Source organism: Cyanobium sp. WKJ7-Wakatipu, assembly GCF_024345355.1.
Classification (GTDB): Bacteria; Cyanobacteriota; Cyanobacteriia; order PCC-6307; family Cyanobiaceae; genus Cyanobium_A; species Cyanobium_A usitatum.
In genome coordinates this window covers 1-54,879 of the sequence record NZ_JAGQAY010000007.1, presented here as the reverse complement: position 1 = coordinate 54,879, position 54,879 = coordinate 1, and the positions used below count along the sequence as shown (strand labels likewise).

Below are 54,879 nucleotides of genomic sequence, written 5' to 3'. Positions count from 1 at the left end.
GGCGAGGCCCGGGTGGTGCTGCGCCATGCCCTGCCCAATGCCCTGCTGCCGGTGCTCACGATCACGGGCATCACCGTGGCGTCGCTGATTGGCGGAGCGCTGCTAATTGAGGTCACCTACTCCTGGCCCGGCATCGCCTTCCGGCTGCAGGAAGCGATCGGCCAGCGCGACTACCCGCTGGTGCAGGGCATCGTGGTGGTGGTGGCCGGCCTGGTGGTGGTGGTTACGGTGCTGGTGGATCTGCTGGTGGCCGTGCTCGATCCACGCATCAAGTTCTGAGGTTTAACTCACTCTGGCGGCAGCAACCCCTGCCAGCGGCGAGCCTGGTTGCGATCGAGCACATATGCCCGGACGCCGTCCTGTTCGCGCCGCTGGGGGGAAAGCAGCAATGGATTCTCAAAGCCCTGCAGAAATTCGCTGGTGACGTTGAGCAGCAGCGCCTGCACCTTCAGGGGCTCGATGCCCACCAGCTCCTCACCGAGTCGAAACAACGCTTCGCCCCGGTTGTCGATACGCACCGGTGAGAAATGGCTGGCCCCTTCCACCAGCACCAGCCGGCTCTGGGGATGGGTGGCTCCAGCAAACACGGCCAGCTGCTCCTGCACCGGAGGCGTCACCAGATCGAGACTGCCGCCCACCAGCAGCACCGGCACGTTGAGGTCTTGCAGACCGCGGTGGGGCCAAAGCAGGCTGCCGAAACCATTAAAGGCAACCACTCCCAGCAAGGGCGTGGCCTGGGACCGCAAGGGGCCTGCGCTGGCGTCGCCATCACCGGTGATCCGAGGCAGCTGGCACTGGAGCAGCCGCGACAGGTTGGTGAGCGGCAAGGACGCCAGGGCCAGCTCACAACGGCGACCCAGTCCCCGCTCCGGCACCAGGCCAGCCCCCATCAGCGCAGCTAGGCCACCAAGCGAGTGCCCCCCCAGCACCACTCCCTGCTCCCCCGCAGGCGCCGGGCCCAAAGCAGGCAGCTGACCCTCCCGCTGGGCCTCAAGCACGGCCTGCAGATCTGCCAGGCGCTGGGGCAGGGTTTCGGCCCCGGGCGGTGGGGCATCACCAAGCAGCGACGCCTGCAGTGCCTGCTGGTCGCTGCCGGGATGGACCACCACCAACACGGGCCAACCCCGGTCGGCCAGAGCCGCCGCCAACCAGCTGAGCTGGTCGGCGCTGCCGCCCAGGCCCGGCATCAGCAGTAGCCAAGGGCCACGGCGGGCCTGCTGGGCAGGCCATAGCTCCAGAGGCAGGGGCGCCACCCGATGGGGCACTGGCAACTGAAGGAGCTGGGGCTGGCGCCGCACGGCGCTCGTAAACCCCAAAGGACTGGAGCTACGCCGAGGCAGGGGGAGCTGGCGCAACCGCTGGAGGGCAGTGTTTTGCCGCTTCAGCTGGCTGCGCCACTGTCCAGCCAGCTGAAGCGCCCCATCGAGGCGCAGGGTGACGCTGGCCACAGGCAGGGCCCGCAGCAGCTCCAGGGCGGAGACGCTGCTCTGCCGCTCCAGCAACTGACGCAGGCTGCTGAGCAGCAGCGGTGCCGTGCTGCGGTCAGCAGGGCCAGTGGTCAGCAGGCTGCCGGCTTCTTTAAGCATCTGCTCACCGGTCCAGCTGTTGAGCAGCTGCAGCCCAAAGCTGCGATCCCGCAGCAGCGGCGCCTGCAGCAAGCGGACCAGGTCGCGGCGACTCTGGGAATTCAGCAGCCTGAGCCACGCTTGCAGGCCATTCCCTGCCTGCTCGGGCTGGCGAGTCCAGGACTCCAGGGCCGTCAGGTCGATGGGCAGCGCCAGGCCATCGAGTTGCAGCACCAACTCCTCGGCAGCCCGAGCCGGCATGCAGCCCAGGGCCAGAGCTCCGGTAAAGCAACACCAAAGGCGCAACGAGCGGCGAGCCAAGGCCAAAGGCGGGGACGATTATTCTCTCGCGCCAGGGCCGCTAAGCGGCGCCAGACTCCCCTCACCTAGCTAAAGGCCCGTTTGCGCCCCTTCCGTTCTGCCAGTCCGCCACGGTCCGCCAGTCCGCCGCAGTCCGGTTGGCTGGGCCAGTTTCCGGCGGCACTGCGCCAGGTGGCCCTAGTGCGACTGGTGGCTTCGTTTGGAGCCGGCGGGGTGCTGTACCTAACGCCGATCGTGTTCCACCAGGCGGCCTTCAGCGCCCAGTCGGTGACCCAGGGCTTGGCGCTGGCGGCGCTGGCGGGCACGGCGGGTCGTTTCATGAGCGGCATGCTGCTGGATCGGGGGCTGGCCTGCTCGATACCGGTGCTACTGGCCGCCCTGGCAGCCCTGCTGGGGGATCTGCGGCTGTTTGGCACGGCCAGCTTCCCGGGCTACGTGCAGGGGCAATTGCTGATCGGCATCGCTGCCGGGCTCTACTGGCCGGCGGTTGAGCTGGCGGTGCCCCTGGGCTGCCGCATGGGGCCTGCCCCGATTCCCACCGCCCGGGGCTATGCATTGGTGCGCAGCGCCGATGCGGCTGGGATTGCGGCTGGAGCCCTGCTCGGGGCGCTGCTGGCGGCGGCCGGCCATCTGCGGGGCATCTACCTGATCGACATCATCTGCCTACTGCTGGTGGTATTGCTGCTGCTAAAGCAGCCCCTGCAGCGGGCTAGCCCTGCCAGCTTCGATCCAGCCGTCCACACCCCCTGGCGCCAATGGTTGCCGCCACTGATGCCGCTACTAGCGATCAGCCTGCTGGCCACCTCGCTGCCGGCTCTGATGCAGAGCGCCCTGCCCCTGGATCTGGTGCGCGGAGGCCTGGAGCGGGCAGCCATGCCCGAAAGCCTGGGGGCTCTACTGGTTGGTCTGCAGCTAGGCGTGCTGGTGCTGATCCAGTGGCCGGTGGGTCAGGCCCTGGCCAAGCGTCCGTTAGCGCAGGGGCTGGGGCTGAGCCTGGCCTGCTTTGCCACGGGCACGGTGCTGCTGGCCTTTTCAGCCCTGAGCAGCCAGGGGCTTTGGCTGGTGCTGCTAGCCCAGCTGCCCCTAGCCCTAGGGGCAGCTGCTTTCCTACCGATTGCCACCGCAGCAGTGATCGAGCTCAGCCCCAAGGAGCACCAAGGCTTGGCCATGGCTCTTTTTTCCCAATGTTTTGCCCTGAGCGCTCTAGGGGCGCCACTGCTGGCCGGCTTAGCCCTCGATGCCCAAAGACACGCCGGTGGCTTCTGGATCGGCATGACCCTGCTATGCCTGGCTGGCCTCAACCTGGTGAAGCGGCTCAGACCGAGGCCAGCTGCGGATTTTGGAACGGAAGGGGTGAGCTGAAACCCCTGTCCGAAACCTGAAGCCCAGTCCGAAATCTGAAACCCGGTCCGAAATCTGTACAGGCTGTGCAAGTTGTACGAGCTGTACGGATCTAGAGGGGAGGCCGTGCTTCAAGCCGAGGCAGGCGGTTCTTCGCGAGCGGTTGCTTGCTTAGCCACCCAGGCCTCGTGGGGCAGGGGCTCGGTGCCGTATTCCCAGTCGTCGTAGTCGGGATCGTTGCGGATCTTCTGGTGCAGCTCCTTCTGCACGTCAAAATCGTTGGGATGGCCAACGTCCACGGCTTCTTCCGGCTGAGGGTTAGGTGGTTGGGGGGTAGTCATGGCTTATCTCTCAGCAAATCCATTCTGAAGCAGGTTCAGTCTCGGTGAAATGCCCCCGAGCTCACACGTTGAACAAAAACTCCATCACGTCGCCCTCAGCCACCACATATTCCTTGCCCTCAGCCCGCAGCCAGCCCTTGGTGCGAGCTTCCACCAGCGAGCCCGCCTCGAGCAGCTGCTTGTAGCCGATGGTCTGGGCGCGGATGAAGCCGCGCTCGAAGTCGGTGTGAATCACTCCAGCGGCCTGGGGGGCGGTCATGCCGGCCTGGATGGTCCAGGCGCGGGTTTCCTTCTCACCGGTTGTGAAATAAGTGCGCAGCCCCAGCAGGTCGTAGGTGGCGCGGATCAGGCTCTGCAGGCCGCCCTCCCCTACCCCGAGACCCGCCAGGAATTCGGTGCGATCCTCCTCGGGCAGCTCAATCAATTCAGCCTCCACCTGGGCCGAGATACGCACCGTACCCGCCCCTTCCTTCAGGGCCAGCGCTGCCACCTCCTCGCAGTAGGCGTTGCCGCTGGCCAGATCGTCTTCGCTGACGTTGGTGGCATAGATGATCGGCTTGGCCGTGAGCAGCCCCAGGGGCTTGAGAAGCGGGGCCTCCTCATCGCTGAGGGCCACATTGCGGGCGGCACCACCGGCCTCCAGCTCCACCTGGATGCGCTCAAGGGCGGCATCTTCAAGCTGGGCCTCCTTGCTGGTGCGCACCTGCTTCTTGAGCCGCTCGCGACGCTTCTCCACCTGGGAGAGATCGGCCAGGCCCAGCTCGAGGTTGATCACCTCGGCATCGCGGGCCGGCCCCACTGAGCCACTCACATGGATCACGTCGTCGTTTTCGAAGCAGCGCACAACGTGGACGATTGCGTCCACCTCGCGGATGTTGGCCAGAAACTTGTTGCCAAGACCCTCTCCCTGGCTGGCCCCCTTCACCAGCCCGGCGATATCGACAAACTCCACCCGGGTGGCAATGATCTCCTTGCTGGAGCTGAGGGCAGCCAGCTGATCGAGCCTGGGGTCTGGCACGGAGACCACACCAGAATTCGGCTCAATCGTGCAGAACGGGTAGTTGGCGGCTTCGGCCTGGGCGTTGGCGACCAGGGCATTGAACAGGGTCGATTTGCCGACGTTGGGCAGACCGACGATTCCGGCTTTAAGCATGGCTGAAATCTACGGGCCGCAGGTCGAGGCGCCAGCAGCGAAAATAGAAGTATCTGCCCACAGCCCAATTTCCACCCCCACTGCAGTGCCGGTGATTTCCAGCTCGCCGCGCCGGCCCTGGCAGCGGCGGCGCCTTTGGGCCGCAGCCGCCGCAGGGCTTGTGCTCGTAGCTGGCATCGGCCTCATGCAGCGGCAGCGCGGCACCAGCCGGGCCAATCTCGAGCTGTACACAGTTGTTGCAGCTGCGGGCGACCTGCCAGGGGTGGTGAGTGCCAGCGGCGAACTCGAGGCCGAAAAGCGCGTGAACGTCAGCCCCAAACGGCAAGGGGTGATCGAGGAGCTCTACGTGGAGGAGGGCGACCAGGTGAGCTCTGGCCAGGCCCTAGCTCGCATGGATCAAGGCGACCTCGACGAGCGGCTCGCCGAGCTGCGGGCCCAGTTGCGCTCAGCCCAGGCCCAGCTGGCCCGCAGCCGCAGCGAGCTGGAGCGCAACGAGAGCCTCTATCGCCAAAACGCCATCAGCCTCAGTGACTTCAACAGCGTGCGCAGCGCCTTCCTGGTGGACCAGGCGGCCATGCAGGCCAGCCGCCAACGGCTGCAGGCGCGCCAGGTGGAGCAGGCCGACTTGGTGGTGCGGGCGCCGTTCGATGGGGTGGTGACCCAGCGCTTCGCCGATCCTGGCGCCTTTGTGACACCCACCACCACCGCCTCGGCCACCGCCGGTGCCACCAGCTCCTCGATTGTGGAGCTAGCCCAAGGCCTGGAGGTGGTGGCCAAGGTGCCGGAAAGCGACATTGGCCGTGTGCAGCTGGGTCAGAGCGCCACGGTGCGGGTGGATGCCTTTCCCGATAAAAGCTTTGAAGCACGGGTCAAGCGCGTCACCCCCCGGGCCGTGAAGATCAACAACGTCACCTCCTTCGATGTGGTGCTGCGCTTAATTGGCGACCCCCCCCAGCTGCGCATCGGCATGACCGCCGACGTCGGCTTCCAGACAGGTCAGGTGCAGGCCGACACCCTGGTGCCCACCGTGGCGATCGTCACCGAGGCGGGGCGGCCGGGCGTTCTGCTGGTGGGCAAGAAAAACCAGCCCACCTTCCAGCCGGTGGAGCTCGGCATCAGCAGCGGCAAGGACACCCAAATCCTCTCCGGGCTCAAAAGCGGCACCCGGGTGTTCATCGACCTGCCGCCCTGGGCCAAGAAACGCCCCTAGCCGGCCAGGAAAGTGCGGGCAGCATCCACGATCCGCCCCGAAGCCTGGCCGTCGCCAAAGGGATTGTGGGCCCGGGCCATGGCCTCATAAGCCGCCGGATCATCCAGCAGGCGGCTGGCCTCGGCCACGATGTCGGCGCTGTCGGTGCCGATCAGCTTGGCCGTGCCCGCCTCCACAGCCTCAGGGCGCTCCGTGGTGCGGCGCAGCACCAGCACAGGCTTACCAAGGGATGGCGCCTCCTCCTGCAGACCGCCAGAATCGCTCAGAACCAGGGTGGCGCCGCGCATCGCCGCCACCAGCTGGTCGTAATCGAGGGGCTCCACCAGGAAGGCGCGGGGGTGGTCTCCGAGCAGGGCCTGCAGGGGCTCTCGCACGGTGGGATTGCGATGCAAGGGCAGCAGCAGGGCGGTATCGGGATAGCGCTCGAGCAGCTCACGGAAGCCGCGGCCTATGTCCTGTAGGCGCTCTCCCCAGTTTTCACGACGGTGCACCGTGGCCAGAATCACCCTCTGCTTCTCAAAATCGAGGCCGGGCAGGGTGTATGGAGGCGCCTGCTCGGCCATCAACAGCAGGGCGTCGATCACCGTGTTTCCGGTGGTCAGCACCGTGCCCACCACCCCTGAGGCCCGGCAGTTTGCAGCCGAGAGGGCCGTGGGGGCGAAGTGCAGCTGGGCCAGCTGGGAGATCAGGCGCCGGTTGGCCTCCTCCGGGAAGGGATCGAGCAGGTTGTCGGTGCGCAGCCCGGCCTCCACATGGCCCACCGGGATCTGCTCGTAGAAAGCCGCCAGGGCCGAGGCAAAGGCGGTGGTGGTGTCCCCCTGCACCAGCACTAGATCGGGACGATGCTCGCCAAATTCCTGCTTCAGCCCCTGCAGCGCGCCGCAGGTGATGTGGGTGAGGGTCTGCTTGGGGGCCATCAGGGCCAGGTCGTGGTCGGCCGTCAGGCCAAACAGACCCATCACCTGGCTCACCATCTCGCGGTGCTGGCCGGTGAGCACAACCCGAGTGCGGAAATCTTCGGCCTGCTTAAAGGCCCGGATCACAGGAGCCAGCTTGATGGCCTCCGGACGGGTGCCCAGCACGATCGTGACAAGGGGCTTGGACACCGAAGCGCTGCAGACCAGATGATCCTACGAAGGTCGTCAGCAAAGGGTCCGGTGCTGACAGAAGCCGCAGCAGCAGCGAAGCTGGGCAACTACCGGTGACCGCAGATGACGAATTCACCCTTTCCTCCCTCTCCCCTTCCCCCGTCCCCTTTCCCCCCAGCCGCAGCAGCCCCCGCCCCAGCACCCCCAGCTCCAGCAGCGGCGCCCCCCGCCCCCACCCCAGACATTGGAACTGCCCCCAGCCGGGTAGATAACGGCAGCCAGCCCGACAGCCTCGAGGGCATCGTGCGCATAGCCAACGAGAGGGGCTACTCAGACGTGCACCTGGGAGTTGGAGAGGAACCCCGCTTCCGGGCCCGGGGGGAGATGGCTGGCACCGGTTGGCCCGTGACTGATGCGGCCACCTTCAGCGGCTGGATGAGAGAAATGCTCAGCCCAGTTGAAATCGACGCCTTCCAACGCGAGAAGGAATACGACGGCTCCCACGCCTTTTCCTTTGTGCGAGTGCGCATCAACCTGTTGGATTCGTTGCGGGGTCCGGCGATGGTGCTGCGGCTGATCCCCCAGAAGATCGCCACCATGGAAGATCTAAACCTGCCGCCAGTGCTCAAGGAGCTGGCAGCCCGGCCCAAGGGAATGATCCTGGTTACGGGCCCCACCGGCTCCGGCAAGAGCACCACCCTTGCCGCGATGATCGACTGGATCAATCGCAACATGTGCCGTCATATTCTCACCATCGAAGATCCGGTCGAATTCGTACACGAAAGCCGCCAATCTTTGATTCGACACCGGGAGGTTGGTCAGCACACCAAGCTATTCCACAACGCCCTGCGGGCAGCCCTTCGAGAGGACCCCGATGTAATTTTGATTGGGGAAATACGCGATCAAGAGACCCTGGCCACTGCCATCGAGGCCTCCCAGACAGGCCACTTGGTGTTTGGCACATTGCACACAAACTCCGCCGTCAAAACCATAGAACGGGTGCTGGGCATGTATCCCCCTAGTGAGCAGGACAGTGTTCGTCGTGCAGTTTCAGAATCACTGCTCGGCGTGATAGCCCAGGGACTCCTTAAAACAACCGACGGCAAACGGGCCGCTTATCACGACATTTTGATCAATACCGACGCCTGCAAGGACTACATCCAGCGAGGTGAACTCGATGAGATCGAGGAGATCATGAAACGCAGCGCCTTCGATGGCATGCAAACCGCCAATCAATCGTTGCAGCAGTTGGTAGAAGCCCACCGGGTTACCCCCGAGGATGCCTTAGCCCAAAGCCTCAAGCCCAACGAGCTTGCTCAAGCGCTTCGCGGTCGCACTTGAGTAAGTGCTGCAAATGTTTTTTAGTGGCTCGCCAGGCGGGCCGCTAGCAGCACCGATAAGCCCACCGACAGACCCACCATTGCCAGCCGGCCGTTCCAGATCTCGGCTTGGGGGGTGAAACCGCGGCGCCAGGAGTTGAGCTCAGTGGCACTCACCGGCTCAAACCCGTCGGACACCGGCTCAAAATCGACGGTGGCTTGCAGCTCGCGCTCGCGGTTGAGGGTGGTCATCGGGCCGTACCAATATCGTATAGGTTTCAGTTTACGACAATTAAAAGCACGGTTGTGATTCGTAAAGCATGCCGGCTTGCTCCAGGGGCAGCCGGGCAGCCACGCCCAGGTCAAAGCAGCTGCTCTGGCCGCCGGCCAGGCGCTGGGCCCCAGCCACGCCGATCATGGCGGCGTTATCGGTGCAGTAGGCCAGCGGAGCAACCCTCCAGGCCAGTCCATCAAGCCCGCAGCGCTGCTCCAACAGCTGCCGCAGCCGCTGATTGGCGGCCACGCCACCCACCAGCACCAGCGTGCCCAGGCCCTGCTCCCGGGCGCAGCGGCAACTGCGCTCCACCAACACTTGGGCCACCACCTGCTCAAAGCTGGCCGCTAGATCAGCCAGCGGCAACGGCTCGCCGCCCGCCCGGTGCTCAGCCTGGTGCTCAGCCTCCAAAGCGCGCACCTGGCGCAGCATCGCTGTCTTGAGACCGCTGAAACTGAAGTCGTAGGGATAAAAGCCGCCCTCCGGCCGCGACACCCGGCCCTTGGGCAAAGCAAAGCGAAGGGGGTCGCCGTTTTGCCCAGCCGCCTCAATCGCCGGACCACCGGGGTATCCGAGCCCGAGCAGGCGGGAGACCTTGTCGAAGGCTTCGCCGGCGGCATCGTCGTGGCTGCGGCCCAAGCGGACATAGCGGCCAGGCCCGTCAACCCGCAGCAACTCGGTGTGACCGCCGCTGACCAGCAGCACCAGGTAGGGACCGGGGGGCAGGGGCTCGCCCAGCTGCACCGAGCAGAGATGACCTTCCAGGTGATGAACAGCCACAAAGGGCTTGCCATGCAGCCTCGCCAGGGTGCGGCCCGTGACCGAGGCCACCAGCAGGGCCCCCACCAGGCCCGGCGCGGCGGTGGCGGCGATGCCATCGAGCTCGGCCATGGTCACGCCGCTGTCGCGGCACACCTGCTCAATCAGCTGGGGCAGGGCCTCGACGTGGCGCCGCGAGGCGATTTCCGGCACCACGCCACCCCAGCGGGCGTGCTCTTCGACCTGGGAGGCGACGGCACTGGCGAGCACCGTCTGATCCCGCACAATCGCTGCCGCCGACTCGTCACAACTTGTTTCGAGGGCCAGAACCAATGGCATTGGACTTCAACAGCTCCCGTACTGTCCAGAAGTGTCATCCTGCCCCGCGGCCTTGCGTCCGATGCGCCGTCTTTTCTCCCGCCGACTCTTCGCGGTTCTGCTCTCCGCCTTCCTGTTGCTCGGCTTCGCCCCTGCAGCCAAAGCTGACGTGGCAGGGCTGACCCCCTGCTCCGAGAGCGCCCGCTTCCAGCAGCGCGCTGCTACCGCCAAAACCGATCAGGCCAAGGCGCGCTTCGCGATGTACAGCCAGTCCGTATGCGGTGCCGATGGCCTGCCCCACCTGATCGTGGATGGTCGCTGGAACCATGCCGGTGATTTCATGCTCCCCGGTATCGCCTTCCTCTACATCGCTGGCTGCATTGGTTGGGCTGGTCGCAACTACCTGCGAGCCATCCGCGGCGATAAAGACGCGACCATGAAGGAGATCCAGATCGATCTGCCACTGGCTTTTAAGAGCACCCTGGCAGCAGCCACCTGGCCCCTGGCCGCCTTCGGCGAGCTCACCAGCGGCAAGCTGCTCGAACCCGACGACAAGGTCACGGTTTCGCCTCGCTGAGCGGTTTCGCCCCGCCAAGGGTTTCTTAGCCCTGCCAGTCCTAGATCCCTCTCTAATTTTTCACCATGAAAAAGTTCCTCACCACCGCTCCGGTATTTGCTGCCATCTGGTTTGGCCTTACCGCTGTAATAATTATCGAATTCAACCATTTCTTCCCCGACTTACTGTTCCTTCCCCTCTGATCAGCCCTCTCGAATCAGCCAATTCTGAACAGACGCGGCCCCCGGGGGGCCGCTTTTTTTTGCCCGTGCCTAGCTGCCCTAGCCCAGCAGCTGCTCAAGCTCAGCTAGGGCCAGCTCCAGTTCGCCGTTGACAAGCACCGCGTCAAATTCCGGCGCCGCAGCCAGCTCCACCTTGGCCCGCTCCAGCCGCCGACCAATCGCCTCCTCGCTGTCGGTGCCGCGACCGCGGATACGCCGCTCGAGCTCCTCAAAACTGGGGGGCTCAACAAAAATCTGGAAAGCCTCGGCAAAGCTCTGGCGCACCTGGCGTGCCCCCTCCAGCTCGATCTCAAGCAGCACGGGCCTGCCTGCAGCTAGCTGGGCCTGCACCGGTTGGCGGGGGGTGCCGTAAAGGTTGCCGGCAAATTCGGCCCACTCCAGAAAACCACCCTCAGCCACCTGGCCTTCAAAGGCGTCGCGAGTCAAGAAAAAGTAGTGCTGGCCATCCAGCTCACCGGCGCGGGGGGCGCGGGTGGTGGCTGAGATCGATAGCCAGATCTCCGGATGAAGTAGCAGCAGTCGCTGCACCAAGGTGCCCTTGCCGACTCCACTAGGGCCGGTGATCAAGGTGAGACGGCCGGGCAAGGCGCTCATGGCGGGCGACAGCTCTGGCCTGCACAGTAGAAGCCAGCCTTCATGTCCCCCTGCCAAGCCGTGTCCCCCTCCCGCCTGCAGGCAGTAGACGTCACGACCCTGCGGGCGGTGCTGGCCGAGTGGCGGCCGCTACTGCTGCCAAGTCGCTTCGAGAAGGCCCAGCAGGCCAGCCCCCAGGCCCTGCAGATCGGCCTGCGCAGCCTCAGCGGTAGCCACTGGCTAGAGATCAGCTGGCAGGCAGAAGCGGCTCGGCTGCACACAATCCCGCCGCCACCCCGCCAAGGGGATGGCAGCACCCTGGCCCAGCAGCTGCAGCACGGCCTAAGGGGTCTGGCCCTCATCGAAATCCAGCAGCAGGGCTGGGAGCGGGTGGTGGAGCTCGGCTTCGCCAGGCGTCCCGGTGAGCCCGTGCTGCGCTGGCTGGTGGTGGAGCTGATGGGCCGCCACAGCAACCTGCTGCTGCTCGACGCCGACCGCCAGGTAGTGGCCCTAGCCCGCCAGGTGAAACCCCAGCAATCACGCCTACGGCCAATCGGCACCGGCGACCCTTACCAACCGCCCCCGCCCCTGGCGGGCGAGCCGCCGCGGCTGGAGGAGAGCTTTGGGAGCTGGCAGCGCCGCTTGCGCCTAGTGCCCCTGCCCCTGCAGCAGGCCCTGCGCGATGCCTACCAGGGCATTAGTCCGGCCTTACTGCGCCAGCTACTGCCCTGCGGTTGGGGCGAACTGAGCGTGGACAGCATCAGTCCGGAGCAATGGCAGCAGCTGTGGCAAGGCTGGCGCCAGTGGCTTGAAGCCGTGCAGATGGGGCGATTCAGCTGGCAGCTCGAACCGGCCGGCTACCGCTGCTGGGCTGGATCCAGCGGCGATACCCCTGCCGCAAATCCAGCCCTGGCAATCAATCAAGGCATGGCCGCCTATTTCAGCGAGCACCTCGGCGCCCAGCTGCTTGTGCAGCAGCGCCAGCAGCTGCAGCACCGCTTGCAGGCCACAGTCGAGCGCGAAAGCCGCCAGGCCAGCGAGCAGCAAGCCCTGCTCGATGCGGTGCCTGAAGAGGAAGCTCTGCAGCGCCGCGCCGATGCCCTGCTCAGCCAGCTACAGCCGAGCCGGCAGTGCATTGAAGAGGCCCAGAAGCTCTACAAAACCGCCCGCAAGCGACGGCGCTCGGTGGCGGCGATCACACCCCGGCTGGAGCAGCACAGGCAGCGGTTAGCAAGCCTCGAAGCCAGCCTCACCTACCTAGAGCAGGCCGACAGCCTCGAGCAGGTGGGCAGCCTGGTGGCCGAGCTCGAAGCCCTACTGGCTGAGCGCGGCCAGCGCAAACCAGCGGGAGGTCGCCAGAGGCGGCGGGCTGGGACGATCGACGGGGTGCCCCAGCCCCTGGAGCTGCACACACCTTCCGGTTTGCCTGTACAAATTGGCCGCAACCACCGCCAAAATGAATGGATCGCCTTTCGCCAGGCGCGCCGCGGCGATCTCTGGTTCCACGCCCAGGAGCTGCCGGGCAGCCATGTGGTGCTGAAAAGCTCGGAGCGACTGGCCAGCGATGCGGATCTGCAGGCAGCAGCCGATCTGGCCGCTCACTACAGCAGGGGCCGAGGCAACCGGCGGGTGCCGGTGGTGATGGTGCCCACCGAGGAGTTACAACGCATTCCTGGTGCAGCGCCCGGTACCGTGCGCCATCGTGGCGGCTCCGTGCTGTGGGGAGAACCTCAGCGGGCTCTTAGCCTGCTGATGGAGCAGAAACGATGAGCGCCGAACCCGAAATTTCAGCCAAGCGCCTCGCCGCGCCCGAATCGGGGCCTGGAGAATTTCCAGCCGAGGTGGAGATGAGCCTGGTGGACCATCTCGAGGAGCTACGCCGCCGCGTCCTGCGCAGCCTGCTGGCGGTAGTTGTGGCGGCAGCAGCTTGCCTTGTCGCTGTTAAACCATTGGTGCGACTGCTGGAAGTACCAGCGGAGGGCATCCGCTTTCTGCAGCTGGCCCCGGGCGAATTTTTATTTGTGTCGTTCAAAGTGGCGGGCTACGCCGGGCTCACCTTGGCCCTGCCCTACGTGCTCTACGAGGGTCTGGGGTTCGTGCTGCCCGGACTTACCCGGCGGGAGCGGCGGCTGGTGGCCCCGGCGGTAGCTGGCTCGGCGGTTCTGTTTACGGCGGGGCTGGCCTTCGCCTGGTGGGCCCTGGTGCCCGCAGCCCTGCGCTTCCTGGTGAGCTACGGCGCCGACGTGGTCGAACCGAGTTGGTCGATCGAGCGCTACCTCGATTTCGTGCTGCTGCTGATGGTGGCCACAGCGCTGGCATTTCAACTGCCAGTGCTGCAGTTGTTGCTCGGCGCCCTTGGCCTGGTGAAGGCCCAGCCCATGCTGGCGGGCTGGCGCTGGGTGGTGTTGGCAAGTGCCCTGGCGGGGGCCGTGTTGACCCCCTCCACCGACCCAGTAACGATGCTGCTGCTCTCCGGGGCGATCACGGCCCTTTACCTAATCGGTGTTGGCCTGGTGGCCTGCACCGAACGGCTGCGGCCTGCCTAGAGCAAAAATTCGCTGGCCCGGCCGGCCGGGATCTCCAACGCCAGACCCATGGCCTTGCCCTGTCTCGGTTTATCGGAGGTGGTGGCCAGCCAGCTGCGCACCTGATCAGCCGCCCCTAGGCCGTTCAGCAAACCCACCAGTTCCTCGAGCTTGCTGCGGTAGCCCTCCTCCGTGAGTGGAAAGGATTGCTGCTCTAAGTAAGCCCACATCACCTGTAGATAGAGCCGGCCGCGACGCTGCACCAGCTGCAGGTCGTAGGAAACCTGCCAACGGGTTTGCAGCAGATCCCAAACCTCCTGCGCAGACAGGGGCGAACCTGGCTCAGGGGGTGGGGGAAGGGCACTGGAGGGCAGGGACACGCCCAAGCTCACGCGATGGATTGCACAACAGCATGTTGCAGGCCCACGGGCCAGCCGGCTGCACCGCCCCGGAGCTGCACAGGCAAGGTTCATAATGGGCGCCACATTGTCCCGGCGCGTCTTCATGACCCAGATGCCAGCGAGCGCTTCAAATAGCGCCTCCAACGGTGATGTGCCCGGAATGGGCCGCCGGCAGTTCATGAACCTGCTGACCTTCGGGTCTGTGACCGGTGTGGCCCTAGGTGCCCTTTACCCAGTGGCTCGTTATTTCATCCCCCCCAAGGCGGCAGGCGGCGGCGGCGGCACCACCGCTAAAGACGAGCTCGGCAACAGCGTCACTGCCAGCGGCTGGCTCAGCAGTCACAAGGAGGGCGATCGCAGCTTGGTGCAGGGTCTCAAAGGAGATCCCACCTACTTGCTCGTTGAGGGCAATGACGCCATCGGCAGCTACGGCATCAACGCCATCTGCACTCACCTTGGCTGCGTAGTGCCTTGGAATAGCGGTGCCAATAAATTCATGTGCCCCTGCCACGGCTCCCAGTACGACGCCACCGGCAAAGTGGTGCGCGGTCCAGCGCCCCTTTCCCTGGCCCTTGCTCACGTGTCTGTAGACAACGACAACGTTTTCCTCAGCCAGTGGAGCGAAACCGACTTCCGCACCGGCGACAAGCCCTGGTGGGCCTGATTACCCCGATCCAGCTTTTCTTCTCCCTGTCTGTCGCCTGATCTCGTGATGCGTCGTTCCCTTTCCCTGCTGCTCGGCTCCCTGATCGGCACCGCCCTTTCCCTGGTAGTGCTGCTTGGCAGCGCCAGTCCCAGCTGGGCCTATCCCTTCTGGGCCCAGCAGAACTACGCCAGCCCCCGGGAGGCCACCGGCAAGATCGTCTGCGCCAACTGCCACCTGGCCAAAAAGGCCACCCGGGTGGAAGTGCCCCAGGCCATTTTCCCTGACACGGTGTTCAAGGCCGTGGTGGAAATCCCCTACGACGCCAGCGTTCAGCAGGTAGCCGGCGATGGCAGCCGCACCGGTCTGAATGTCGGCGCTGTGGTGATGCTTCCCGATGGCTTCACCCTTGCCCCGCAAGACCGCCTCAGCGAGGAGCTGAAGGAGCAAACTGCCGGCATTTATTACACCCAGTATTCCGACGACCAACCCAACATCCTGTTGGTGGGCCCGATCTCCGGTGATGAGCACCAAGAGATCGTTTTCCCAATTCTCTCTCCTGATCCTGCCACCGACAGCAGCATCCACTTCGGCAAATACCAGCTGCATGTGGGCGGCAACCGTGGCCGCGGCCAGGTTTACCCCACCGGCGAAAAGAGCAACAACGGCGTGTTCAACGCCCCCGTAACTGGCACGGTGTCAGCAATCACTGCCGGTGATAACGGGGCTTCCCTGGTGGAGATAACCGCCGCAGATGGCACTACAGCCACTGAAACCGTGCCGGCTGGCCCCACCATCCTGGCGGCGGTTGGTGATGCAGTAGTTGCCGGTTCACCGATCACCAACGACCCCAACGTGGGTGGCTTCGGACAGATTGATGCCGAGGTGGTGCTGCAAAACCCTGTGCGCATCTACGGTTTGCTGGCATTCTTTGCCGCAATCGCCCTGGCCCAGATATTGCTGGTGCTCAAGAAGCGCCAGGTTGAAAAGGTTCAGGCTGCTGAAGGCTTGATCTGAGCAGCGTGCTTGCCACCTTCACCTCCCCGGGGCCCCTGGTTTTCCAGCTGGGCCCCTTTGCCTTGCGCTGGTACGGCCTGCTCATAGCCGTAGCGGTACTGCTTGGCCTCAGCCTGGCCACCCGGCTCGGCCGGGCTCGAGGCATTGAGCCATCCCTGATTGCCGATCTCCTGCCCCTGATGGTGCTGGGAGCCGTGATCGGGGCCCGTACCTACTACGTCGCCCTCGAGTGGCGCCAGTATTCCGGCAACTGGCTTGATGCGATCAAGATCTGGCGCGGAGGCATCGCCATCCACGGCGCCCTGCTGGGCGGCTCCCTAGCCACGATGCTGTTCTGCCGCTGGCGCCGGCAGCCCTTCTGGCAGCTGCTTGATGTGCTGATGCCCGCCGTGGCCCTCGGCCAGGCGATCGGCCGCTGGGGAAATTTCTTTAATTCCGAGGCCTTCGGCTTGCCTACGGATCTTCCCTGGAAACTACAGATCCCCGCGGCCAGCCGCCCAGCTGAATTTTTTGAGCAGCTCTACTTTCACCCCACCTTCCTCTACGAATCCCTTTGGAATCTGGGGGTGTGCGCCCTACTGCTGGCGCTATTTCGAGCCGCCAGTCGCGGCCGCATTCAGCTACTGCCTGGAGCACTCAGCTGCGTGTATCTGATGGCATACAGCAGCGGCCGGGTGTGGATTGAAGGGCTACGCCTCGACCCCCTATGCCTGCTCTCCGAGCCGCCCTTCTGTGATGGTGGCCTGCGCATGGCCCAGCTGGTCAGCCTGCTTTTGATTGCCCTTGGCGGCGTTGGCCTCTGGTGGCTCTACCGCCGCCACCGCCCCCTGCCCGACCCCAGTGGAGTAATCACTTGAATCAAAAGCCTGTCTGGATAGTTGGTGCCGGGCCCGGCGCACCCGACCTGCTCACCCTGCGCGCCGCCCGCCTTGTGGAGCAGGCGGAGGTGTTGGTGTGGACCGACTCCCTAATCAATCCCCAGATCGCAGCCCTGGCTCCAGAGGGCTGTGAGCTGGTGCGCACCAGCACCCTCACGCTGGAGCAGGTGATGGAGGTGGTGCTGGATCGGGCCCGTGCCGGCAAAACCGTGGTGCGGCTCCACGATGGGGATCCTTGCCTCTATGGCGCCATCGCCGAGCAAATTTGCCGCCTGGCCGATGCCGGTATCGGCGTGGAAGTGGTGCCCGGCTTGAGTGCGTACCAGGCCACCGCATCGGCCCTGCAGAGCGAGCTCACCATCCCTGGCTTGGTGCAGACGATCGTGCTGAGCCGCGCTGGCGGACGCACCGGCGTGCCGGAGCGGGAGGCCCTGGAGCGACTGGCCGCCCTGCGCGCTTCCCTTTGCCTCTACCTCAGTGCTCGCCATGTCGAAGAGGTGCAAACCGAGTTGCTGCGCCACTACCCCGCCGACACTCCTGTAGCCATTGGCTACCGGGTGAGCTGGCCTGATCAATGGATAAAAGTGGTTCCCCTGGCCGATATGGCCCGGGTAAGTCAGGAACGGCAGTTGATCCGCACCACCCTCTACGTGGTTAGCCCTGCACTGGCGGCGCCGGCTGAGGCCCGTTCTCGCCTCTACTCAGCTAGCCACAATCACCTCTTCCGCGGCGGCGTTAGCTGAAAAGGCATCAGCCCGCCTCGCCATAAAGCTCCCGGGCCAAGCGCTGCCGATCGAAGCCACAGCCCAGTCGCTCGACGATCGCCTCCAGGTCCCGGGCGGCATTACCCAGGCAGCAGGTGCCCCCAGGGGAAGGGGTGACGTTGAATACAAGCCCGGGCCGGGCCGCGATGCTGGCCTCGCCGAGCATCAGCTTGCGGTTGGTCTTATCGATCAGCTGGGGGCGCACGCCGCCATAGCCCTCAGCGAAGCTGAGATCCTCGAGGCGCATGTCGGGCACGATCTTGCGAGCATCTGCCAAAAACAATCGCCGCCTCAGCCAGGGCACCTCAAACAGCAGATTTTTAAAGATGTAATTGCGGATATCGGCGATGCGAAAGAGCTGCCAGAACACGGCCAGCACTGCCCAATCGAGCCGCAGCACCTTCAGAAACTCCCAAAACGAGGCTGGCTTGTAGCGCTCCAGCAGGGGCAGCAAAAGGGCGGTGGGGCCAAAACGGGTTTTGCCAGGGGCTCGCACGTCGGGGTCGCCGTGGATGGCGGCAAAGGGCAGCTTGTCGTTCTGCACCGTGTAAACCTTGCCCCGGAGCAAATCCGGCGTGAAGTAAAAGCTGCCAGCCACCGGCAGGCAGGAATACTCCAGTCCGTAGCCCATGCGCTGGGCCATCAGCAGGCTGTGGGCTCCGGCATTCACCACCACGTGCCGGGCCCACACGCTGTGGGGCGCAACCGGGGCGCCATCAACAGCCAAACCGGAGCTGCAGCCGGGGGTGGGTTCCAGTTCCACCCGGTAGCCATCGCCCTCAGGCGTAATCGCGACCACGCTGGTGCCTAGCTGCACCGTGAGCTGGCGCGGCGTCCCAGCCACCGCCGCCTCCGCCTGGGCCACGAACGAGGCCGATAGCTCCTCGTAGTCCACGGCTGTGTACGTGCGGCGGATGCCGATCGCTACCAGCTCCTCCGGGCGCAACTCCCCCTGCACCAGTCCCACCTGGGGCTCCCACTCGGCGATCTGGGGCTTCTCGAGCAGCTCCATTGCCGGGAAGTGGGGTGAGAAGCGAGCAAAGCGCTCCCGCAGGAAGGTGCATTCTTGCTCGCCCACCCCAAGCACCATTTTTGGAGTGCGAAACACACAGAGCTCGCGGCTGGCTGGATCAAGCAGCTCGGCGTAGTTCACGATCATCTCGGCGGTGCGCTTCACCCGCACCGCCTTCTCGAGCGTGTAGTTGGTCTCGATGTCGCCGCAGTGAATCGTCTGGCTGTTGTTGGTGGCCTTGGAGTTCACCCGGGCCAGGGCGTCGTAGCGCTCCACCAACAGGATGCTGCCCAAATCGGTGTAGCGAGCCAGCTCGAACAGCAAGGCCGTGCCGCACACCCCGCCTCCCACGATCAATACGTCCACTGGCTGATCAACATCCACTGGCTGGCTCAAGTCCACTTGCTGGCTCAAGTCCACTTGCTGGCTCAAGTCCACAGCGGCCGTTGCTGGCTTGGGATCGGCTCGTTCGGGGTTGGCGCTCACGCAATGCGACTGGCTCTTAGCCCATGGTGACCGATCGACTGCCTGTGGTGTTTTAAGCTCTGGAGGTGCGGGCGATTAGCACAGCGGTAGCGCACTTCCTTCACACGGAAGGGGTCACTGGTTCGAATCCAGTATCGCCCATTTCAACGGCTAGACCGCATCAAATTTGCCTGCAGAATGTCTAAATCTGCTGAGCTCGCTGTTGTGGTGTCGGATTCTCCTAACCCCGAGGCCCTATCCGCCCTGCGCTGCCTGGGGCAGACGCTGCGGCAGGGACGGGAGGTCCAAGGTCTCGAACTAGCCGTGCTGGCAGCCCGTCTAAACATGGGAGCCGAACAACTTCAGGCCCTGGAAGAAGCCGACGCCAGCCGATTGCCGGAACCGGTGTTTGTGATCGCCCAGGCCCGCAGAATCGCCAGCAGCCTGGCCATCAACATCGATGGCCCCCTGCAAACCCTGCGCGATAGCGGCCAGTTTCAAGCCAAGCCGATCAAGGTGGCCAAACTCACCCAGCGCGCCCCAACCAGACCGGCACAAACCAGCGGCCGACTGGTCATCAAAGCAGCAATCCTGGTCGCCCTGAGCGGCGCCGGCGCCGCAGGCTGGCAGCAGTGGCAGCGTCACCAGGCCCGCCCAACCCAGCCGCATGAGCAGCCCCAGCTGCTGAGCGAGATTTCCCCCGCAGAAAGGAGCAGAGAGAGAGAAAGCGGCAGCCTCAAGCCCGATCAGCTGCAACTGACGAGCAGCCAGCCCAGCTGGCTCGAAATAAAAACAAAAACCGGCACCACCCTGTTTCGTGGCACCTTCACAGGTGAGCGGAGCTTCCCGCTTGGCTCAGGGCTTGAGGTGCTGGCAGGCCGTCCCGACCTAGTTCGTACCAAAATGGGAGGCGGTGCCGCTCAACCCATGGGACCCATTGATCAGGTGCGTTGGCGCAGCTTCAGGGCTCCGGCACCCTGAGACCAAGTCCGCAGGATTCCTGCACCACTTCGGCGCAGGATCGCAGGCTCCAGCGCTCCAAGCTGAGATCCGGAGCTGGCTCACCAGGGGCGGCCGCCAGGGGCTCCAGGTCAACACAAACAGCATTTTGCCTTGATCTCACCTGCAGGGTCGCAATCACCGCAGCGGGCCGGCGATCTAGGGCCGCCGCCAACCGCAACAGCAAGGCCATCGCCGTAACGGTGCGGCGCTGGTCACGGTCTTCGATCAGCTGCCACGACTCATGGCGCTTCTTCGGCAGGCTGCGGCGGTGATAGCGGCCAATCGCTGCCACCATCAGGTGCTCGGATTCGGAATAGCCCAGCAGCTCGCCGTGGCGGATCAAATACCAACTGTGCTTGTGATAAGCGGAGATATTGATGCTCTTGCCACAGGTATGCAATTGGGCGGCGGCCCAGAGCAGCTCCCTGCCCGGCCCCTCGTCGTGGTGCAGCAGCCCCCGCGACTGGTCGTAGAGGCTGAGGGCGTGGGAGGCCACCCGATCGGCCCGGGCCCGATCGACACCAAAGCGCTGGGCCAGGTGCAGCACGGTGCGCTGGCGGATAGTGCTCTGGAAGGCAAAGCGATCTCCCAGCAGGCCGTTGCGCAGCATCCAATCCACGATCAGGCCCTCCCGCAGGGCCCGATCGCAAACCACCAGCTCCTGCACGCCGAGCATCGCCATCGCCGTCTGCAAAATCAGGGCGCCTGGCACGATGATCTCGGCCCGACGATCATTGATGGCGGGCAAGGCGCGGCGCTGCTCCGGCGTCATAGCCAGGAGCCGGGCGGTGAGCTGGTCGATGCGCTCGCGGCTGAGCCTGTAACCCTGCAGCTTCAGCGGCGGCTTGGGATCTTCAGCAGCCGCCAGCGCCGCTAGGGCCATGGCTGTGCCGCTGGTACCCACCATCAGCGGCTGTTCGCCCCGGCGCAGCGCCGCCTTCACCTCGGCTACGGCAGGGTCGAGGGCGCCCTGGATATAGGCCTGCAGGAAGGAGCGACGTTCAACCGGAAGGGGGTCCTGCTGACAAAACTCCCGCTGCAGGCGCACCGCGCCGATGCGGGTGCTGCTGAAGGAGCGGCCGTCGCGGCCATCGGCCAGCACCAATTCGGTGGAGCCTCCACCAATATCAATAATTAAGTGGGGCTGGTCGCCGAAAGCCATGCCCGAAAGCACACCCAAGTAGATCAGTCGAGCCTCCTCGGGCCCGCTTACCAGATCCACCTCCAAGCCCAGTTGCTCCTGCAGCGCCACCAGGAAATCCCTGCCATTGGGGGCCTCCCGCACGGCACTGGTGGCCGCCGTGACGATCTGCTCCACCCCATGGCTAAGGGCCAGATCGCGATCGTGGCGCAGAGTGCGAAAAGCCCGCTCGATCGCCTCGGCACTGAGGTCACCGCTATGGGGATCCCTTTCGCCAAGCCGGGTGGTGGCCTTCTCAGCCAGCACCACACTGAAACTGCTCAGCTCCGGATCCACCTCTGCCACCAGCAGGTGAATCGAGTTGGTGCCGATGTCAATAGCGGCCACCCGGCGGCGACCGGACTGCTGAAGGTTGGGGGCCTGAACCATCTAGCTCAGCAACTGCCACTGGGGGCGCTACTTTGCCACCGACGGCCCATCCCACCGGCACACCTAGGGTGCGGCACGACGAAAAGGGGGCATGGCCAACTTGACGCGCGGCACCCGTCTGGGGGCCTGGCTGGAGCTGGTGCGCTGGCACAAGCCCAGTGGCCGCCTGATCCTGCTGATTCCAGCTGGCTGGAGCCTCTGGCTCACCCCAAACGCCCCACCGGCGCCGCTGTTGGTGGGATTAATAGTGCTGGGAGGACTGGCGGTGAGCGCGGCCGGCTGCATCGCCAACGACCTCTGGGACCGCCGCATCGACCCCTTGGTGGAGCGCACCCGAAGCCGTCCCCTGGCCGATGGCCGCGTTGGCGTTGGCGAGGCGATAGGCCTGCTGCTGCTCAGCCTGGTCGTCGCCTTGGCAGTGCTGCTGGTGCTGATGTGGTGGTTGCCCGCCGCCAGCCGCAACCTCTGCCTGCTGCTGGCAATCGCGGCCCTGCCGCCAGTGCTGCTCTACCCCTCGGCTAAACGCTGGTTTGGTTACCCCCAACTGGTGCTGGCCATCTGCTGGGGCTTTGCGGTGCTGATCCCCTGGGCCGCTGCCACCGGCTCCCTGGCCGGCGGCTGGCCCCTGGCCCTGGTGTGGCTGGCCACCTTGCTTTGGACCTTCGGCTTCGACACGGTTTACGCCATGGCCGACCGGGATGACGACCGGGCCATCGGCGTGCGCAGCAGTGCCCTCAGCCTGGGCAGCCTGGCCCCCCTGGCGGTGGCGATCAGCTACGGCCTCGCCGCCCTGGCCCTGGGGCTAGCCGCCGGCCTGCAGGGATGCGGCTGGATCAGCTGGCCGTTGGGTCTGCTGGCAGCAGCCGGCATGCAGCGCGAAGCCGCCCTGCTGCGCCGCCCCAACCTGCCAAGGTCCGCCTACGGCCGCCACTTCAGCCACCAGGTGCAGCTGGGAGGGCTGCTGCTGCTTGCCCTGGTGCTGGGGCAGCTGCCATGAGCCAGGTCATACGTCAGCCCTCACCGCTGCGGCCAGGGGATCGGGTGCAGCTGGTGGCGGCAAGCTCAGCCCTGCTGGGCGAAGACGCCTTGGCGCGCCTGGAGGCGGGCATCGCCGTGCTCGAGGGCTGGGGGCTGGAGGTGGAGCGCACGCCGTTGCACGGGCGCCAGTGGGGCTATCTGGCCGGCCGAGACCAACAGCGACGCGGCGACCTGGAAGCGGCCGCCAGACGGGGCGCCGAACTGCTGGCCTGTGTGCGGGGCGGCTGGGGAGCGGCCCGGTTGTTGGAAGCACCCCTGGCCCTGCCAGCTCGCTGGCTGCTTGGTTTCTCCGACGTCACCTCCCTTCTCTGGGCCCAACTAGCCCAGGGGCAGGGAGGTGCCATCCATGGGCCGCTGCTCACCACCTTGGCCGCCGAACCCGCCTGGAGCCAGGAGCGGCTGCGGTGCCTGTTGTTTGGCGAACCCCTGGGCGACCTTCAGGGCGAGGGCTGGTGTGGCGGCAGCGCCGCAGGCCCACTGCTAGCCGCCAACCTCACCGTGGCCACCCACCTGCTGGGTACGCCGTATCTGCCGGCTCTGCGCGGCGCCATTTTGGTGCTCGAAGACGTGGGCGAAGCTCCATACCGAATCGAGCGCATGCTCACCCACTGGCGGCTTTGCGGTGGGCTGCAGCAGCTGGCCGGCATCGGCCTGGGGCAGTTCACAGACTGCGATGAAAACCCAGCCGAAGCTGATCGTTTCAGCCTCGAGCAGGTGCTACGCGAGCGCACAAGCGATCTCGGCATCCCCGTGGTGAGCAACCTGCCCGTAGGTCATGTGGCCGGCAATGCGGCCCTACCCCTAGGTGCCTGGGCCGAGCTCGATGGCAGCAGCGGCCAGCTGCGGATCAGCAGCGCGAAGCAAGCACCGCCGCTGCCACGGTGAGATCGAAAGGGGTGGTGAGCTTGATGTTGGAGGCAGGCGCCTCCAACACCTGCACCGCCAAACCCAGCCGCTCAAACAGGGCCGCATCGTCGGTGACGCTCCAGCCCTGCTCCGTGGCGGTTGCATGGGCAGCCCGCAGCTGCTGAACCGGAAAACCCTGGGGAGTTTGGGCTGCCCACAACCAGCTGCGATCTGGGGTGGCCGTGATGGTGCCAGCTCCATCCACCTGCTTGATCGTGTCGGTTACGGGGGTGGCGGCGATCACCGCTGCGCCTTGCTGCACCGCAGCGGCACAGCGGGCCAGCAGTTCTGGCTCGACAAGACAGCGAGCCCCGTCGTGGATCAGCACACCACCAGCAGCTGCCGGCAGGGCCGCCAGCCCCCGGCTCACCGACTCCTGACGGGTGTCACCACCCTCAATCCACTGCACCGGCAGGTCTGGCTTTGCTTCAGCCACGATCGCCGCTATCGCGGCTGCATCAACGGGCTGGCCCACGATGCCGATCCAGCTAATGGCGGGGCAGGCGAGGGCCGCATCGAGGGTCCAGGCCAGCACCGACCGCCCCGCCACTGGCAACAGCAGCTTGTTGCCAGTGGCCCCCCCGCGGCGTCCGCTGCCGGCTGCGGCGATCAGCAAATGCACAAGCGACTCCCGCGAGACGGGTCAATCCGAATCTGATCCATACAATCAGGCCGCCGAACCTGTGTCGTTTGCGATGCGCGCCCTGTTTCTGATTCCGGGCGGCAGCAGCCAGCAGCTGCAGAGTTTTGCCGCCGTTGCTGCCGTCGCCGACCAACTCCATGCCGACGTCCAGGTGGTCTGTCCGTTAGCGGCGGTTCCCCTTTGGTCCCTGCATCCAGCCGTGGAACGGGCCATGCCCTTCACCTACGAGCAGGCAACCCTTGCCGATTGGGCCAACTTGATGGGCTCAGTGCGAGAGCCTGATTTTCAGGTGAGCCTCAACCTGGCGCCCAGCCGCCAGATGGATCTGATTCTGTCGATGAGCCACATCCCCACCCGGGTCGCCAGCAGTGGCTTTTCCGCCACCGAGCGGATCACCCCCATCGAGGGCGGCTGGGCCAACCAGGCCTTTGAAGCCTTCCTGCGGCCCATCGGGGTGCGGCTCGAGGCTGATTCTTTCCGGTTGCCGATCGCCCCGGCCGACCTGGAGGCCGCCAGCGCGGCCCTACCCAGTGGCGAGGGACCGGCCCTGCTGCTGGCCCCTTCCGCTGCTGGCGGCGACTGGCCAGCCCAGCAATGGCAAGACCTACCCGCCCAGATCCGCAGCAAGCTGCCCAACCTGCGGACCGTGCCAGCACTAGCTGGCACTGGGGCTGGAGATATGCGTAAGCGCGCCGCCCAGATCGCCAGTGCCGATGTGGTGCTAGCCAGCGACCCAGTAGCCATCGAATTGGCCCTGCTGCTCGGCCTGCCGCTGGTAGCCCTGGGCCGGGATCCCGCCAGTCTGCCCAGCCGTGCTGGGGTGCAGGGCCTCGGCAGCGCCGCCAACCTCAGCCAACTTGGCGACGCCGAGGTACTCGCCGCCCTGGGACTGGGATAATTGGGGTTCGAGGGATAGTCAGGCCATACGATCAGCGCCACAAACCCCAGTGCCGCGATGTCGAGTGCCGTGATGTCCAGCCCAGCCCTCCTGGCCGGCCAAGTGGCGCTGGTTACCGGTGCCAGCCGGGGTATCGGTCGCGCCATCGCCCTTGAGCTGGCAGCGGCCGGCGCCCAAGTAGTGGTGAATTACGCCAGCTCCCCGGATGCAGCCGAAGCGGTCGTGGCTGAGATCACTGCTGCCGGGGGCGAAGCCTGGAGCCATCGGGCCGATGTAGCCGATGAAGAGCAGGTCGACGCCATGGTCAAAGCGGTGCTCGCCAGGGGCGGCAGGCTCGACGTGTTGGTTAACAACGCCGGCATCACCCGCGACGGCCTGCTGATGCGGATGAAAACCGCCGACTGGCAGAGCGTGATCAACCTCAATCTCACCGGCGTGTTTCTCTGCACCCGCGCTGTGAGCCGGGCCATGCTCAAGGCCCGCGGCGGCCGCATCATCAACATCACCTCAGTGGTGGCCCTGATGGGCAATCCAGGCCAGGCCAACTACAGCGCCGCCAAGGCCGGGGTGATCGGCCTCACCCGCAGCAATGCGGCTGAATTTGCCGCCCGGGGTGTGACCGTCAATGCCGTTGCCCCAGGCTTCATCGAGAGCGACATGACCGCCGAACTCGACAAGGAGCCGATCCTGGCGGCGATTCCCCTGGGGAGGATGGGCAGCACCGCCGAGGTGGCAGGTGCAGTGCGCTTTCTGGCCGCCGACCCGGCTGCCGCCTACATCACCGGCCAGGTGCTGCAGGTGGATGGCGGCATGGTTATGCGATGAGAGCTTGAGACTTCTAGTTAGAGACTTGATTGCTCAAGAGCTTGTGAGCGGCTGAGCCAACTCCTCGCGCAGCCGGCGAATCCTCTGCAGCAGGCGCAGGCGGCGACTGCGGGCGGTGATTGTCAAAAACAGCCTTACCGGTACATAAACCAAGGCCATCAACACTCCGGCCGCCGCCACGAGCACAAACACCATGGCGTTAGCAGTGGAGCCCGGATCCAGCGAAATGGCTTCGTCCGCGCTCTCCAGTGCTGTTTGCAGCAAATCCTCCATTGCTGAACCCTATCGAGCCTGGAGCGAATCAGTAGCCCAAAGCAGCAGCTTGATTCGGCTTTCCCCACCCCGCTCCGATGGCCTGGCTGTGGTCCGCCGTGGGACCCTGGCTCCATTGAGTGTCCAGCGTTTTCATGGCCAAGCTGATCAGCTTTTCAGATGCCTCCCGTGGCGCCCTTGAGCGTGGTGTAAATGCCCTGGCCAACGCCGTGAAGGTCACCATCGGACCCCGCGGCCGCAACGTGGTGCTCGAAAAGAAATTCGGCGCGCCCGAGATCGTTAATGACGGCGTCACCATCGCCCGGGAGATCGAACTCGAAGATCCCTTCGAAAACGTTGGCGCCAAGCTGATGCAGCAGGTGGCCAGCAAGACCAAGGACACCGCCGGCGACGGCACCACCACTGCCACCCTGCTGGCCCAGGCACTGGTCCGCGAAGGCCTCAGAAACGTGGCTGCCGGCGCCAGCCCGGTCGTGTTACGCCGCGGCATGGAAAAGGCCACAGCCCAGATCGTGGCGGGCATCGCCGAGAGGGCCCAACCCGTCGCCGGTGAAGCGATTCGCCAGGTAGCCGAGGTGAGCTCCGGCAACGACGAAGAGATCGGCCGAATGATCGCCGAAGCCATGGACAAGGTGAGCGCTGACGGCGTCATCACCGTTGAGGAGTCCACCTCCTTGGCCACCGAACTGGAGATCACCGAGGGCATGGCCTTCGACCGTGGCTACAGCTCCCCCTACTTCGTCACCGACCAGGAGAGGCGCGAATGCGTCTTTGAAAATGCCCTGATCCTGATCACCGACCGCAAAATCAGCACCATCACTGACCTGGTGCCCGTGCTGGAGGCGGTTTCCAAGGGCGGCAGGCCCCTGCTGATCCTGGCGGAAGAAGTGGAGGGCGAAGCTCTCGCCACCCTGGTGGTTAACAAAAACCGCGGCGTATTGCAGGTTGCAGCAGTGCGGGCCCCTGGCTTCGGGGATCGCCGCAAGGCCATGCTTGGCGACATCGCCGTACTCACCGGCGCCACGGTCGTGAGCGAAGACCAGGCCATGACCCTGGACAAGACCGGCCTAGCCGAGCTCGGTCAGGCCCGCCGCATCACCATCACCAAGGACAGCACCACGATCGTGGCCAGCGGTGAGCACCAGGCAGTCGTTGCTGATCGGGTGGCCTCAATCAAGCGCGAGCTCGACAACACCGACTCCGATTACGACCGCGAAAAGCTCCAGGAGCGGATCGCCAAACTGGCCGGAGGGGTTGCCGTGATCAAGGTTGGTGCTCCCACCGAAACCGAGCTCAAGAACCGCAAGCTGCGCATCGAAGACGCCCTCAACGCCACCCGCGCTGCGGTGGAGGAGGGAATCATTGCTGGTGGCGGCTGCACCCTGTTGGAGCTGGCCGAAGGGCTCAACAGCCTGGCGGCTAGCTGCCAGGGCGATGAGCGCACCGGCGTCGAGATCGTCAAGCGGGCCTTAGCCGAGCCCGTGCGCCAGATCGCCCACAACTCGGGCGCCGATGGCGCCGTGGTGGCAGCTGAGATCCTGCGGCTGGGCAAGGGCTACAACGCCCTAACCGGCGTCTACGAAGACCTCCTGGCCGCTGGCATTCTCGATGCGGCCAAGGTGGTGCGCCTAGCCCTTCAAGACGCGGTCTCGATCGCCTCCATGCTGATCACCACCGAGGTTGTGATCGCCGATAAGCCCGAACCCGAAGCAGCCCCCGGCGGCGACATGGGCGGAATGGGTGGTATGGGCGGAATGGGCGGAATGGGCATGCCCGGGATGATGTGATTCCAGGCTGCTCAGCCGGCCAGCACATCCCGTACATAGGCAGCAACCTGCAAATCGACCCCGGTGATTGCCGTGCCCACAACCACGGCATCTGCGCCGAGGTCGAGGGCTTGGCGGGCCTGCTGGGGGCTTGATATGCCGCCCTCGCAGATCAGACTCACCTCGTTGGGTAATTGCTGCCGCAGCAGGGGCAATAGATCCCAGGCTGGTGGCCTCTGGCCTGAGGTTGACTCCGTGTAGCCATAAAGGGTCGTGCCGACCCAGCTGCAACCCAGCTCGGCGGCAAGTAGACCATTGGCAACGCTGTCCACATCGGCCATCAGCACAGCACCAAGCTCCCGCTGGGCACGGGCGATCAGACCCTCCAAATTTTCACCCCCGGGGCGATAGCGCTCGGTGGCATCAATCGCCACCACATCGGCACCAGCAGCCCAAACAGCACGAATCTCCTCCCACCCCGGGGTGATGTACACCGAGCTGTCTGGGTAGCTGCGCTTCCATAGGCCCACGATCAGGGCCGTTGGGCAGCGCTGACGAACAGCGCCGATGTGCTCTGGGCTTTCCAGACGCACCCCAGAGGCGCCATTGCGCAAACTGGCATCTGCCATGGCGGCGATCACATCGGGATCGCGCATCGGAGATCCATCGGGGGCCTGCACCGACACAATCAAACCGGAGGGCTTCACTCAGCTGGCCAGGGGAAGGTGAAAGTCATCGAGCTCTTCAGCATCCGGCAGCCAGGCCCGCAGGGAAGTGTGGGCAAAGGGCGCAGGAGCGGCATTGCGCGCTGCCGGAGCCAGGGCATCCTGCACAAGGGCCAGCACAGGTCGTTGCTCAACTGGTTGCACAACTCGTTTCTCAATTATTTGCACAGTCGGTTGCACAGTCGGTTGCACGCTGGGCTCAGGGTTGGACACCAGGCCAGCCTGGGAGCGCAGCCACTCAGCCGCCCCTACTCCTTGGCCCACGCATAGTGGGCCGGAGATCAGGGCTTCGAGGGCCGCCAGACCCCTGCGGTGCGCCCACTGCTGCACCAGACGCTGGGCCATGGCCTGATCCCGTTCTGCAACCGCCGCCAGCAAACGGTCCCCTAAGTCGGGACGGTCGGACGGGGGGAATCTGGAGGGCTGCGTCACGAAAGGACCTACTAGGTGAGCTTGCGATCCAAAAGCGGCCGAATCAGCAGGAACAACCCGGCGGCCAGTAAGGCGAGCACCCCTAGGCAGGTGGCGCTGCTGAGCTGGCCGTAGGGGGCCTCCAGCACCACTGCGGTGAGAGAGACCTGTCCCGCATAGGCGGCACGAATCGGTTCTATCGCGAAGGTAAGGGGATTAAGGGCCGCTAGCCAGCCCAGCCAGGCCGGCATGAACGACAACGGAGCCAAAGCGGTGCTGGCAAACAGCAGTGGCAGGTTGGCCACAAAGATCAACGCAATGAGCTCGATGTGGCCTGGCAGCGCAAAAGCAAGCCCCAAGCTCAAGGCAGTGACTGCAAAAACCAACAACAGCAAGGTGACCAATACCAGCAGCAGCCCAGCTCCACCAGGCCAGCCGTAACCCAGCAATGCGGCAGTGCCCATGATCGCCAGGCTCTGCACCAAGCTCAGGGTGGTGATGTAGAGCACCGAGGCGAACACGATCGAGCTGCGCGAGCGCAGCGGCGCCACCAGCAACCGGTTGAGGAAGCCGAATTCCCGGTCAAACATCAACGGCAGGCCAGCGTTCAGGGCCGCACTGAAGGCCGTGAACACGATCACACCTGCGCCAAGGAAGCGGCCGTAGCTGATGCCGCCAGGCAGCAGGCCCGCCGGAGCCTTGGCAAACAGGGCGCCAAACAACACCAGCCAGATCAGGGGCTGCAGCACCCCCGCCACCAAGGTGGAAGGCCGGCGCTGCAGCTGTACGAACAAACGACGGGTGAGGGCCAGGGTTTCTTGACTGATCTCAGCCAAGGCGGATGCCTCGGGTTGGGGGCCTGGAAGGGTTGTGGTCATCACATGCTCGCTTTGCGTTCAGCCTTGGGATCACGGCTGCCGGCCACCGCCAGCTCCGCGTCCATCAGGGTGCGGCCGGTGGCCTGGAGATAGACATCATCGAGGCTGGGGCGGCTCTGGGCGAGGGCGAAAACCGGCAGGTCGGCTGCCGCCAATTGGCGGCGCAGCTGCTCGACAACGCCGTCGTGCTCAATCACCAGATTCAGGGAGTAGCCCTGGGCCCGGTTCACCACCACCTGGCGTACCCCGGCGCAATCGTGCAGCAGGCTGCGCACCCGCTCAGCTTCGTCGGCATCACTGAATTCACGCACCCTCAAGGTCACTCGATCGCCACCCAAGGCGGCCTTGAGCACAGCAGGCGCGCCCTCGGCGATGACCTTGCCAGCCTCGATGATCGCCAGATGGTCAGCCAGGGCATCAACCTCCTCTAAGTAGTGGCTGCTAAGCAGCACGGTTGTGCCGCCTTCGCGCAGCTGACGCAAGACGGACCAGATCGCAGCGCGACTCTCGATATCAAGGCCGACGGTGGGCTCATCGAGCACCAGCACCTTGGGGCTGTGCAGCAGGCCAGCGGCCAGATCGAGCCGGCGACGCATCCCGCCCGAGTAGCTCCCGCAACGCCGATCAATCCAGTCGGCCATGCCGAGCAGGTCGATCAGCTCATCCATGCGCCGGTTCCGGGCAGCTGGGGCCAGGTGATACAGATCACCCTGCAGCTGCAGCAGTTCGCGGCCGGTGAGGATCTTGTCGATTGCCACCTCCTGGGCCACGTAGCCCAACAAGCGACGCACCGCCCGGGGCTCGGCCAGGGCATCAACGCCGCCTACCCGCACGCTGCCGCTGTCAGGGGCCAGCAAGGTGCAAAGGATTCGCAAGGCGGTCGTCTTACCGGCACCGTTAGGACCAAGCAGGCCATAGAGGCTGCCGGCCGGCACTTGCAGGGAAAGGTTGTCGAGGGCAACGACGGCAGTTGCCGCCTTTTTGCCCCCGTAGCGCTTGCAGAGCTGCTGCAGTTCGATCACCGACTCAAGCTGCTCCAATCAGCCGACCAATGTAGGCAAGGCAGCAAAGGGGACGTTGAACAGTTGGGGGCCCAGCAGGGCTGCCTGCGGTAGGCGGGCCAACAAAAGCAACGCACAGATGCCGAATAAATAGAAAATCGACCAGCGGAACATGGCCTTGGCCCGTTGGGGTTCGTCAGGCTGGCTGCGTAGCTGGGAGCTCAGCTGCAGCAGGCGGGCGTTGAAGGGCAGCACCATCAAGCCATAAAGCAAGCCACCCGTTGGTAGCGCCACGATCCCAAGCAGGCTCAAGCCAACAGTGGCCCAGGCGTAATGGCTGATGGCCCGAGTCGTAACCGCTACTCCCTTAACCACCGGAAGCATCGGGATGCCCACGGAGCGGTAATCGTCCTTGAGCAGCAGGGCAAGGGCCCAGAAGTGGGCTGGCGTCCACAACATCACCAGGGAAAACAACCACCAGGAAGCCCAGCCAAGGGAGCCGGTGGCAGCGGCAGCTCCCACCAAGGGTGGAATAGCCCCGGCCACCCCGCCGACCACGATGTTCTGACTAGTGCGCGGCTTGAGCAGGGCTGTGTAGAGCAGCACATAGCTGCAGAGCCCCAACAGGGAAAGGCTGGCAGCGAGCGGATTAACGCCCACAACCAGCACTGCCACCGACAGGATGGTGAGGCCAACAGCTAGGGCAAAGGCCTGGCGCTGGGCCAGACGACCAGAGGGCAGGGCCCGGCGGCTAGTGCGCTGCATGCGCCCATCGAGATCCTGTTCCCAAAGGCAATTGAGCACTCCGGCCGCAGCCGAGGCCAGGCTGCCCCCCACCAGGGTGCAGATGATTGTGCTGGCGGCGGGTGCATCGCCACTGCTGAGTGCCATGCCACCGAGGGTGGTGGCGAGCAGCAGCGGTATGAGCCGGGGCTTGGCCACTTCAAGCCAGGCCGGCAATTTCACCGAGGGGCGGATCGCCGGGGCAACGGCGATTGGAGCTGTGATCGTTGCACTAACCATGAGCCACCTCGGAAGACGTTTGAGACATGGGCAAGGTCTGGCCTGAGTTGCCAAGGGAGCGGGCAAGCACCGCTGCCAGCAGAGCGACCAGCAGGGCTGCCAGCAGTTGGTGGCCGATCGTCACCAGCGGCGCCTGCAGCTGGAGCTTCAAGGTCCAAATGCCCAGGCTCACCTGGGCCAGCACCAAAACGGCCGCTCCCTGGGCGAGGCCGGGCAGTTGACCCTGACCTGGGGGCAACAGCAGGGTTGCTGCAGCTAGGGCCAGCACGGCGAGAGCTGCTGGCATGGCGAGCTGGCGGTGAGCAAGCAGCCAGCGGCAGCCATTGCCGGCACTAAAACACTGATCTGCCGCCCATTGGCTGGCCATGGTTCCACCCAGCAGGCACTGGCCGAACACCAGCACCAGAGCCAAGCTCGCCAGCAGCTGCCACCAAAGCGGAGGGCTGATTGAGGCCGTATTGGCCATTGCCAGGCGCTGGTAGAGGCCGCTTGTGAGCGCAACCAGCAGCAAGGCCGTGGCGAGATGGGCAGTAACCAACGGCGCTGCCAGTAGCTGGGTGACGGTGAGAGCCCCCAGGCCCCCTTGAACCAGCACTAGAAGGAGGGTTCCAGCAGCCAGCCAGGGCAACCAAGCGGGCAGGCGTCGCCGCCAGGAAAAACTCGCTGCCGTAAGAACCAGCAGGGCCACTCCCACTACGAAGGCATCAAGGCGGTGAAACCACTCCAAAAACACCTGGAGATTCATCTGACGACCTGGCAGGAGGCGGCCGTAGCAAAGGGGCCAGTCAGGACAGGCCAGACCCGCCTCCATAACCCTGGTGGCACCGCCGATGCCAACCAAGGCCACCAAGGCCACCACTAGGTGGGAGGCAAGTAAGGCGAGCCTCTGGATCAGAACAGGGTCCGGCCTGCTGCGAATGCTTGGGGCTAGGGGTGATTGGAGATTTGTCGTCATGGAAACGACCATCCCGGAGTCCAGAGAAGCTAACCAAGTTGTTCAAAACGAGGGACTCTTAATTGCCCAGATCACGAAGTGAAAACATCAGCCCTGCTTGCAAGCGGCTGAGGCGTTGATTTGCCAACCAAGGCAAAGATCGACCCGCACATCGCAGCCAGTGCCCATAGGCTGAATGGAAGCTCAAACAGCACCGTGCCAATTCGCACCGCCCTAGCTGTGCTCACGGCCACCACAGCCCTTGTGCTGACAGGGCTTTGGGTTGGCTATAACGTCAACATGCTGCCGCTGGGCGCCAGCAGCAATGCATCCACCTACGACGATCTATTTAAGGTTTTGTTCAGCATTGGCACCGTGCTGTTTCTCGGCATCGTGATCCTTCTGGTTTACAGCTTGTTTCGATTTAGGCGCCGCAGCGGCGATGTCAGCGATGGTCTGGCAATAGAGGGAAATCTGCCCCTGGAGATTGTTTGGACAGCAATCCCCGCAGTGGTTGTTTTGTTTGTCGGTCTATACAGCTACGACATTTATGAGCGGATGGGCGGTATGGCCACGCTCAACGATCACATGGCTATGGATCACGGGGCAATGCAGCAGGTCAGTGTTAAGGAAGGGGATACGGCGGGCCGGGTTTGGGGTGGTATTGGCGTAGCCGGCATGGACGCAGCGCCTGCTGGTCCGGTTTTACCTGTTGAGGTAACCGCGATGCAATTTGCCTTCATTTTTCACTATCCAGGCTCAGACATAACCAGCGGCGAACTGCATGTGCCCACCGGTCAACAGGTGGAGTTGCGCATGGAAGCCCGTGATGTAATCCATGCCTTCTGGGTGCCCCAGTTCCGTCTCAAGCAGGACGTAATTCCAGGCCAGCCAACCGTGCTCTCCTTTACCGCCACTCGGGCTGGCACCTATCCGATCATCTGCGCCGAGCTCTGCGGGCCTTACCACGGCGGCATGCGCTCCAACGTCGTAGTGCACGAGCCCGATGCCTACGACAACTGGTTGCAGCAGAACACCCCCAACCGCACCACCACCTGACGACCCGCCATGACTCTCGCCAACCCAAGCGATTTCGACGGCAACCTGCAACCCCAAGGCTGGCTGCGCTACTTCAGCTTCAGCCTGGATCACAAGGTGATTGGGCTGCAGTATTTGGTTTGTGGCTTCATCTTCTATTTGATCGGCGGCGCCCTAGCTGGGGTTATTCGCACGGAACTGATCAGTCCAATCTCCGATTTCGTCAGCCGTGAGACCTACAACGAGGTGCTCACCCTGCACGGCACGGTGATGATCTTTCTTTGGATCGTGCCAGTCGTGAATGGCGCCTTCGGCAATTATCTGATTCCCTTTTATGTGGGCGCCAGAGACATGGCTTTCCCCCGTCTTAACGCTGTGGCCTTCTGGCTTATACCCCCTGCGGGCATTCTTCTTATAAGTAGTTATTTTATCGCTGGAGCGGCTGCCCAATCCGGCTGGACCGCCTATCCACCCCTAAGCCTCACCACCCCAGCGGCAGGCCAGGTTGTGTGGATATTGAGCGTACTTCTGCTTGGTGGCAGTTCGATTTTTGGCGGCATCAACTTCATCGCCACCATCCTGAAGCTGCGGCGTCCTGGGCTGAAGCTGATGATGCTGCCTATGTATTGCTGGGCGATGCTGGGCACCAGTGTTTTAGTTGTGCTGTCGACGCCAGTACTGGCAGGCACCCTAATTCTGCTCAGTTTCGACATCATTGCCCACACCGGATTTTTCAATCCAACGATGGGTGGAAACGTAGTGGTTTATCAACACCTTTTTTGGTTCTATTCCCACCCGGCTGTATATATCATGGTGTTGCCAGCCTTTGGGCTCGTCAGTGAAATACTGCCTATCCACGCCCGCAAACCTCTTTTTGGTTACACCACAATGGTGTATTCGATCATGGCGATCGTTTTCCTTGGCCTAATTGTTTGGGCTCACCACATGTTCACCAGCGGCACACCCCCCTGGATGCGCCTGTTTTTCACGATCGCCACCTCCTTTATCGCAGTCCCAACCGGCATCAAATTCTTCAACTGGTTGGCGACTTTGTGGGGCGGTAAGATTGCCCTTAATTCGGCGATGTTGTTCTCATGCGCCTTCATCGTTAATTTTGTATTCGGCGGCATCACTGGCGTAGCTCTGGCCCAAGTGCCTTTTGATATTCACGTTCACGACACCTATTTCGTGGTGGGTCACTTCCACTACATTGTTTACGGGGGCACGGTGTTTGTTATTTTCGGATCTTTGTATCACTGGTATCCGAAGTTCACCGGTCGCCTGCTCAACGAGGACCTGGGGAGGCTCCACTTCCTGCTCACTTTTGTTGGTTTCAATCTCTGCTTCGCCCCCCAGCACTGGCTCGGCTTAAATGGCATGCCTCGTCGGGTTGCCGAATACGACCCCGCCTTCACCACCCTTAACCAGGTGAGCAGCGTGGGCGCCCTGTTGATGGCCATCAGCACCCTGCCACTGCTTATCAACGTCGTGGTTACGGCCATAAACGGCAAAGAGGCTGGTGACAACCCTTGGAATGCCCTTACATCTGAGTGGCTCACCAGTTCGCCGCCACCGGTTGAAAACTGGCACGGCGAGGCACCACTAGTTACCGAGCCCTACGGCTACGGCCAGCACCAGGAGACAAAAGCGTGACCAGCACCACACCCCTACAGGATTCCGTCACCATTGAGGCTGGCCACAGCCCAGCTGGTGAGGGCCACGGAGATTTCCGCCTATTTGGCCTGGCCACCTTCTTAGTGGCAGATGGAATGACCTTCGCCGGTTTTTTTGCCGCCTATCTCACTTTCCGGGCCGTGAATCCGCTGCCGGAAGGGGGGATCTATGAGCTCGAATTGCTGCTACCCACCATCAACACGGTGGTTTTGATCATCAGCAGCTTCACCTTTCACCGCGCCGGCAAGGAATGCCGGGCCGGACAGCTGGGGGCCAGCCGCCTCTGGCTGGCAATCACTGGTGGCCTGGGCGCGATTTTCCTGGCGGGTCAGATGGTCGAGTATTTCAACCTGCCCTTCAGCCTCACCGACAACCTTTTTGCCAGCACCTTCTACGCCTTAACAGGCTTCCACGGCCTACACGTGACTCTTGGCGTGATCTGTATCGCCATCGTTGCTCTGCAAACTCGCCAGGGGGGACGCATCAGCGCCAGTGACCACTTCGGCCTAGAAGCGGCTGAGCTCTATTGGCATTTCGTTGATGGCATCTGGGTTGTGCTCTACGGAATCCTGTATCTGCTCTGAGGCTCCAAGTCGTCAACCGCTGGCACGGATGGCGATTTCCTTGCGTACCGGGCACAATTAGTTGATATATCTGCCCAGCGCAGGCCTTTCACATGGCGGCCAGGAACGGCGACAGCCCCGCGGACATGCTGGAAGGCAAAGCCCTTCTTGATCGGGCCCGCGCCCTGAGCAACCGCCCAGAGGACGAAATCGCCCGGGGCTGCGGCTACGTGGGTCCGAGCGGACGGGTGCTGAAAAAAAGTTTTTATCGAGCTTTGGTGGCTGCCAAGGGCTACCCGGTACCAAACAGCGTTAGCCGAACCGCCAGCAGCGGCCAAGGCAAGGGTCGACAAGCTGATTTCCGCACCCGGGTGCATGGCAACGGCAATCTGCTGATCGGCCACGCCTACACCCGCAAGCTGGGTTTGGAGCCGGGCCAGGAATTTCGGATCGAGATCAACCCAGACAACGGCTCGATCAGCCTGCTTCCCCTCGAACCACAAGATCCCTAGGCCCCTCTCCCCTGGCGCTCCTCCTCAGTCTTCGCCGTGGAAGCTGGCGCTGAAGGCGAGCAGGTCAATACCGCTGAACAGGAAGCTGATTCCAACCAGCACCCCAATCACCCAGAGCAGCCCCCAGGCCTGCATGGTCACGATCAGCACGCCGAGGATCAGGGTGACGATGCCGTTAAGCAAGCCCCAACCCCAGCCACTCACCCTTGTGTGACCGAGGGCCACAAGCATCGAAACCACGCCTTCGAGGATGAAAACGATGCCGATGGCAAAGGCCAGACTGGCCACCACCAGGCCGCCCTCGAGCGGACCGCCGCGGAACTGCTGAATCATCCAGGCGCCCACCACGATGAAGAGGGTGGAAATCACCAGCCGCGAAAAGCATTACCAGCGTCCCAACTGGCGGGAGCGGGCCAGGTTGCTTACCCATCCCACGATGCCGCCCACCAGAAAGCCCACCGCCACGATCACGGTGATCCAGGCGGAAGCCAGCACCGGGAAGATCAGGGCCAGCACCCCAAGTACCAGCATCAACACCCCCTCAAACAGGGTGAAGGCCTTCAATCCCTCGCCTTTGGCAGAAAACAGACCTGAGCCCATCGCTATGGCAGCAACATCACCTGGACGGTAGTCACGCAAAGCGCAGACGTCAGATCCAGCCGTGATCAGCCAGCCAGGGGGCATTGATCGGCTCGGCCGCGCCGCTGGGACCGGTGGCAGCCAGCAAACGCTCGGTGTATTTGGCCAGTAGGTCGGCCTCCAGGTTGACCCCATCCCCCACCGCCAGCTGCGCCAGGGTGGTGCTGGCCCAGGTGTGGGGGATCACGGCAATCCAGAAGCCGGCTCCATCGGGGTCGCAGCCGGCCACTGTCAGGCTGATGCCGTCCACGGCCACGCTGGCCTTTTCGCAGACATAGCGGCCGTAGGCGGGGTTCTGCCAGGCCAGCTCCAGGCGCCAGGAGGCGGCCTGGCGGGCGATGGCTCGCACCACCCCGAGCCCATCCACATGGCCGCTCACCAGGTGGCCACCAAGCCGGTCGGCCAGGCGCAGGGCCGGCTCAAGATTCACCCTGCCGCCCCGGTCTGCCTTGGCGGCCAAGGTGGTGCGGCCCAAGGTTTCCTCGCTGACATCGGCGCGAAAGCCATCGGCCAGCCGCCCAGCCACGGTGAGACAAACCCCATCCACCGCCACGCTGTCGCCCAGGGCCAGGCTGGCAGGGGTCCAAGTAGCCCCAGGGGCAGCAGCCCACTGCAGTTGAACCCCGTGGGGAGAGCGGCGGATCACGCCTGTGGCCTGCACCAGCCCGGTAAACATCTGCTTTCCAGCCCAGGGCGATAATCCTCGCCATAATCGGCTAAAGGGCAGCGCTGAGCCATGGTTGAAATGCGCGTTGCCGGAATTGCCCTCGATGCGGCCAGTCGCAGCCCGATCGTTTTGCTACGCGATCCATCGGGCCGGCGCCAGGTGCCGATCTGGATCGACCAGGCCCAAGCCCAAAACATCTTGGCCGGACTCAGCGAAGAACCACCGACCCGACCCCTCAGCCACGACCTGATGGCCGACCTGATCGACGCTGGGGGTTTGCAGCTCGACCGGGTTGTAATTCACACGATCGAAGACAGCACCTTCCGCGCCGTGCTGAAACTCAGCCCCGCTAGCGATGGGGAAGCTGGGGCGCCTGGCGACCAAACAGCTGCCTCAAGCATCGAGATAGACGCCAGGCCTAGCGATTCCATCGCCCTAGCCCTGCGCACCGGCAGCAGCATCTGGATGCTTGAAGAGGTCGTGGCTGATGCCTCCATCCCGGTGGATGCGGAGGCCGACGCCCAGGAGCAGGACAATTTCCGCCGCTTCCTGGACAGCACCAGCCCTGCCGACCTGGTGCGCCACCTCAAACAGGCCCACCCCAAAGCCGACCAACCTGGGGATGAACCAACAGCCTGAAAACCGGCTCCGGCGCCCCTACGGCGCCGGGCCGGCGGTGTCGGCCTTCAGCTTGGGCACGATGCGGGCCCTGGGCAGCCCCGCCCAGATGGAAGCGGTGCTTAGGGCAGCCCTGGCCGCCGGCATCAACCACCTGGAAACAGCCCCTGCCTACGGGCCCGCCGAAACCTTCCTGGGCCAAGCTCTGGCGGCCCTGCAACGGGACAACCTGGGCCCCTCAGACGGCTGGCTCATCACCAGCAAACTGCTACCCGGCCCCGACCTGGCCACCGGCCAGGGGCAACTGCGCTCAATCCTGGCGCGCCTTGGCGTGGCCCAGCTCACCAACCTGGCCGTGCATGGCCTCAACCGACCCGAGCACCTGGAGTGGGCGCTTAAGGGGCCCGGCGCCGACCTGCTGACCTGGGCCAAAGATGAAGGACTGGTGGGTCAGGTGGGCTTCAGCAGCCACGGCACGCCCGAGCTGATCGAAGCCGCCCTGAGCTCGGGGAGCTTCACGTTCTGCAGCCTGCATGTGCACCTGTTTGACCAGACCCTCCTTCCCATCGCTCGCGCCGCCCTGGCCCAGGGAATCGGCGTGCTTGCCATCTCCCCGGCCGACAAGGGCGGTCGCCTCTACGACCCTCCAGCGGAGCTGGTTGCCGACTGCGCCCCGTTTCACCCCCTGGAGCTGGCCTATCGCTTCCTGCTCGATCAGGGGATCTCCACCTTGAGCCTGGGGGCTGAGCAGCCGGAAGACCTGGCCTGGGCCGCTGCCATCGGCGGGCCCTCGCCCTGGCTGAGTGCCGCGCAACGCTCAGCCCTGCAGCGCCTGGACGTCGCCGGCCGCGAGCGCCTGGTGGCGGAGCGCTGCGGCCAGTGCCGCGCCTGCTTGCCCTGCCCCAACGGCGTGCCGATCCCCGAACTCCTGCGCCTGCGCAACCTGGCCGTGGGCCACGGCATGGAGGCCTTTGCCCAGGAGCGCTACAACCTGATCGGCCGTGCCGGCCACTGGTGGGAGGAGCTCAACGCCGAGGCCTGCCGCGCCTGCGGGGCCTGCCTGCCCCGCTGCCCCCACGAGCTACCCATCCCCGAGCTGCTAGCCGACACCCACCGGCGCCTGAGCGCCGCCCCCCGCCGCCGCCTTTGGGGCTAGGGCCTGGGGGCGGCCGCATCCCAGAGGTTCTGCTGGGCCAGCTGCTGGGGCACGGAAAGGGGTGGCAGGCTCCAGCAGCGCTGCAGCAGGCCATCTCCCGGCAGCAGCAGGGCTGCTATCGACTCGGGAAAGCGCCGCGCCACCGGCGCCAGATCGGCCTGGGGCAGGGGCGGCACCAAGCCCCGGGCGAGCAGTTGCTCCAGCAGGGGCTGCTCCAGCACTGCACCGAGCCACTCCAGCGGTGGTGGCGCTGACTGTGCAGCACCGGCAGGTCGCAGCAGCAGTTGCCAGCTGAGGGGCGCGCCGCTGTCGGGCCAGATCACCGCCAGGCGCTGGTCGCGGCGCAGCAGGGGAATCAGGCGCTGCAGGGGCAGCACCGCCGCCTCAGCATCACCGCTGAGCAGCAGGTTGAGGCCGTCACGGTCGTCGTAGGCGAGGGCCTGGGCCCGCAACCGCTCCAGCCGCTCAAAATCGCCGCCCATGATCTCCAGGCTGATGCGAGGGCTGGAGGGCAACACCAACCGGCCGCGCAGGCTGGGATCAAGCAGCAACTGCCAGCCCTCCTGGCGACGGGCGGCCAGGTCGGGGCGGCTACGCAGGGCGATCACCCAGGGGCTGTAGGCCCAGGGGAAGGCCAGCTGCGCCTCACCCACCGGACCATAAAGACGGGCCACCGGGGCACTGAAGGCGGCCAAGCGAGCCCAGAGCCGCGGCGCCTCAAAGGACTGAAGTTGCTGCCGGCTCAGACCACTGGCCCAGCCGTCACTGAGAGCAACCAAGCCAGGGGCCGGCCTTTGGCCAAGCTCACGCACGGCTTTTTGCACAGCAGCGGCATCAGCTACTTGGCGTGTCCGCCAGGGGGCGGGCAGTTGCTTCAGCCAGGCGGCTGGCAGGTCTGCTTCTGCCAGCAGCAGCTCGGGGCCAGGGGCGGGGCGGCAGGCGGCCAGCAGGCCAGCGCCAGCACCCACCCCAAGCTGCAGCAGCCGGCGACGGGAGAGCACAGCGGGAGTGAATGCCATGGCAGCGACCCTAGGCACCGAGCTCCAGCCGGCAGGCTGCGTCGCAGGCCTCAGCCAGGGCCCCTGGCTGCCGGCCCGCCAGCTGCCAGAGCAGGGCCAGGCCGCCGGCCCCCACCCCCTCCTTGACGTAGCCGCGCTCGTAGTCGCGTAGGGCGGCGCTGCTGCAGCAATGGAAGCGCAGGGCCGCCACCTCCAGCCTCGGCCGCACCTGCCAGCGAGCACCTATGCGCTCCAGCAGCAGGGCCAGGTTGCTGCCAGCTTCCTCGGCCACCCAGGCGGTGGTGGCCACCACCAAGCGATCCGCCAGGGCTGGCCGCTGGCCTGGCTCAGCCAGGGCTAGGGCCAGGGCCAGCACCGCCGCCATCTGGCTGCCACCGGCCAGCAGCACCGGCGTACCGCGGGCCGCCGCCGCCCCCACCAGCCCAGCAGCGAAGGCCTGCATTGGATCCCCCAACGCCGCCAACACGTTTAGGGGGTCCGGAAATGCTAGGGGGTGCGCAACTCCCGTCAGATCTGCCGCCTCAAAACTCGCTGCAGCCAAACCCTGAGCCACGAGGGCCGCCTTCAGGCCATGGGCCGGTTGGCGCAAGCTGCCGCTCACTAGACCCGCCGCTGCCACCCCCAGGCCCTCGAGCACCGCCAGGGCCGTGGTGGTGCCTCCTGGCACACATTCGGCCAGCAGCAACGGCTCGGCCGGATCCAAGCGCCTGCCCCAGGCGCTGCCGCGCTGCACGAGGGCCGCCACCCTGGCTGGGGCAAGGGCCTGGCCCGTGCTGAGGCAGCGGGCCGGGCCGGCACTCTCCAGCCCCGGCAGGCGCAGGTGCGGCACCGCCGCCGCGATCGCACAGCCCAGATCGAGCACCCGGGTGCGCTCCAGCAGCCCCAGCTGACTCAACACCACATGGCTGATCAGGGCCGGGCTGACCCCCGCCGGCAGGGGCGGCAAGGCATGGCAGCGGCGACCACCGGGGCCCAGCAGCAGCAATTCGGCATCGGCGGCCGCCGTGCCCAGCCGGGCCTGGGGCGAGGCCCCGGCTGCGGAAATCCCAGGCACCGCAGCCGTATCGGTGGCGGCGAGCAGCAGCAGAGTGCGGCTGCGGCGCCAGCCCTGCTCCAGAGCCTGGGTCCAGGAATCAGGGGCCATCAGGCCGCTCAGAGGGGGTCAAGGGCCACTAGGGCCCGAAGGGAATCTGGGGGCTCTGGGATGGGGGAATGCAGGCGCGGAAAGATCCAGTAGGCCACCGCATGCAGGGCCAGCACAACGATCACGTTCTGCACCCACACCAACGCCAGCGCAGCTAGCTGTACCTGGGCCAGCTCGATCGATGCTGCCATTCCCAGCCAGCCAGCCAACTTCTCCAATAAACCAGCAGCCGCAGTGGTGATCAGCACCCAAAGGTTCTCGCCCACCAAAACAGAGAGCACCGCCACCCTCACCAGGAAGCCAGCTGCACTGATCAGGCTGCCAACACCCCAGCTCAGCCACCAACTGGAGCGCCAACCGGCCCTGGCCCGCCAGCACCAGCCCAGCCACAGCGCCAGCAAGCCATAGGGGAAAACCACCAACGGCCCCCGGATCGGACCCATCAGGGCAACCAGCAATAGGGCGGTCACAACCAGTCCCTCCACGGCACAGCGCCAGCCATGACGCAACTGCAACAGGGCCAGGGGCAGGGGCAGGGCCAGCCGAAACAGGGGGCTGCCCACCGGCAGGTAGTAGAGCGCCACCCACAGCAGGGCGGTGGCGGCGGCGAGATAGGCCGTATCCATCAACTGGCGGGCCTGGCCGCGGTTGAGTTGGCGCCGGGACGACATCAGCGCGGTGCCGGCGCCGGTGTGACCGTAGGGGCAGGCGCCGGCGTGGCAGCAGCTCCGACCCGCTCAATCATCTCCACCTCAAAACTGACCCCCGCCGCCCGCAAGGCTTCTGTGACCGCTTCCGCCGGGGCAGCGGGATCGGCGGAGGGCAGCTGGATCGTGATGCGATAGGGGGCTGGCTTACTGGGATTGACGGCTGCCGGCTTGGCTTCCACGGGCTTGGGCTCAGCCTTTTTGGGGGAGGCAGCAGTAGGGGGGGGAGCAGCTTTTGAGGCGGGAGTGGCGGCAGCTGGATTAGGGGCAGGAGAGACCGGCTGAGCGGGCTGGGCCGGGGGCGCTGAGAAGCTGCGGCCCAGCTGGTCGCCGAAGCGGGTGCCACTGCAGCCAGCCAGCGCTAAGGCGCAAAGCAGCGACCCAAAGGTGCGGCCGGCGCCTGCCATCAGCTGTCCGCCGCCCTGATCACCCGCACCGCGCTGGCGCGCAGCCGGCCGGTCTTGGTGGTGCTGGGAGCTTTCTTTGCCGCAGGAGCCTTAGCTGCCGGTTTTTTGGCCGCTGGCTTTTTGGCTCCAGGCTTCCTGGCCGCAGCTTTGCCAGTAGCTGCCTTTGCGGCCAGCAGCTCAACCGCCTGCTCCAGGGTGATGGTGTCGGCGGTGGTGCCCTCCGGCAGCGAAGCATTCACCTTGCCCTGCTTGACATAGAGGCCGTAGGGACCGTCAAACAGTTGGATCGCCTCGTCGTCGCCCTCGGGGACACCGATGTCCTTGAGGGCCGTGCGGCCGCCACGGCCCTTCTTGGGCATGGCGAACAGCTCCAAGGCTCGGTCAAGGCCAACCACCAGTACGTCGTCCTCCGCCTTAAGGGAGCGGTAGTCCTTCTCGCCTTTGCCCTTGTGGTGCACCACGTAGGGGCCAAAGCGACCAAGCCCCGCCTCCACCCGACCGCCCTCCGGGTGGTCGCCAAGTTGGCGGGGTAGCCGCAACAGGGCGATGGCATCCTCCAGGGTCAGCTCCTCGGGCTTGGCGCCTTTGGGCAGCGAAGCTCGCTTCGGTTTGGGGTTCTCGTCACTCACCTGACCCCGCTGCACGTAGGGCCCGTACTGGCCAAACAGCAGATACACCTGCTCACCGCTTTCCGGGTCATCACCAAGGGACTCGGGCCCATCGGCCTTCTGCCTCAGGATCAGCTCCGCCTTTTCGGCATCGAGATCGGCAGGGGTGATCTCCTGGGGCAGGGTGGCCTTGAGCAGCTCCTCGGTGCCGTCTTCAGCGACGCGCTTGGTTTCCAGGTAGGCGCCGAAGCGGCCGATGCGCACCACGCAGGGCAGGCCCTCCAGCTCAACGGTGCGGGACACGCCGGGGTCAATATCGCCCTCCCGCTGCTGCACCTGGGTTTCCAGGCCCTTTTCTCCCTTAAAGAAGCTCTCCAGATAAGGCAGCCACTGCACCTGACCGTGGGAGATCTCATCGAGGGTGTTCTCCATCCGGGCCGTGAAACTGGTGTCCACCAGATCCGGGAAGTGCTCCTCCAGCAGGGCCGTCACGGCAAAAGCCGTGAAGCTGGGGGTGAGGGAGTTATTGGCGAGGGTGGCGTAGCCGCGATCGACGATCGTGCCAATGATCGAGGCATAGGTGGAGGGGCGACCGATGCCCTCCTTCTCAAGCATCTTCACCAGGGCAGCCTCGCTGTAGCGAGCGGGGGGCTGGGTTTGGTGGCCGAGGGCCTCCACCGCCTTGCAGGCGGGGCTGTCGCCCACCTTCAGGGCCGGCAGCAACAGCTCCTGACCTTCAAGGGCCGCATCGGGATCGTCGCTGCCCTCGACGTAGGCGCGAAAGAAACCGGCGAAGTCGATGCGCTTACCCGAGGCCCGGAACTGGGCTGGGCCCAGGGCGCCGCCATCGGCCTGGAGTTCGACGGCGAGCATGGTGAGGCGGGCATCAGCCATCTGGCTGGCCACGGTGCGCTTCCAGATCAGCTCATAGAGGGCCAGATCCTTGCCATCAAGGCCGGTGGCATTTGGGGTGCGGAACGCCTCACCGGCTGGGCGAATCGCCTCGTGGGCCTCCTGGGCGTTGCGGGCCTTGGTGGAAAACTGGCGGGGGCTGGGGCTGAGGTAGTCCTTGCCGTACTTCTCGCTGACGCAGCTGCGGGCTGCGTTGATCGCCTGGTCGCTGAGGTGCACCGAGTCGGTGCGCATGTAGGTGATGAAACCGCGCTCGTAGAGGCCCTGGGCCGTGCGCATGGTTTCCCGGGCCGAGAGCCGCAGCTTGCGGTTGGACTCCTGCTGCAGGGTGCTGGTGGTGAAAGGCGGCACGGGCTTTCGCACCGTGGGCTTCTCCTCTACGGAGGTCACCTGCCAGGGATTGGCCTGCACCTGGACCTGGAGCTGGCGGGCCTCGGCCTCACTCAGCAGCCTCACCTTGCTGCCGGCCTTAAGGGCGCCGGTGCTCTCATCGAAGTCGGAGCCTCCGGCGATGCGCTCCCCTTTCAAGTGGCTGAGCTTGGCCTCAAAGCCAGCTTCTCCCTCCTCCAGCCGGGCCTTGAGGTCCCAGTAGCTGCCGCTGCGGAAAGCCCGGCGGGCCCGCTCGCGCTGCACGAGCAGGCGCACTGCCACCGATTGAACCCGGCCGGCGCTCAACCCCCACGCCACCTTTTTCCACAGCAGCGGCGAAAGGGTGTAACCCACCAGCCGATCGAGGATGCGCCTGGTTTCCTGGGCATGCACCAGCTCCATATCGAGGTCGCGGGTGTCCTCGAGAGCCCGGCTGATGGCCTCTTTGGTGATCTCGTGAAACACCATGCGCTTCACCGGCACCTTGGGGCTGAGCAGCTGCAGCAGGTGCCAGCTGATCGATTCCCCCTCCCGATCTTCGTCAGTGGCCAGCAGCAGCTGCTCGGCGCCCTTGAGGGCATCCTTGAGCTCCTTGACCACCTTTTTCTTGTCCTTCGGCACCACGTAGAGGGGCTCGAAGTTGGCGGCGGTGTTGACGCCGAGATTGGCCCACTTCTCACCCTTGTGAGCCGCCGGAATCTCACTGGCGTTATTGGGCAAGTCGCGGACGTGCCCCATCGAGGCTTCCACCTTGAAATCCTTGGGAAGGAAGCCGCGGATGGTGCGGGCCTTCGTCGGACTTTCAACAATGACCAGGGTGTGACCCACAGACCAGCGCCTTACCGCTTCCCTCTTTATCGCATCAAGCGCCCAAGTTGACAGCCCGGCGCAGCTACAGTCACCGACATCACAGCTCCCACCTCGCGGTCCCCTCGCTGATGTTCCTGCTGGGCGCCCTCTCCTCCGTGGCCGATGCGATCGGCAGTGGTGCCGGAACGGGAGGATTAAATCTCCAGCTCAACGCTGGCGCCATCGCCCCGGAGGCGGCGGTGCTGATCGCGCTGCTCACCTGCCTGCTGGTGGATCTCGCTGGCGAGAAGGCCGCCAGCCGCTGGGTGCCACCGATTTGTTATGCCGGCCTGGGCAGCGCCCTGGTGCTGCTTGCCCTGCAGTGGAACATCCCCGACCTGCAGCCCGCCTTCGTGGGCTCCTTCCTGGCAGACAACCTGGCGATTGCCTTCCGAGCCGTGGTGGCGGCCTCCACCTTGATTTCACTGCTACTCAGCTGGCGCTACGTGGAGCAGAGCGGCACACCGGTGGGTGAGTTCGCCGGCATTCTGCTGGCTGCCACCCTCGGCGCCATGTTCCTATGTGGCGCCACCGATCTAGTGACAATTTTCGTGTCCCTGGAAACTCTCTCTGTGTCTAGCTATTTGCTGGCCGGCTACATGAAGAGGGATGCCCGTAGCTCCGAGGCAGCACTGAAATATTTGCTGGTGGGTTCGGCCGCCGCGGCTGTATTTCTCTACGGCGCCTCCCTGCTTTACGGCCTCACCGGCGGCGCCACCGGCCTCGACGCCGTAGCCCTGGCCCTGCGCACCAGCGCCTCGCCCGTTACGGCTCTAGCCCTGGTTTTCGTGCTGGCCACGGTGGCCTTCAAAATCGCCGCGGTGCCCTTCCACCAGTGGACCCCCGACGTCTACGAGGGCTCGCCAACGCCGGTGGTGGCGTTCCTTTCGGTGGGCTCCAAGGCCGCCGGCTTTGCCCTGGCCCTGCGCATCCTGGTGGGCTGCTTCGAGAGCTTTGATGCCCAGTGGAAGCTGCTGTTCACCGTGCTTGCGGTGCTCAGCATGGTGCTGGGCAACGTGGTGGCCCTGGCCCAAACCTCGATGAAACGGATGCTGGCCTACAGCTCGATCGGCCAGGCCGGCTTCGTGATGATTGGCCTGGTGTGCGGCACCGAAGACGGCTTCGCCGCGATGGTGCTCTACATGGCGGCCTACCTGTTCATGAATCTAGGCGCCTTCGCCTGCATCATCCTGTTCTCGCTGCGCACCGGCTCCGACCGCATTGCTGATTACGCCGGCCTTTATCAGAAGGATCCGCTGATCACCCTGGGCTTAAGTCTCTGCCTGCTTTCCCTAGGTGGTATTCCGCCGATGCTCGGCTTCTTCGGCAAGATTTATCTATTTTTTGCCGGCTGGGCCGATCACCAATACCTACTGGTGGTGGTGGGTCTGGTCACCTCGGTGGTTTCGATCTACTACTACATCTCAGTGATCAAGATGATGGTGGTGAAAGAGCCCCAGGAAGCCTCCGATGTGGTCAAGGCTTACCCAGCCATCAATTGGTCTGTGGCTGGCCTGCCCGCCCTGCGCACCGCCCTGGTGGGCTGCGTGATTATCACAGCCGTGGGCGGCATTCTCTCCAACCCCCTATTCACCTGGGCCAGCCAGGCTGTTACCGGCACGCCGATGCTGGTTCAGGCCATTGGTTGAGCACAGGTCATTTGTTAAGAAGGTAGCAGCGATTTGATGGGCGATCCCGTTGCCCAACTTCAGGGCGTAGACAAGGTTTATGGCAGCGGCGAGATGGCCGTTAAGGCCCTCGATGGTGTGGATCTCACCGTCAATAGAGGGGATTACTTAGCAGTGATGGGAGCGTCCGGCTCCGGCAAAAGCACGGCCATGAATATTCTCGGCTGCCTCGACCGCCCCTCCAGTGGCAGCTACCGGCTCAACAACACCCCGGTGGAAGACCTCAGCGATGACCAGCTCGCTGATTTGCGCAACCGCGACCTGGGCTTTGTGTTTCAGCAGTTCCATCTGCTGCCCCAGTTGAGCGCCCTCGACAATGTGATCCTGCCGATGGTTTACGCGGGGGTGCCTGCGGCTGAGCGGCGCCAACGGGCACAGGCCGCCCTCGAGCGGGTGGGGCTGGGTCAGCGGCTAAATAACAAGCCCAATCAGCTCTCGGGCGGCCAGCAGCAGCGGGTAGCCATAGCCAGGGCGATCATCAACCAGCCCGCCCTGCTGCTGGCCGACGAGCCGACCGGGGCCCTGGATTCCCAAACCACCGCCGAAGTACTCGACATCTTCGATGCCCTGCATCGCGGTGGCATGACCGTGGTGATGGTTACCCACGAAGACGACGTGGCTGCCCGGGCCGAGAAAATCGTGCACTTCCGCGACGGCCGGATCCTGGGCTGAAGGATCCTCAGCTAAGGGTGCGGGGACGCTCCAGTCTCTCCAGTAGCTGTCCCATCAACAGGGCGATGGCATCGCTGCCGGCGGCCCCCTTGCCCGGGTCTAGATCACCAGGATCAACCGCCACCCAGCCGCCGTCGCCGGGCAGCCGCAGCTCGAAGTGCAGATGGGGTCCGCTGCTCAGGCCCGTGCTGCCGACCCGGCCGATTACCTCGCCCTGGCGCACCCGATCGCCCTCCTTGACGTAGAGCTCGCTGAGATGGCCGTAGAGGGTGCGGCGCCGCGGCCGGTCGTGTTCGACCTCAACCGCCAGGCCATAGCCACCCGCAAAGCCACTGCTCACCACCAAGCCGCCCAGGGCTGAAACCACTGGCGTGCCCTCTGGAGCCGCCAGATCGCGGCCCGCGTGCATCAGCCAGCTGCCCAGGATCGGGTGCAGCCGGTAGCCGAAGTTGCTGCTGGTGATGGCCGAACCAATTAACGGAAACAGCAGCTTGCGGTTGCCGTTGCCACCGATCGGAGCCGGGCGGGGCGTGACCCCAAAGACATCGGCAAGGCGGAAGCTACCGCCAGCGCCGGCCAGCAGGGCCGAAACCGGCACCGTGAGCGGCGGCAGCAAGCGACCTTCGCCGTCATAGCGGCCAAATTCAGGGCCAGCCTTACCAGTGCCTGCGCCGCCGTCATCTACGCCGTTGTTGGTACGGCCGCGCCAGCGCACCACCAAACCACTGCTGCACTCCTGCTGGGAAAGGGCGCCGCTCCTGCAAGCCTGCTGGTGGGCCGGCACGTTGAAGGGGGTCGTGCCTGAGCCCGAACGAATCCGGGCCCGCTCCACCGGACTAACCACCCCATCACGCACCAGCTCATCGAGGGAGGCATCAAAACGGGCCGGCGGCCGGCTCGGCAGGGCAGCCGGATCGGGACGCAGCGGCTGGGCCAGGGGCACGGGTGGTGGCGCTGGCGGCATCTCGATTGCCGGCTGGGGGTTGGCTCCAGCGGCAGCAGGCGAAGGGGCAAGGCCAGGACTGAGCTGGTCTTGGCCCCAGGCCAGGCCCACTCCCAGCAGGGGGGCTGCCATAAGGGGCAGAATCGCCAACAGGGCCCGGCCCCGAGGGCTTGGGGCAGCAGGATTTAGGGGGGCTTGCCCCGGTGGCTGGCGATCGCGCATAGGCGCCATTGTAAAAAATCTTGCCTAACCGCGCCCTGCCGAAGGAACGGCCTCAGAAGTGGCGCTGGAGGGCCAGCTCCCGCCCCTGCCGGCCGAGGCGCAGGCGGCCATCGGCATGCAGACCCAGCACCTGCCAAAGCTCACCGTCATGCAACCAGCCCGCTCCAGGGCGCCACAGCCGGGCCTCGGCGGCAGCGCGCACCTGGCAAGGCTGCTGGGCATGGGCCGCAGCCCATTCCAGGCCGGCAAGCACCCTGGGCAACAAGCGCTCTGGCCGTGCCAGGGGGTGGCCCTGGCGGCAGCCGAGGGCCTCTGCCACCGACAGGGCTCCAGGCGGCACCCGGTTGCAACCATTAAGACCAACCCCAACCTGGGCCGCGCGGATCCGCTGGCCCCGCAAGCGCATCCGGGGCAGCAACCCCGCAATTTTGCGATCCCCCACGAGCAGATCGTTGGGCCACTTGAGTTGCACCGCAAGCCCCAGAGCCTCGAGCTGCTGGGCCAGCCCCACCGCTACCGCAAGGCCCAGGGAGGCCGTTCCAGGCAAAGCCCCAGCCCAAGGAATGGCCGCACTTAGCCAGATCCCGCCCGCCGGCGACAACCAGGGCCGCCCCTGCTGACCGTGGCCAAAACGCTGGCGCCGAGCTGTTACCGCCAGCCGCTGCAGCGACATGCCTGCGGCCTGGCGTCGCTCCAGCCAGCGATCAAGTTCGATCTCGGTGCTGGCACACACCGGCAGGCGGCGCAACTGCCAGCTCAAAGGGTGGCCAGCCAGGCACCGATGCGGGCCGCACCAGCTTCGAGGTCAGCCACCGGATGCACCAGGGCAAGGCGCAGCCAGCCCTCGCCTCCGGGGCCAAAGCCATTGCCAGGCGTCAGGGCCACACCGGTGGCCTCGAGCAGGGCTGCACAAAAATCTTCGCTGCCCCAGCTGCGCTGGCGCGCCTGGGGCGGCAACTCCAACCACAAATAAAGCGCCATTGAGGGCCGCCGCACCGGCCAGCCCACCGCCTCAAGGGCGTCAGCCATGCGATCGCGCCGCAGCCGATATTCCTGCCGCAACTGACCAGGCCAATTCGGAGCCTGCTCAAGGGCCGCAATCGCCCCGGCCTGCAGGGCCAGGGACTGATTGAAATCCACCACCCCCTTGAGCTGGCGCAAGGCGCTGATCAACCACTCGGCACCGATGGCGAAAGCCAGCCGGTAGCCCCCCAAACACCAGCCCTTGGAAAAGGAGAAAAACTCAATGCCGCAGTCGCGCCAATGGGGTGCTCGCAACAGGGTCGGCGCCTCGCCATCGAGGGCCAGATCCACGTAAGGGTTGTCGTGGGCCAGCACCAGCCCATGGCGAAAGGCCCTTTCCGCCGCTTCATCCAGCCAGACCTGCTGGCCCGTAGTGGCAGTGGGGTTGTGGGGGTAGCCGAGCACCATCAACTTCAAGTCGTCCCACTGCTCTGGGCTGAGGGCATCAAAATCCGGTCGCCAGCCCGCCTCGGGATCGAGCGGCAACAACACCGGCTCAGCGGAAGCCAGGTGTAAGCCACCCAGGTGGGAGGGGTAGCAAGGATCGAGCAGTAGGGCCCGATCACCCGGGTTGAGCACCGCCAGGGGCAGGTGGGCCGTGCCCTCCTGGGAACCCACCAGCAACAGCACCTCCGTCTCCGGATCCACCTTCACCCCAAAGCGACGCTGGGCCCAATCGGCCACTGCCGAGCGAAAGGGCAGGGTCGCTGCGTGAAGGCAGTAGGAGGCGCTGGCGGGCTGACCAAGCTGGGCAGCGATCGCCTCGATGGCCGCCTCAGGGGGTTGCAGATCGGTGGAGCCGAGTGAGAGATCGAGGAGTGGGGATAGACCCCTGCTGGCGGCACGAGATGCGTAAGCCGATTTGCGCTGGTCATTGCGGGCGAAAACGCCGCTGCCAAGACGCGACAGGCGCTCAGATATGGGCATCCACAAAAGCCTGAAGCTGCGGTTTGGCCATGGCACCCTCGTGGCGTGCCAGTTCCTTGCCATCTCGGAACAAGATTAGGGCGGGCAGTCCCTGGATCTGCAAGCCATCGCGAATCACTGGGTTGGCGTCTGCCTCGAGCTTGCCCACCACCAGGCGACCCGCATATTCAGCAGCCATCCACTCCATCATTGGAGCCATCAGCCGGCAGGGACCGCACCATTCGGCCCACACATCCACCAGCACGGGCGTAGAACAATCGGTCACCTCAGCTTGGAAATTGGCATCGGTGAGATGAGCGACAGACACGACAGCAGCCCTTAAAAACGTATGCGTGCGGCGATTGTATGAAGCAGGGCAGCCGGCCGGAGACGAACTGCCAAGCCGCTCAAAGTTTGTCGATCGAACGCTTGAGCTCCTCGAGCTCCGGGTCTACCTCGCTCACCTTTACGGGCTCGAGCTGGGGAGCAGCTGAGCTTCCCAGGGGCAGGGATACCGGTGTCCCACCGGCGAGGCGATTTTTCAAAGCCGCCAATTCATCGTCAACCTCGGGGGCCCCTTCAAGGGCCGCAAACTGACTCTCCAAATCTGCTCCAGCCAGCTCAGCGGCGGCTTGGCTGCGAGCCTCCAGAGTCTGCACCTTTTCCTCCATGCGCTCAAAGGCGGCCATGGAGCTGTTGGTGCCGAGGCTGCCCACGGCGCTCTGCAGCTGCTCCTGGGCCTGGGCCGCCTGGGCCCGGGCCTTGAGCATGTCCTTTTTGGTTTTGGCCTCGGCGATCCTGCTCTCAAGTGACACCAAGCTCTTTTTGAGCTGGTCCACCTGACCCGCCTGGCTCTGCAGCTGGGTGTTGAGGGCAGTGGCGGTGTCTTGGCAGGTTTTGCGGCGCCCTAGGGCTTCGCGGGCCAGGTCTTCCTCACCCTTCTTGAGGGCCAGTTCAGCGCGCTCGTACCACGTTTTAGCCTGGGAACCGGCCTGCTCGGCCTGGTTCTGGATGCGCTTTTGGCTAGCGATAGCAGTAGCCACCGCCTGGCGAAGCTTGATCAGGTCCGACTGCATGTCGGCCACCGATTGATCCAAAATCTTGGAAGGGTCCTCCATCGCGCCTACCGCCGCATTGGCGTTGGCGCGGATCAGGCGGCTGAGGCGGTCGAAGAAGCCCATCGGAGGCTGCAGGGGCAAGGCTTGAGGTTAGCCAGGGTTTGGCTTGATTCACCAGCGGGATTGCCGCACCGCCGATAGGGTCAAGCCATGGCCAAGGCCCCCCGACAGCAAACCCGCCAACTCGGCAATCTGAGCCTGCTGATGCCGCCACCCCGGCAGCCCGCCAGCGCCCTGGCCAGCTGCCTGCGGGAATTGGAGCAAAGCTGGCAGCAGGGCGGACACCTGGCAGCCCTATGGCAGGCCTGGCCCCGCATCGCCGGCGCCCAGCTGGCACCCCACTGCCGGCCCCTGCGGCTGCACAGCGGCCTGCTCACCGTGGGCGCCGCCCCTGGCCCCTGGCTGCAGGCGCTCCAATACAACCGCCACCAACTGCTGGGGGCCCTACGCGCCAACGGCTTCACCGTGCGCGACATACGCCTGGAGCAGCACCACCCCAGCGCCGCCGTAGCCCCCGGCCGCCAGCAGGAGGAAGAGGTGTGGAGCGTCCATCCCAGCCGGGTGGACGTCCACGGCATGGCTAGCTGTCCCCGCTGCACCAGCCCGGCCCCCGCCGGTGAGATGGCCCGCTGGGGCCATTGCAGTTTCTGCCGGCAAAAGCAGCTGACCCAGTCTTTAGAAGGCGCGCAGCCTCAGTAGCGCTCGGGGCGCTGCAGCTGCCAGTCAGCGGCCACCCCCTGCCGCTGCAGCTGGGCCGCCCGCTGCTCCAGGCGACTGCGCTCCAGGCGCCAGAGGGCATAGATACCGCGGCGACTCAATAGCTGGGGTTTAAGTCCCTGCCAGTGGGGCTGGGCGGCGGTGCCGGAATCAATCACCACCAACACACTCGGCTGCTGCGACGACGTGCTGGCGGGTTGGCCTGGGCGGCTCTCATGCCGCAGGCGATCGGCCAGGTTCAACAGGTGCTGGGGCTCATCACCCTCGAAGATCACCACCCGGCGGCTGTAGTAGTGCAGCGAGGGTTTGAGCATGCCGAGCATCGCCAGCGGCTCGCTGGGCCGGCGGGCGGAGCGGGCCTCAGCCGCGAGCTCCCGCACTGGGGCGGCCCGCAGCCGATCACCCAACTCCACCAGCGGCAGCAACACGGCCGGCACAAACGCTGCCAACGGCAGCTGCAGGGCCAGCAGGCCCGACAGAGCGTCCTTGCGCCAGCCTGCCCAGGCCCCCAGCAGCAGGGCTAGGGCCCAGAAGGCCGCGGCCAGGGGCACCCAAGGCGCCGCCAACAGCTCAGCCACCAGGCTGGGCATCTCGGGGGCCTCAATCAGCGGCAGCCAAAGGGGTCCTGCCGCGAAGCCCCCGGCCAGGACCGCCGTGAGCAGCAGGCTCAGCCCCCAGGCCCAGCGCCGGCACCGCTGAGCAGCCAGGGCCACCAGCAGGCCCGCCGCCGGTGTGGCCGGCAGCCAGTAGCTGGGCAGCTTGGTGGCGGCCGCAGTGAAAAACAGAAACACCGCCAGCAGCCAGCAGGCGGCGAAACGCTGCAGGGAGAGCTCGGGCGCCAGCGGCTCGGCCGGCAGCCAGCGCCAGCGCAGGCGCCCCAGGCCCTGGGCCAGCCCCAGCAGCAACAAGGGCGTGACCGGCAAGCTGGCTATCCCCAGCACGGGCACGAAGAACCACCAGGGCGCCTGGTGGTTGTTCACAACCGCGGTGAAGCGCTGCAGATTGTGGTAGCCCAAAAAGCTCTGCCAGAACGGCTCTCCCTCTACCAGCAGCGCCAGTCCAAACCAGGGCAGCGCCACCAGGGCGGTGAGTGCCAGTCCAGGCAGGGGCCGCAGCCGCGCCCACAGCCCGCCCAGATCCGCCTGCAGCCAGCCAAATAAAAGAAGGGTGAGCCCCAGCAAAAGCACCGCCACCGGCCCCTTGGCCAGCACCGCCAGCCCCAGCACCAGCCAGGCCTGCCACCAGCGGCGCCCGCCTGCGGCGTAGCAGCGCCAGCTCAGCAGCAGGCTGAACCCCAGACACCCAGCCAGTAGAGCATCACTCACGGCGATGCGGCCCCACACCAACGCCAGGGGCGAAAGGCCGTAGGCCAGGGCGGCCGCCAGCGCCGTGGACCCTGGGGCCCGGGAGCGCTGGGGCCAGCGCAGCAGCGTGTGGGCCAGGCCCAGCATCAGCGCCACGCTGGCCAGGGCCGAGGGCAGCCGCGCCGCCCAGGTGCCAAGGGGGTTCCAGGCCTGCTGCCCCGGCAGGGCATAGAGGGCCCCCATCAACCAATAGACAAGCGGCGGCTTGTCGTAGCGGGGCAGGCCGTTGACGCGGGGAATCAGCCAGTCGCCCGTTTCAGCCATGGCCCGCGCCGAGGCGGCGAACAGCGGCGGTGTTTCATCCACTAGCCCCGTGCTGCCGAGCTGCCACACGAACAGCAGCAAGCCGATCGCCAGGGTGCACAGCAAGACGAGGCGATGGCGGGTCAGCGTGGCCGGTGGCGGCTCAGCACTTAGCAGATCTGGCGTTAAGCGCTGTGGCAGAGAGCGTTTTGCCGAAGCATTCAACGTACTGAAGCGACGTGCGACCGCTGGTGGCAAGCCGGACCTGGCAGTTCCTGCCAACCGCCATTAAGCAGATCGGCGATCTCGGCGGCGGCTAGGAGCGTGTCGCAAGTTGCGGTGAGGCCAGGAAGCGGTGATTGAGCTCCTGTGATTGCGGAATATCCGATCGCAGCCGTGGGGACATGAACCAGGACCTCAGGCCGTTGCCAGCGATGCCCGGA

General features: G+C 65.2%; 57 protein-coding genes, 1 tRNA gene and 1 pseudogene (1 of these 59 only partly in view). 28 read left to right on the top strand and 31 right to left on the bottom strand.

Going from position 1 to position 54,879, the window contains the following annotated elements:
• Positions 1-279 carry the 3' portion of an ABC transporter permease gene (locus tag KBY83_RS06295; RefSeq protein ID WP_255018787.1) on the top strand. It extends 753 nt beyond the left edge of the window, so the window shows 279 of its 1,032 coding nt (coding positions 754-1,032); its start codon lies beyond the left edge, outside the window; it ends in the stop codon at positions 277-279.
• Positions 280-287: 8 nt separating this feature from the next.
• Here KBY83_RS06295 and KBY83_RS06290 read toward each other — a convergent pair whose 3' ends face one another.
• Positions 288-1,886: an alpha/beta hydrolase gene (locus KBY83_RS06290; RefSeq protein WP_255018786.1), complete on the bottom strand. Its 1,599-nt coding sequence runs from the start codon at positions 1,884-1,886 to the stop codon at positions 288-290.
• Between the two features lie 81 nt (positions 1,887-1,967).
• Between KBY83_RS06290 and KBY83_RS06285 the strand changes: the two genes are divergently transcribed.
• Positions 1,968-3,248: an MFS transporter gene (locus KBY83_RS06285; protein WP_255018784.1), complete on the top strand. Its 1,281-nt coding sequence runs from the start codon at positions 1,968-1,970 to the stop codon at positions 3,246-3,248.
• A gap of 110 nt (positions 3,249-3,358) precedes the next feature.
• Here the strand turns inward: KBY83_RS06285 and KBY83_RS06280 are convergent, their stop codons facing one another.
• Positions 3,359-3,568 (bottom strand): hypothetical protein, encoded by a 210-nt coding sequence (locus tag KBY83_RS06280; protein WP_255018783.1) that lies wholly within the window; start codon positions 3,566-3,568, stop codon positions 3,359-3,361.
• Positions 3,569-3,629: 61 nt separating this feature from the next.
• On the bottom strand, positions 3,630-4,721 hold the full coding sequence (gene ychF, locus KBY83_RS06275) for a redox-regulated ATPase YchF (RefSeq protein ID WP_254942497.1): 1,092 nt from the start codon (positions 4,719-4,721) through the stop codon (positions 3,630-3,632).
• On the opposite strand from ychF, the gene KBY83_RS06270 reads away from it, so the two are divergent.
• Positions 4,720-5,931: an efflux RND transporter periplasmic adaptor subunit gene (locus tag KBY83_RS06270; protein ID WP_255018782.1), complete on the top strand. Its 1,212-nt coding sequence runs from the start codon at positions 4,720-4,722 to the stop codon at positions 5,929-5,931. The genes ychF and KBY83_RS06270 overlap by 2 nt on opposite strands.
• Here the strand turns inward: KBY83_RS06270 and wecB are convergent.
• On the bottom strand, positions 5,928-7,037 hold the full coding sequence (gene wecB / locus KBY83_RS06265; RefSeq protein ID WP_255018781.1) for a non-hydrolyzing UDP-N-acetylglucosamine 2-epimerase: 1,110 nt from the start codon (positions 7,035-7,037) through the stop codon (positions 5,928-5,930). The two genes, KBY83_RS06270 and wecB, sit on opposite strands and share 4 nt — an antisense overlap.
• Positions 7,038-7,142: 105 nt before the next feature.
• On the opposite strand from wecB, the gene KBY83_RS06260 reads away from it, so the two are divergent.
• Positions 7,143-8,360, top strand: coding sequence for a type IV pilus twitching motility protein PilT (locus tag KBY83_RS06260; protein WP_255018779.1), 1,218 nt, complete (start codon positions 7,143-7,145; stop codon positions 8,358-8,360).
• A 20-nt stretch (positions 8,361-8,380) separates the two neighbouring features.
• Here KBY83_RS06260 and KBY83_RS06255 read toward each other — a convergent pair whose 3' ends face one another.
• Positions 8,381-8,590 (bottom strand): chlorophyll a/b-binding protein, encoded by a 210-nt coding sequence (locus KBY83_RS06255; RefSeq protein ID WP_255018777.1) that lies wholly within the window; start codon positions 8,588-8,590, stop codon positions 8,381-8,383.
• Between the two features lie 40 nt (positions 8,591-8,630).
• Positions 8,631-9,710, bottom strand: a complete 1,080-nt coding sequence (gene tsaD, locus KBY83_RS06250) for a tRNA (adenosine(37)-N6)-threonylcarbamoyltransferase complex transferase subunit TsaD (RefSeq protein WP_255018776.1) — start codon at positions 9,708-9,710, stop codon at positions 8,631-8,633.
• A gap of 61 nt (positions 9,711-9,771) precedes the next feature.
• On the opposite strand from tsaD, the gene KBY83_RS06245 reads away from it, so the two are divergent.
• Together KBY83_RS06245 and KBY83_RS06240 are read left to right on the top strand one after the other, a co-directional pair.
• The gene (locus KBY83_RS06245; protein ID WP_106501464.1) at positions 9,772-10,266 is read left to right on the top strand and encodes a Photosystem I reaction center subunit III; all 495 of its coding nucleotides are present in this window, start codon (positions 9,772-9,774) and stop codon (positions 10,264-10,266) included.
• Between the two features lie 65 nt (positions 10,267-10,331).
• Entirely contained in the window at positions 10,332-10,448 is a 117-nt protein-coding gene (locus tag KBY83_RS06240; RefSeq protein WP_106501463.1) for a Photosystem I reaction center subunit IX, read from the top strand.
• Positions 10,449-10,526: 78 nt separating this feature from the next.
• Here KBY83_RS06240 and gmk read toward each other — a convergent pair whose 3' ends face one another.
• Complete coding sequence (gmk, locus tag KBY83_RS06235; protein WP_254941321.1) at positions 10,527-11,081, bottom strand: guanylate kinase; 555 nt, start codon at positions 11,079-11,081, stop codon at positions 10,527-10,529.
• Positions 11,082-11,141: 60 nt separating this feature from the next.
• Between gmk and KBY83_RS06230 the strand changes: the two genes are divergently transcribed.
• Both KBY83_RS06230 and tatC read left to right on the top strand, forming a co-directional pair.
• Positions 11,142-12,830 carry an NFACT RNA binding domain-containing protein gene (locus tag KBY83_RS06230; RefSeq protein WP_315858953.1) on the top strand — a complete coding sequence of 563 codons (1,689 nt, stop codon included), beginning with the start codon at positions 11,142-11,144 and terminating at the stop codon, positions 12,828-12,830.
• Positions 12,827-13,606, top strand: coding sequence for a twin-arginine translocase subunit TatC (tatC, locus tag KBY83_RS06225; protein ID WP_255018774.1), 780 nt, complete (start codon positions 12,827-12,829; stop codon positions 13,604-13,606). Before KBY83_RS06230 ends, tatC begins: the two co-directional genes overlap by 4 nt.
• On the opposite strand, the gene KBY83_RS06220 is transcribed toward tatC, so the two are convergent.
• Positions 13,603-13,959: a DUF3067 family protein gene (locus tag KBY83_RS06220; RefSeq protein ID WP_261354246.1), complete on the bottom strand. Its 357-nt coding sequence runs from the start codon at positions 13,957-13,959 to the stop codon at positions 13,603-13,605. The genes tatC and KBY83_RS06220 overlap by 4 nt on opposite strands.
• Before the next feature lie 130 nt (positions 13,960-14,089).
• Here KBY83_RS06220 and petC point away from each other — a divergent pair, with 130 nt between their 5' ends.
• The 4 genes from petC to cobM are packed head-to-tail and all read left to right on the top strand — an operon-like array spanning position 14,090 to position 17,267.
• Positions 14,090-14,650 (top strand): cytochrome b6-f complex iron-sulfur subunit, encoded by a 561-nt coding sequence (gene petC / locus KBY83_RS06215; protein WP_106501698.1) that lies wholly within the window; start codon positions 14,090-14,092, stop codon positions 14,648-14,650.
• Positions 14,651-14,698: 48 nt separating this feature from the next.
• Complete coding sequence (gene petA, locus KBY83_RS06210; protein ID WP_255018770.1) at positions 14,699-15,646, top strand: cytochrome f; 948 nt, start codon at positions 14,699-14,701, stop codon at positions 15,644-15,646.
• On the top strand, positions 15,643-16,503 hold the full coding sequence (lgt, locus tag KBY83_RS06205) for a prolipoprotein diacylglyceryl transferase (RefSeq protein ID WP_255018837.1): 861 nt from the start codon (positions 15,643-15,645) through the stop codon (positions 16,501-16,503). Before petA ends, lgt begins: the two co-directional genes overlap by 4 nt.
• Positions 16,500-17,267, top strand: coding sequence for a precorrin-4 C(11)-methyltransferase (cobM, locus tag KBY83_RS06200; protein WP_255018769.1), 768 nt, complete (start codon positions 16,500-16,502; stop codon positions 17,265-17,267). The genes lgt and cobM overlap by 4 nt, the downstream gene beginning before the upstream one ends.
• Positions 17,268-17,274: 7 nt before the next feature.
• Here cobM and KBY83_RS06195 read toward each other — a convergent pair whose 3' ends face one another.
• Positions 17,275-18,786 (bottom strand): FAD-dependent oxidoreductase, encoded by a 1,512-nt coding sequence (locus KBY83_RS06195; RefSeq protein ID WP_255018768.1) that lies wholly within the window; start codon positions 18,784-18,786, stop codon positions 17,275-17,277.
• Positions 18,787-18,855: 69 nt separating this feature from the next.
• Between KBY83_RS06195 and KBY83_RS06190 the strand changes: the two genes are divergently transcribed.
• A tRNA-Val gene (locus KBY83_RS06190) sits at positions 18,856-18,927 on the top strand.
• Between the two features lie 66 nt (positions 18,928-18,993).
• Positions 18,994-19,746: a RodZ domain-containing protein gene (locus KBY83_RS06185; RefSeq protein ID WP_255018766.1), complete on the top strand. Its 753-nt coding sequence runs from the start codon at positions 18,994-18,996 to the stop codon at positions 19,744-19,746.
• Here KBY83_RS06185 and KBY83_RS06180 read toward each other — a convergent pair.
• Positions 19,727-21,337 carry a Ppx/GppA phosphatase family protein gene (locus KBY83_RS06180; RefSeq protein ID WP_255018765.1) on the bottom strand — a complete coding sequence of 537 codons (1,611 nt, stop codon included), beginning with the start codon at positions 21,335-21,337 and terminating at the stop codon, positions 19,727-19,729. The two genes, KBY83_RS06185 and KBY83_RS06180, sit on opposite strands and share 20 nt — an antisense overlap.
• Positions 21,338-21,428: 91 nt before the next feature.
• On the opposite strand from KBY83_RS06180, the gene KBY83_RS06175 reads away from it, so the two are divergent.
• The gene (locus tag KBY83_RS06175; protein WP_255018764.1) at positions 21,429-22,334 is read left to right on the top strand and encodes a 4-hydroxybenzoate polyprenyltransferase; all 906 of its coding nucleotides are present in this window, start codon (positions 21,429-21,431) and stop codon (positions 22,332-22,334) included.
• Entirely contained in the window at positions 22,331-23,260 is a 930-nt protein-coding gene (locus tag KBY83_RS06170) for an LD-carboxypeptidase (RefSeq protein ID WP_255018763.1), read from the top strand. The genes KBY83_RS06175 and KBY83_RS06170 overlap by 4 nt, the downstream gene beginning before the upstream one ends.
• Here the strand turns inward: KBY83_RS06170 and ispD are convergent.
• Complete coding sequence (ispD, locus tag KBY83_RS06165; protein WP_255018762.1) at positions 23,223-23,903, bottom strand: 2-C-methyl-D-erythritol 4-phosphate cytidylyltransferase; 681 nt, start codon at positions 23,901-23,903, stop codon at positions 23,223-23,225. The two genes, KBY83_RS06170 and ispD, sit on opposite strands and share 38 nt — an antisense overlap.
• A 73-nt stretch (positions 23,904-23,976) precedes the next feature.
• Between ispD and KBY83_RS06160 the strand changes: the two genes are divergently transcribed.
• Both KBY83_RS06160 and fabG read left to right on the top strand, forming a co-directional pair.
• Positions 23,977-24,822, top strand: a complete 846-nt coding sequence (locus tag KBY83_RS06160) for a lipopolysaccharide heptosyltransferase family protein (RefSeq protein ID WP_255018761.1) — start codon at positions 23,977-23,979, stop codon at positions 24,820-24,822.
• 72 nt (positions 24,823-24,894) lie between these two features.
• On the top strand, positions 24,895-25,647 hold the full coding sequence (gene fabG, locus KBY83_RS06155; RefSeq protein ID WP_255018760.1) for a 3-oxoacyl-[acyl-carrier-protein] reductase: 753 nt from the start codon (positions 24,895-24,897) through the stop codon (positions 25,645-25,647).
• Between the two features lie 33 nt (positions 25,648-25,680).
• On the opposite strand, the gene KBY83_RS06150 is transcribed toward fabG, so the two are convergent.
• On the bottom strand, positions 25,681-25,920 hold the full coding sequence (locus KBY83_RS06150; protein ID WP_106501449.1) for a hypothetical protein: 240 nt from the start codon (positions 25,918-25,920) through the stop codon (positions 25,681-25,683).
• 134 nt (positions 25,921-26,054) lie between these two features.
• Here KBY83_RS06150 and groL point away from each other — a divergent pair, with 134 nt between their 5' ends.
• Positions 26,055-27,707: a chaperonin GroEL gene (gene groL / locus KBY83_RS06145; protein ID WP_255018759.1), complete on the top strand. Its 1,653-nt coding sequence runs from the start codon at positions 26,055-26,057 to the stop codon at positions 27,705-27,707.
• Between the two features lie 11 nt (positions 27,708-27,718).
• On the opposite strand, the gene KBY83_RS06140 is transcribed toward groL, so the two are convergent.
• From KBY83_RS06140 to KBY83_RS06115, 6 genes are all read right to left on the bottom strand, one after another.
• Positions 27,719-28,393: an N-acetylmannosamine-6-phosphate 2-epimerase gene (locus KBY83_RS06140; RefSeq protein WP_255018758.1), complete on the bottom strand. Its 675-nt coding sequence runs from the start codon at positions 28,391-28,393 to the stop codon at positions 27,719-27,721.
• On the bottom strand, positions 28,394-28,756 hold the full coding sequence (locus tag KBY83_RS06135; protein WP_255018757.1) for a hypothetical protein: 363 nt from the start codon (positions 28,754-28,756) through the stop codon (positions 28,394-28,396).
• Positions 28,757-28,854: 98 nt separating this feature from the next.
• Positions 28,855-29,700 (bottom strand): ABC transporter permease, encoded by an 846-nt coding sequence (locus tag KBY83_RS06130; RefSeq protein WP_255018756.1) that lies wholly within the window; start codon positions 29,698-29,700, stop codon positions 28,855-28,857.
• Positions 29,700-30,722 (bottom strand): ATP-binding cassette domain-containing protein, encoded by a 1,023-nt coding sequence (locus tag KBY83_RS06125; RefSeq protein ID WP_396093557.1) that lies wholly within the window; start codon positions 30,720-30,722, stop codon positions 29,700-29,702. The genes KBY83_RS06130 and KBY83_RS06125 overlap by 1 nt, the downstream gene beginning before the upstream one ends.
• An 18-nt stretch (positions 30,723-30,740) precedes the next feature.
• Positions 30,741-31,724, bottom strand: a complete 984-nt coding sequence (locus KBY83_RS06120) for a heme o synthase (RefSeq protein ID WP_255018752.1) — start codon at positions 31,722-31,724, stop codon at positions 30,741-30,743.
• Positions 31,717-32,679, bottom strand: coding sequence for a heme A synthase (locus tag KBY83_RS06115; RefSeq protein ID WP_255018751.1), 963 nt, complete (start codon positions 32,677-32,679; stop codon positions 31,717-31,719). The genes KBY83_RS06120 and KBY83_RS06115 overlap by 8 nt, the downstream gene beginning before the upstream one ends.
• A gap of 195 nt (positions 32,680-32,874) precedes the next feature.
• Between KBY83_RS06115 and KBY83_RS06110 the strand changes: the two genes are divergently transcribed.
• From KBY83_RS06110 to KBY83_RS06095, 4 genes are all read left to right on the top strand, one after another.
• Positions 32,875-33,717, top strand: coding sequence for a cytochrome c oxidase subunit II (locus KBY83_RS06110; protein WP_396093523.1), 843 nt, complete (start codon positions 32,875-32,877; stop codon positions 33,715-33,717).
• 9 nt (positions 33,718-33,726) lie between these two features.
• Positions 33,727-35,349, top strand: coding sequence for a cytochrome c oxidase subunit I (gene ctaD, locus KBY83_RS06105; RefSeq protein ID WP_106501442.1), 1,623 nt, complete (start codon positions 33,727-33,729; stop codon positions 35,347-35,349).
• Entirely contained in the window at positions 35,346-35,954 is a 609-nt protein-coding gene (locus KBY83_RS06100) for a cytochrome c oxidase subunit 3 (protein WP_106501441.1), read from the top strand. The genes ctaD and KBY83_RS06100 overlap by 4 nt, the downstream gene beginning before the upstream one ends.
• 125 nt (positions 35,955-36,079) lie before the next feature.
• A complete protein-coding gene (locus KBY83_RS06095) occupies positions 36,080-36,445 on the top strand; it encodes an AbrB family transcriptional regulator (protein WP_106501693.1) in 366 nt (121 codons plus the stop codon).
• A 24-nt stretch (positions 36,446-36,469) separates the two neighbouring features.
• Here KBY83_RS06095 and KBY83_RS06090 read toward each other — a convergent pair.
• Positions 36,470-37,045 (bottom strand): annotated as a pseudogene (locus KBY83_RS06090) (HdeD family acid-resistance protein).
• Positions 37,046-37,094: 49 nt separating this feature from the next.
• Positions 37,095-37,760, bottom strand: coding sequence for a riboflavin synthase (locus KBY83_RS06085; protein ID WP_255018750.1), 666 nt, complete (start codon positions 37,758-37,760; stop codon positions 37,095-37,097).
• Between the two features lie 60 nt (positions 37,761-37,820).
• On the opposite strand from KBY83_RS06085, the gene KBY83_RS06080 reads away from it, so the two are divergent.
• A complete protein-coding gene (locus tag KBY83_RS06080; RefSeq protein ID WP_255018749.1) occupies positions 37,821-38,390 on the top strand; it encodes a bifunctional nuclease family protein in 570 nt (189 codons plus the stop codon).
• Positions 38,391-38,451: 61 nt separating this feature from the next.
• The gene (locus KBY83_RS06075; protein WP_255018835.1) at positions 38,452-39,525 is read left to right on the top strand and encodes an aldo/keto reductase; all 1,074 of its coding nucleotides are present in this window, start codon (positions 38,452-38,454) and stop codon (positions 39,523-39,525) included.
• Here the strand turns inward: KBY83_RS06075 and KBY83_RS06070 are convergent.
• Genes KBY83_RS06070 through topA form a run of 5 tightly spaced genes read right to left on the bottom strand, consistent with a single transcriptional unit; the run spans position 39,522 to position 45,519 of the window.
• Complete coding sequence (locus KBY83_RS06070) at positions 39,522-40,544, bottom strand: twin-arginine translocation pathway signal (RefSeq protein WP_255018748.1); 1,023 nt, start codon at positions 40,542-40,544, stop codon at positions 39,522-39,524. The two genes, KBY83_RS06075 and KBY83_RS06070, sit on opposite strands and share 4 nt — an antisense overlap.
• A gap of 10 nt (positions 40,545-40,554) precedes the next feature.
• Positions 40,555-41,688, bottom strand: coding sequence for a nicotinate-nucleotide--dimethylbenzimidazole phosphoribosyltransferase (locus tag KBY83_RS06065; RefSeq protein WP_255018747.1), 1,134 nt, complete (start codon positions 41,686-41,688; stop codon positions 40,555-40,557).
• An 8-nt stretch (positions 41,689-41,696) separates the two neighbouring features.
• Complete coding sequence (locus KBY83_RS06060) at positions 41,697-42,359, bottom strand: DUF2232 domain-containing protein (RefSeq protein WP_106501436.1); 663 nt, start codon at positions 42,357-42,359, stop codon at positions 41,697-41,699.
• The gene (locus tag KBY83_RS06055; protein WP_255018746.1) at positions 42,359-42,802 is read right to left on the bottom strand and encodes a hypothetical protein; all 444 of its coding nucleotides are present in this window, start codon (positions 42,800-42,802) and stop codon (positions 42,359-42,361) included. Before KBY83_RS06055 ends, KBY83_RS06060 begins: the two co-directional genes overlap by 1 nt.
• Entirely contained in the window at positions 42,802-45,519 is a 2,718-nt protein-coding gene (gene topA, locus KBY83_RS06050) for a type I DNA topoisomerase (protein ID WP_255018744.1), read from the bottom strand. Before topA ends, KBY83_RS06055 begins: the two co-directional genes overlap by 1 nt.
• Before the next feature lie 110 nt (positions 45,520-45,629).
• Between topA and KBY83_RS06045 the strand changes: the two genes are divergently transcribed.
• Positions 45,630-47,189, top strand: a complete 1,560-nt coding sequence (locus KBY83_RS06045) for an NAD(P)H-quinone oxidoreductase subunit N (RefSeq protein WP_255018742.1) — start codon at positions 45,630-45,632, stop codon at positions 47,187-47,189.
• Between the two features lie 36 nt (positions 47,190-47,225).
• Entirely contained in the window at positions 47,226-47,900 is a 675-nt protein-coding gene (locus tag KBY83_RS06040) for an ABC transporter ATP-binding protein (protein ID WP_255018740.1), read from the top strand.
• 7 nt (positions 47,901-47,907) lie between these two features.
• Here KBY83_RS06040 and KBY83_RS06035 read toward each other — a convergent pair whose 3' ends face one another.
• From KBY83_RS06035 to KBY83_RS06015, 5 genes are all read right to left on the bottom strand, one after another.
• Positions 47,908-49,065: a M23 family metallopeptidase gene (locus KBY83_RS06035; protein ID WP_255018738.1), complete on the bottom strand. Its 1,158-nt coding sequence runs from the start codon at positions 49,063-49,065 to the stop codon at positions 47,908-47,910.
• A gap of 52 nt (positions 49,066-49,117) precedes the next feature.
• Positions 49,118-49,825 (bottom strand): biotin--[acetyl-CoA-carboxylase] ligase, encoded by a 708-nt coding sequence (locus tag KBY83_RS06030; protein ID WP_254960861.1) that lies wholly within the window; start codon positions 49,823-49,825, stop codon positions 49,118-49,120.
• Positions 49,822-51,015: an aminotransferase class I/II-fold pyridoxal phosphate-dependent enzyme gene (locus tag KBY83_RS06025; protein ID WP_255018736.1), complete on the bottom strand. Its 1,194-nt coding sequence runs from the start codon at positions 51,013-51,015 to the stop codon at positions 49,822-49,824. The genes KBY83_RS06030 and KBY83_RS06025 overlap by 4 nt, the downstream gene beginning before the upstream one ends.
• The gene (locus KBY83_RS06020; RefSeq protein ID WP_254996837.1) at positions 51,002-51,322 is read right to left on the bottom strand and encodes a thioredoxin domain-containing protein; all 321 of its coding nucleotides are present in this window, start codon (positions 51,320-51,322) and stop codon (positions 51,002-51,004) included. The genes KBY83_RS06025 and KBY83_RS06020 overlap by 14 nt, the downstream gene beginning before the upstream one ends.
• 79 nt (positions 51,323-51,401) lie before the next feature.
• The gene (locus tag KBY83_RS06015) at positions 51,402-52,175 is read right to left on the bottom strand and encodes a PspA/IM30 family protein (protein WP_255018834.1); all 774 of its coding nucleotides are present in this window, start codon (positions 52,173-52,175) and stop codon (positions 51,402-51,404) included.
• Positions 52,176-52,262: 87 nt separating this feature from the next.
• Here KBY83_RS06015 and KBY83_RS06010 point away from each other — a divergent pair, with 87 nt between their 5' ends.
• Positions 52,263-52,811 (top strand): DUF721 domain-containing protein, encoded by a 549-nt coding sequence (locus KBY83_RS06010; protein ID WP_106501429.1) that lies wholly within the window; start codon positions 52,263-52,265, stop codon positions 52,809-52,811.
• Here KBY83_RS06010 and KBY83_RS06005 read toward each other — a convergent pair.
• A complete protein-coding gene (locus KBY83_RS06005) occupies positions 52,805-54,562 on the bottom strand; it encodes a glycosyltransferase family 39 protein (protein ID WP_255018735.1) in 1,758 nt (585 codons plus the stop codon). The two genes, KBY83_RS06010 and KBY83_RS06005, sit on opposite strands and share 7 nt — an antisense overlap.
• Positions 54,563-54,879: the final 317 nt, after the last annotated feature.

Bases quoted from the DNA above. Each gene is read 5' to 3' on its own strand.
- KBY83_RS06045 (WP_255018742.1), top strand. From the start codon at position 45,630: ATGTTCCTGCTGGGCGCCCTCTCCTCCGTGGCCGATGCGATCGGCAGT.
- KBY83_RS06255 (WP_255018777.1), bottom strand. From the start codon at position 8,590: ATGACCACCCTCAACCGCGAGCGCGAGCTGCAAGCCACCGTCGATTTT.
- KBY83_RS06025 (WP_255018736.1), bottom strand. From the start codon at position 51,015: ATGCCCATATCTGAGCGCCTGTCGCGTCTTGGCAGCGGCGTTTTCGCC.
- KBY83_RS06070 (WP_255018748.1), bottom strand. From the start codon at position 40,544: ATGGCATTCACTCCCGCTGTGCTCTCCCGTCGCCGGCTGCTGCAGCTT.
- KBY83_RS06170 (WP_255018763.1), top strand. From the start codon at position 22,331: ATGAGCCAGGTCATACGTCAGCCCTCACCGCTGCGGCCAGGGGATCGG.
- KBY83_RS06150 (WP_106501449.1), bottom strand. From the start codon at position 25,920: ATGGAGGATTTGCTGCAAACAGCACTGGAGAGCGCGGACGAAGCCATT.
- KBY83_RS06175 (WP_255018764.1), top strand. From the start codon at position 21,429: ATGGCCAACTTGACGCGCGGCACCCGTCTGGGGGCCTGGCTGGAGCTG.
- KBY83_RS06040 (WP_255018740.1), top strand. From the start codon at position 47,226: ATGGGCGATCCCGTTGCCCAACTTCAGGGCGTAGACAAGGTTTATGGC.
- KBY83_RS06130 (WP_255018756.1), bottom strand. From the start codon at position 29,700: ATGACCACAACCCTTCCAGGCCCCCAACCCGAGGCATCCGCCTTGGCT.
- KBY83_RS06035 (WP_255018738.1), bottom strand. From the start codon at position 49,065: ATGCGCGATCGCCAGCCACCGGGGCAAGCCCCCCTAAATCCTGCTGCC.
- KBY83_RS06180 (WP_255018765.1), bottom strand. From the start codon at position 21,337: ATGGTTCAGGCCCCCAACCTTCAGCAGTCCGGTCGCCGCCGGGTGGCC.
- tatC (WP_255018774.1), top strand. From the start codon at position 12,827: ATGAGCGCCGAACCCGAAATTTCAGCCAAGCGCCTCGCCGCGCCCGAA.
- gmk (WP_254941321.1), bottom strand. From the start codon at position 11,081: ATGAGCGCCTTGCCCGGCCGTCTCACCTTGATCACCGGCCCTAGTGGA.
- KBY83_RS06160 (WP_255018761.1), top strand. From the start codon at position 23,977: ATGCGCGCCCTGTTTCTGATTCCGGGCGGCAGCAGCCAGCAGCTGCAG.
- KBY83_RS06135 (WP_255018757.1), bottom strand. From the start codon at position 28,756: ATGGCCCAGCGTCTGGTGCAGCAGTGGGCGCACCGCAGGGGTCTGGCG.
- KBY83_RS06010 (WP_106501429.1), top strand. From the start codon at position 52,263: ATGGCCAAGGCCCCCCGACAGCAAACCCGCCAACTCGGCAATCTGAGC.
- ctaD (WP_106501442.1), top strand. From the start codon at position 33,727: ATGACTCTCGCCAACCCAAGCGATTTCGACGGCAACCTGCAACCCCAA.
- KBY83_RS06115 (WP_255018751.1), bottom strand. From the start codon at position 32,679: ATGACGACAAATCTCCAATCACCCCTAGCCCCAAGCATTCGCAGCAGG.
- tsaD (WP_255018776.1), bottom strand. From the start codon at position 9,710: ATGCCATTGGTTCTGGCCCTCGAAACAAGTTGTGACGAGTCGGCGGCA.
- KBY83_RS06065 (WP_255018747.1), bottom strand. From the start codon at position 41,688: ATGGCCCCTGATTCCTGGACCCAGGCTCTGGAGCAGGGCTGGCGCCGC.
- KBY83_RS06085 (WP_255018750.1), bottom strand. From the start codon at position 37,760: ATGTTTACCGGGCTGGTGCAGGCCACAGGCGTGATCCGCCGCTCTCCC.
- KBY83_RS06260 (WP_255018779.1), top strand. From the start codon at position 7,143: ATGACGAATTCACCCTTTCCTCCCTCTCCCCTTCCCCCGTCCCCTTTC.
- KBY83_RS06240 (WP_106501463.1), top strand. From the start codon at position 10,332: ATGAAAAAGTTCCTCACCACCGCTCCGGTATTTGCTGCCATCTGGTTT.
- petC (WP_106501698.1), top strand. From the start codon at position 14,090: ATGACCCAGATGCCAGCGAGCGCTTCAAATAGCGCCTCCAACGGTGAT.
- petA (WP_255018770.1), top strand. From the start codon at position 14,699: ATGCGTCGTTCCCTTTCCCTGCTGCTCGGCTCCCTGATCGGCACCGCC.
- KBY83_RS06095 (WP_106501693.1), top strand. From the start codon at position 36,080: ATGCTGGAAGGCAAAGCCCTTCTTGATCGGGCCCGCGCCCTGAGCAAC.
- KBY83_RS06055 (WP_255018746.1), bottom strand. From the start codon at position 42,802: ATGGCAGGCGCCGGCCGCACCTTTGGGTCGCTGCTTTGCGCCTTAGCG.
- fabG (WP_255018760.1), top strand. From the start codon at position 24,895: ATGTCCAGCCCAGCCCTCCTGGCCGGCCAAGTGGCGCTGGTTACCGGT.
- KBY83_RS06075 (WP_255018835.1), top strand. From the start codon at position 38,452: ATGCGGGCCCTGGGCAGCCCCGCCCAGATGGAAGCGGTGCTTAGGGCA.
- KBY83_RS06245 (WP_106501464.1), top strand. From the start codon at position 9,772: ATGCGCCGTCTTTTCTCCCGCCGACTCTTCGCGGTTCTGCTCTCCGCC.
- KBY83_RS06060 (WP_106501436.1), bottom strand. From the start codon at position 42,359: ATGTCGTCCCGGCGCCAACTCAACCGCGGCCAGGCCCGCCAGTTGATG.
- groL (WP_255018759.1), top strand. From the start codon at position 26,055: ATGGCCAAGCTGATCAGCTTTTCAGATGCCTCCCGTGGCGCCCTTGAG.
- ychF (WP_254942497.1), bottom strand. From the start codon at position 4,721: ATGCTTAAAGCCGGAATCGTCGGTCTGCCCAACGTCGGCAAATCGACC.
- KBY83_RS06015 (WP_255018834.1), bottom strand. From the start codon at position 52,175: ATGGGCTTCTTCGACCGCCTCAGCCGCCTGATCCGCGCCAACGCCAAT.
- KBY83_RS06120 (WP_255018752.1), bottom strand. From the start codon at position 31,724: ATGGTTAGTGCAACGATCACAGCTCCAATCGCCGTTGCCCCGGCGATC.
- KBY83_RS06280 (WP_255018783.1), bottom strand. From the start codon at position 3,568: ATGACTACCCCCCAACCACCTAACCCTCAGCCGGAAGAAGCCGTGGAC.
- KBY83_RS06080 (WP_255018749.1), top strand. From the start codon at position 37,821: ATGGTTGAAATGCGCGTTGCCGGAATTGCCCTCGATGCGGCCAGTCGC.
- KBY83_RS06270 (WP_255018782.1), top strand. From the start codon at position 4,720: ATGGCTGAAATCTACGGGCCGCAGGTCGAGGCGCCAGCAGCGAAAATA.